The sequence below is a fragment of the Peribacillus sp. NPDC055009 genome (assembly GCF_053608705.1).
On record NZ_JBSGVZ010000028.1, the window covers coordinates 1 to 54117 of the forward strand.

46 protein-coding genes and 4 pseudogenes are annotated in these 54117 nt (G+C 36.4%); 43 read left to right on the plus strand and 7 right to left on the minus strand.

What is annotated here, in order from left to right; genetic code table 11:
- Positions 1 to 129 precede the first annotated feature (129 nt).
- The 6 genes and pseudogenes from ACWF5P_RS25245 to ACWF5P_RS25270 all read left to right on the plus strand — a co-directional run bounded on the left by ACWF5P_RS25245 (position 130) and on the right by ACWF5P_RS25270 (position 4744).
- On the plus strand, positions 130 to 894 hold the full coding sequence (locus ACWF5P_RS25245) for an NUDIX domain-containing protein (RefSeq protein ID WP_402942662.1): 765 nt from the start codon (positions 130 to 132) through the stop codon (positions 892 to 894).
- A gap of 15 nt (positions 895 to 909) precedes the next feature.
- Positions 910 to 1323: pseudogene (locus tag ACWF5P_RS25250) on the plus strand (cysteine hydrolase family protein); the annotation flags it as partial.
- Between the two features lie 870 nt (positions 1324 to 2193).
- Entirely contained in the window at positions 2194 to 2916 is a 723-nt protein-coding gene (locus ACWF5P_RS25255) for a DNA-methyltransferase (protein WP_452445423.1), read from the plus strand.
- A gap of 329 nt (positions 2917 to 3245) precedes the next feature.
- A complete protein-coding gene (locus ACWF5P_RS25260) occupies positions 3246 to 3509 on the plus strand; it encodes a hypothetical protein (RefSeq protein WP_452445424.1) in 264 nt (87 codons plus the stop codon).
- A gap of 622 nt (positions 3510 to 4131) precedes the next feature.
- Positions 4132 to 4434: pseudogene (locus ACWF5P_RS25265) on the plus strand (site-specific integrase); the annotation flags it as partial.
- A 22-nt stretch (positions 4435 to 4456) separates the two neighbouring features.
- Positions 4457 to 4744: a hypothetical protein gene (locus ACWF5P_RS25270; protein ID WP_452445425.1), complete on the plus strand. Its 288-nt coding sequence runs from the start codon at positions 4457 to 4459 to the stop codon at positions 4742 to 4744.
- A gap of 63 nt (positions 4745 to 4807) precedes the next feature.
- Here the strand turns inward: ACWF5P_RS25270 and ACWF5P_RS25275 are convergent, their stop codons facing one another.
- The gene (locus tag ACWF5P_RS25275) at positions 4808 to 5308 is read right to left on the minus strand and encodes a hypothetical protein (RefSeq protein ID WP_452445426.1); all 501 of its coding nucleotides are present in this window, start codon (positions 5306 to 5308) and stop codon (positions 4808 to 4810) included.
- Between the two features lie 119 nt (positions 5309 to 5427).
- Between ACWF5P_RS25275 and ACWF5P_RS25280 the strand changes: the two genes are divergently transcribed.
- The 5 genes and pseudogenes from ACWF5P_RS25280 to ACWF5P_RS25300 all read left to right on the plus strand — a co-directional run.
- Entirely contained in the window at positions 5428 to 5850 is a 423-nt protein-coding gene (locus tag ACWF5P_RS25280; RefSeq protein WP_452445427.1) for a hypothetical protein, read from the plus strand.
- A 91-nt stretch (positions 5851 to 5941) separates the two neighbouring features.
- Positions 5942 to 6340 carry a hypothetical protein gene (locus tag ACWF5P_RS25285; protein WP_452445428.1) on the plus strand — a complete coding sequence of 133 codons (399 nt, stop codon included), beginning with the start codon at positions 5942 to 5944 and terminating at the stop codon, positions 6338 to 6340.
- Positions 6341 to 6425: 85 nt separating this feature from the next.
- A complete protein-coding gene (locus ACWF5P_RS25290) occupies positions 6426 to 7064 on the plus strand; it encodes a hypothetical protein (protein ID WP_452445429.1) in 639 nt (212 codons plus the stop codon).
- A 257-nt stretch (positions 7065 to 7321) separates the two neighbouring features.
- On the plus strand, positions 7322 to 7594 hold the full coding sequence (locus tag ACWF5P_RS25295) for a hypothetical protein (RefSeq protein WP_452445455.1): 273 nt from the start codon (positions 7322 to 7324) through the stop codon (positions 7592 to 7594).
- Positions 7546 to 7933 (plus strand): annotated as a pseudogene (locus ACWF5P_RS25300) (transposase); the annotation flags it as partial. The gene ACWF5P_RS25295 and the pseudogene ACWF5P_RS25300, both read left to right, overlap by 49 nt.
- Before the next feature lie 80 nt (positions 7934 to 8013).
- On the opposite strand, the gene ACWF5P_RS25305 reads toward ACWF5P_RS25300, so the two are convergent.
- Positions 8014 to 8316: a helix-turn-helix domain-containing protein gene (locus ACWF5P_RS25305; RefSeq protein WP_452445430.1), complete on the minus strand. Its 303-nt coding sequence runs from the start codon at positions 8314 to 8316 to the stop codon at positions 8014 to 8016.
- Positions 8317 to 8492: 176 nt separating this feature from the next.
- Between ACWF5P_RS25305 and ACWF5P_RS25310 the strand changes: the two genes are divergently transcribed.
- Positions 8493 to 10160: a DUF262 domain-containing protein gene (locus ACWF5P_RS25310; RefSeq protein ID WP_452445431.1), complete on the plus strand. Its 1668-nt coding sequence runs from the start codon at positions 8493 to 8495 to the stop codon at positions 10158 to 10160.
- A 161-nt stretch (positions 10161 to 10321) separates the two neighbouring features.
- Here ACWF5P_RS25310 and ACWF5P_RS25315 read toward each other — a convergent pair whose 3' ends face one another.
- Positions 10322 to 11329 (minus strand): hypothetical protein, encoded by a 1008-nt coding sequence (locus ACWF5P_RS25315; RefSeq protein ID WP_452445432.1) that lies wholly within the window; start codon positions 11327 to 11329, stop codon positions 10322 to 10324.
- Between the two features lie 941 nt (positions 11330 to 12270).
- The gene (locus ACWF5P_RS25320; RefSeq protein WP_230163210.1) at positions 12271 to 12918 is read right to left on the minus strand and encodes a GntR family transcriptional regulator; all 648 of its coding nucleotides are present in this window, start codon (positions 12916 to 12918) and stop codon (positions 12271 to 12273) included.
- Between the two features lie 638 nt (positions 12919 to 13556).
- Between ACWF5P_RS25320 and ACWF5P_RS25325 the strand changes: the two genes are divergently transcribed.
- The 28 genes and pseudogenes from ACWF5P_RS25325 to ACWF5P_RS25460 all read left to right on the plus strand — a co-directional run bounded on the left by ACWF5P_RS25325 (position 13557) and on the right by ACWF5P_RS25460 (position 49131).
- On the plus strand, positions 13557 to 14726 hold the full coding sequence (locus ACWF5P_RS25325) for an iron-containing alcohol dehydrogenase (RefSeq protein ID WP_452445433.1): 1170 nt from the start codon (positions 13557 to 13559) through the stop codon (positions 14724 to 14726).
- Positions 14727 to 14737: 11 nt separating this feature from the next.
- Complete coding sequence (locus ACWF5P_RS25330) at positions 14738 to 16201, plus strand: aldehyde dehydrogenase family protein (RefSeq protein WP_452445434.1); 1464 nt, start codon at positions 14738 to 14740, stop codon at positions 16199 to 16201.
- 213 nt (positions 16202 to 16414) lie between these two features.
- The gene (locus tag ACWF5P_RS25335; RefSeq protein WP_452445435.1) at positions 16415 to 17755 is read left to right on the plus strand and encodes an MFS transporter; all 1341 of its coding nucleotides are present in this window, start codon (positions 16415 to 16417) and stop codon (positions 17753 to 17755) included.
- A 300-nt stretch (positions 17756 to 18055) separates the two neighbouring features.
- Complete coding sequence (locus ACWF5P_RS25340) at positions 18056 to 19195, plus strand: acyl-CoA dehydrogenase family protein (protein ID WP_452445436.1); 1140 nt, start codon at positions 18056 to 18058, stop codon at positions 19193 to 19195.
- A 69-nt stretch (positions 19196 to 19264) separates the two neighbouring features.
- Complete coding sequence (locus tag ACWF5P_RS25345) at positions 19265 to 20860, plus strand: acyl CoA:acetate/3-ketoacid CoA transferase (RefSeq protein WP_452445437.1); 1596 nt, start codon at positions 19265 to 19267, stop codon at positions 20858 to 20860.
- 4 nt (positions 20861 to 20864) lie between these two features.
- Complete coding sequence (locus tag ACWF5P_RS25350) at positions 20865 to 22607, plus strand: FAD-binding protein (RefSeq protein WP_452445438.1); 1743 nt, start codon at positions 20865 to 20867, stop codon at positions 22605 to 22607.
- Positions 22608 to 22723: 116 nt separating this feature from the next.
- Positions 22724 to 23434: an RraA family protein gene (locus ACWF5P_RS25355; RefSeq protein WP_452445439.1), complete on the plus strand. Its 711-nt coding sequence runs from the start codon at positions 22724 to 22726 to the stop codon at positions 23432 to 23434.
- The gene (locus ACWF5P_RS25360) at positions 23435 to 24415 is read left to right on the plus strand and encodes a 2-hydroxyacid dehydrogenase (RefSeq protein ID WP_452445440.1); all 981 of its coding nucleotides are present in this window, start codon (positions 23435 to 23437) and stop codon (positions 24413 to 24415) included. It abuts the gene before it with no gap.
- Between the two features lie 214 nt (positions 24416 to 24629).
- Positions 24630 to 25490 (plus strand): NAD(P)-dependent oxidoreductase, encoded by an 861-nt coding sequence (locus ACWF5P_RS25365; protein WP_328167541.1) that lies wholly within the window; start codon positions 24630 to 24632, stop codon positions 25488 to 25490.
- 96 nt (positions 25491 to 25586) lie between these two features.
- Positions 25587 to 26735: a glycerate kinase family protein gene (locus ACWF5P_RS25370; protein WP_452445441.1), complete on the plus strand. Its 1149-nt coding sequence runs from the start codon at positions 25587 to 25589 to the stop codon at positions 26733 to 26735.
- A gap of 334 nt (positions 26736 to 27069) precedes the next feature.
- The gene (locus tag ACWF5P_RS25375) at positions 27070 to 28050 is read left to right on the plus strand and encodes an ROK family glucokinase (RefSeq protein ID WP_452445442.1); all 981 of its coding nucleotides are present in this window, start codon (positions 27070 to 27072) and stop codon (positions 28048 to 28050) included.
- 216 nt (positions 28051 to 28266) lie between these two features.
- Positions 28267 to 29265, plus strand: coding sequence for a LacI family DNA-binding transcriptional regulator (locus ACWF5P_RS25380; RefSeq protein WP_452445443.1), 999 nt, complete (start codon positions 28267 to 28269; stop codon positions 29263 to 29265).
- 262 nt (positions 29266 to 29527) lie between these two features.
- The gene (locus ACWF5P_RS25385) at positions 29528 to 30697 is read left to right on the plus strand and encodes a substrate-binding domain-containing protein (protein WP_098866258.1); all 1170 of its coding nucleotides are present in this window, start codon (positions 29528 to 29530) and stop codon (positions 30695 to 30697) included.
- A gap of 83 nt (positions 30698 to 30780) precedes the next feature.
- Positions 30781 to 32280: a sugar ABC transporter ATP-binding protein gene (locus ACWF5P_RS25390; RefSeq protein WP_452445444.1), complete on the plus strand. Its 1500-nt coding sequence runs from the start codon at positions 30781 to 30783 to the stop codon at positions 32278 to 32280.
- Positions 32281 to 32431: 151 nt separating this feature from the next.
- Positions 32432 to 33256, plus strand: a complete 825-nt coding sequence (locus ACWF5P_RS25395; RefSeq protein ID WP_452445445.1) for an ABC transporter permease — start codon at positions 32432 to 32434, stop codon at positions 33254 to 33256.
- A gap of 537 nt (positions 33257 to 33793) precedes the next feature.
- Positions 33794 to 34615, plus strand: coding sequence for a sugar phosphate isomerase/epimerase family protein (locus ACWF5P_RS25400; protein ID WP_098866256.1), 822 nt, complete (start codon positions 33794 to 33796; stop codon positions 34613 to 34615).
- A 27-nt stretch (positions 34616 to 34642) separates the two neighbouring features.
- Positions 34643 to 35803, plus strand: a complete 1161-nt coding sequence (locus tag ACWF5P_RS25405; protein WP_452445446.1) for a substrate-binding domain-containing protein — start codon at positions 34643 to 34645, stop codon at positions 35801 to 35803.
- A gap of 40 nt (positions 35804 to 35843) precedes the next feature.
- Entirely contained in the window at positions 35844 to 37028 is a 1185-nt protein-coding gene (locus ACWF5P_RS25410; RefSeq protein ID WP_098866254.1) for a levoglucosan dehydrogenase, read from the plus strand.
- A 573-nt stretch (positions 37029 to 37601) separates the two neighbouring features.
- Positions 37602 to 38777: a Gfo/Idh/MocA family protein gene (locus ACWF5P_RS25415; protein ID WP_452445447.1), complete on the plus strand. Its 1176-nt coding sequence runs from the start codon at positions 37602 to 37604 to the stop codon at positions 38775 to 38777.
- A complete protein-coding gene (locus tag ACWF5P_RS25420) occupies positions 38774 to 39745 on the plus strand; it encodes a sugar phosphate isomerase/epimerase family protein (protein ID WP_098866252.1) in 972 nt (323 codons plus the stop codon). The genes ACWF5P_RS25415 and ACWF5P_RS25420 overlap by 4 nt, the downstream gene beginning before the upstream one ends.
- Positions 39746 to 39786: 41 nt before the next feature.
- Positions 39787 to 41067, plus strand: coding sequence for an MFS transporter (locus ACWF5P_RS25425; protein WP_452445448.1), 1281 nt, complete (start codon positions 39787 to 39789; stop codon positions 41065 to 41067).
- A gap of 69 nt (positions 41068 to 41136) precedes the next feature.
- On the plus strand, positions 41137 to 42162 hold the full coding sequence (locus ACWF5P_RS25430; protein ID WP_452445449.1) for a zinc-dependent alcohol dehydrogenase family protein: 1026 nt from the start codon (positions 41137 to 41139) through the stop codon (positions 42160 to 42162).
- A gap of 107 nt (positions 42163 to 42269) precedes the next feature.
- Positions 42270 to 43115, plus strand: a complete 846-nt coding sequence (locus ACWF5P_RS25435; RefSeq protein ID WP_230175736.1) for a sugar phosphate isomerase/epimerase family protein — start codon at positions 42270 to 42272, stop codon at positions 43113 to 43115.
- Between the two features lie 352 nt (positions 43116 to 43467).
- Positions 43468 to 43626: pseudogene (locus ACWF5P_RS25440) on the plus strand (LacI family DNA-binding transcriptional regulator); the annotation flags it as partial.
- 402 nt (positions 43627 to 44028) lie between these two features.
- Positions 44029 to 45564: a spore germination protein gene (locus ACWF5P_RS25445; RefSeq protein WP_452445450.1), complete on the plus strand. Its 1536-nt coding sequence runs from the start codon at positions 44029 to 44031 to the stop codon at positions 45562 to 45564.
- A gap of 28 nt (positions 45565 to 45592) precedes the next feature.
- A complete protein-coding gene (locus ACWF5P_RS25450; protein WP_452445451.1) occupies positions 45593 to 46672 on the plus strand; it encodes a Ger(x)C family spore germination protein in 1080 nt (359 codons plus the stop codon).
- Positions 46673 to 46698: 26 nt separating this feature from the next.
- On the plus strand, positions 46699 to 47787 hold the full coding sequence (locus ACWF5P_RS25455) for a GerAB/ArcD/ProY family transporter (RefSeq protein ID WP_452445452.1): 1089 nt from the start codon (positions 46699 to 46701) through the stop codon (positions 47785 to 47787).
- 1149 nt (positions 47788 to 48936) lie between these two features.
- Complete coding sequence (locus ACWF5P_RS25460) at positions 48937 to 49131, plus strand: VOC family protein (protein WP_353616119.1); 195 nt, start codon at positions 48937 to 48939, stop codon at positions 49129 to 49131.
- Between the two features lie 901 nt (positions 49132 to 50032).
- Here ACWF5P_RS25460 and ACWF5P_RS25465 read toward each other — a convergent pair.
- The gene (locus ACWF5P_RS25465; RefSeq protein ID WP_048682429.1) at positions 50033 to 50332 is read right to left on the minus strand and encodes a spore coat protein; all 300 of its coding nucleotides are present in this window, start codon (positions 50330 to 50332) and stop codon (positions 50033 to 50035) included.
- A gap of 390 nt (positions 50333 to 50722) precedes the next feature.
- On the opposite strand from ACWF5P_RS25465, the gene ACWF5P_RS25470 reads away from it, so the two are divergent.
- From ACWF5P_RS25470 to ACWF5P_RS25480, 3 genes are read left to right on the plus strand one after another with little or no spacing between them, the layout of a single operon-like run.
- Positions 50723 to 50938, plus strand: a complete 216-nt coding sequence (locus ACWF5P_RS25470; protein ID WP_056519692.1) for a hypothetical protein — start codon at positions 50723 to 50725, stop codon at positions 50936 to 50938.
- 12 nt (positions 50939 to 50950) lie between these two features.
- Positions 50951 to 51313 carry a spore coat protein gene (locus ACWF5P_RS25475; RefSeq protein WP_048682441.1) on the plus strand — a complete coding sequence of 121 codons (363 nt, stop codon included), beginning with the start codon at positions 50951 to 50953 and terminating at the stop codon, positions 51311 to 51313.
- 15 nt (positions 51314 to 51328) lie between these two features.
- Positions 51329 to 52465, plus strand: a complete 1137-nt coding sequence (locus tag ACWF5P_RS25480; protein ID WP_056519699.1) for a zinc-dependent alcohol dehydrogenase — start codon at positions 51329 to 51331, stop codon at positions 52463 to 52465.
- Between the two features lie 460 nt (positions 52466 to 52925).
- On the opposite strand, the gene ACWF5P_RS25485 is transcribed toward ACWF5P_RS25480, so the two are convergent.
- Positions 52926 to 53150, minus strand: a complete 225-nt coding sequence (locus tag ACWF5P_RS25485; protein WP_452445453.1) for a topoisomerase C-terminal repeat-containing protein — start codon at positions 53148 to 53150, stop codon at positions 52926 to 52928.
- Positions 53151 to 53223: 73 nt separating this feature from the next.
- Positions 53224 to 53889 carry a GntR family transcriptional regulator gene (locus ACWF5P_RS25490; RefSeq protein WP_452445454.1) on the minus strand — a complete coding sequence of 222 codons (666 nt, stop codon included), beginning with the start codon at positions 53887 to 53889 and terminating at the stop codon, positions 53224 to 53226.
- Between the last annotated feature and the right edge of the window lie 228 nt (positions 53890 to 54117).

A 54117-nucleotide genomic window follows, 5' to 3' on the forward strand; every position in this document is an offset into this window, starting at 1 on the left:
ATTTAAATAATTAGAAAATTTTTCTGATTTAGAGTTGCTAAATCACACAAGGAAGAGTACTATAATTAGTAATTAATGATTTACTAATTACTTGAATTCCATACTTAGTGAAAGAAAGTGAGAGTTGCCATGGCTCAGCAGGAAAAAAAGAAATATATTACACCAGATGGATACACAGCAGATATTGCGATCTTTACTATTACAACAAAGAAAACGGCAGAGAAAGCTCCGCCTGAAATGTTTTTGAAGCTATTATTAATCAAACGCGCCACAAAAGATAAGGAAGGAAGCCCTAATGTTGAAGGAGATAAATGGGCTTTACCCGGAGGTTTTGTCAATGCTGGAGAGACTGCCTATGAAGCAGCCAAACGAGAATTGAAAGAAGAAACGGGCGTAGCTGGATTCCATGTCAAGCATTTCGGGGTTTATGACCGGCCAGGACGAGATCCCAGGGGGTGGATCATTTCCAATGCTTTTTATGCCATTGTCCAGGAAGAGTTTCTTCATCAAAGAAAAGCGAATGACGACGCAGCCGAGGTTGAATTGTTCACGATTCAGGAAGCCTTACAATTAGATCTTGCATTCGATCACTATACAATTATTAACGATGCGATGAATTTAATGAAAAAAGAAATGGTGCAAACGACGATAGCCCAAAAATTCCTGCCGGATGAATTTACACTTTCTGAACTGCAACGGGTTTTGCTGACAGCCAGAGATGATGCAAAAATCAGTGCAGACTCACTTTTTTATGCAAAAGCCCCGAAGCTCCCGTTTCTGGAAAAAGTCTTGGATGAAAAGGGAATGCATAAGAAAACGAAACGGAATTCGTATCGGCCTTCACAGCTTTACCGATTTAATGCAGAGGTTGTCATGGACTCTATTTACTATTGAGGGGGAATTGATGATATGGGGAAAAAGGCATTGATCAATATAGATTATACGTATGACTTCGTGGCAGATGGGGGTTCCTTGACCTGCGGGAAGCCAGGTCAGGATATCGAGAAGGAATTAGTCAATATAACCAGGGATTTTATAAAAAGCGGCGAATATACGGTATTCGCGATTGATTTACATGAAGAAGGAGACCGCTTACATCCAGAATCGAATTTGTTTCCACCGCATAATATTAGCGGTACAATGGGTAGAGACCTATACGGGGCGTTAAAAGAGGAATATGAAACTAATAAAAATCAAAAGAATGTTCATTATATAGATAAAACACGTTATTCGGCCTTTGCAGGGACGGACCTTAATATCCGCCTGCGGGAACGTCACATCACCGATGTATATTTAGTCGGGGTTTGTACAGATATCTGTTTATGAATACTAGGAATCGGAAAAATGTTTAATCCCTTATATAGTAGGGGTTTTCAGGGGGGATACTTCAATAAAAATTTATTAGAATTTGAAGTCATATCGTTAGTAATAAATGACTCATAACAGACCCTGTTTTCTACTACAACATGGTCACCCCAAAATCCATATTGTTGTAGTAGAGATGTAGTAGAACATAGATATTAGCAGTATACGTTAACGAAAGGAATTATACATATATTTTTTGTAGTAGAAGAGGAAAAAGGTCCTTGAGCTACTGCGGTATCCGCTTCTATCCAAGCTTTAGATTATGTTCTAATAGGGTATTTCAATCTCTATATCATTAGGGGGATGCTGAAATATAAAAATGTCACTTTAAGAAAAGCATAATTTTTCAAGGGTTTCTAAATAATACATTCCCCTCGCCATGTTCTATCCCACAAATATATGAATATTGAATTTCAGTTATACGCCAATTGATCTTGCTCAACCTTTAAGCATGGAAAATGACGGATGCTATCTCCGAGATTTTTTAGTGAACCCCTAAAATATTATGTCCACAATAATAACCCGGACTCCAAATCTATTAAAACATACTGAATACGTTCTACATTTAATATCCATACTTTACTCCCAAAAGGGATACATTATAGATTAAGCTGCCATTTTATGGTGGCTTTTTTTGTTTTGATTTTTTTAGAGTAAAGTTATAAAGACTTAAAACGCCCTAATTAGGCTATTTTTATGATGTTTTTTTGAAAAATAATAATTTTATTAAAAAGGTTAAGTCTCCCCTAGTTTTTTAATAGACAAATCGAATTTAATTCAAACACCTTAGCTAACTAAGAGAATTAAACAAGATTGGGGAATAGTAAAATGACAGTATGTAAATCAGCAGGAGAAATAAAATTAATAAATGGTGATGCCATGAATGAAATTAAAAAGATTGAGAGTAATTCTATTCATTTAATCTGTACGGATCCGCCATATTTTATATCTAGAAAGACGAATTTTAAAAGTGGTGGAGGTGACCAAAAAAAATATGGTTCTATTTCAATGGAATTTGGTGAATGGGATTTAAAAGAGAATAGTTTAAATTGGATTTCCCTTTTACAAGAATTTAAGAGAGTACTAGTTCCAGGTGGAACAATGGTCATTTTTTACGATATTTTTAAAATGAATGATATATCAAAAGTTGCAGAAAAGCTGAAGTTGAAACAACAAAGAATAGGAATTTGGGAAAAAACTAATCCGGTCCCTATTAATGCGAAAGTAAATTATTTGTCAAACTCAAGAGAATATTTTATTTCCTATACTAAAGGGACAAAAAAAACGTTTAATTCTTATTATGATAGGGCTTCTTATGTAGCTCCTATAGTTAGTGGAAAGGTGAGAGTTCACCCTTGTCAAAAGCCAGTTATTGTTCTCGAAAAAATCATTGCAACTCACACAAATAAAGGTGAAACAGTATTAGATTGTTTTATGGGCTCAGGGTCAACAGGACAAGCTGCTATAAATCTAAATCGAAACTTTATTGGTTTCGATTTAGATAATACCTACTTTAACAAAGCTTCGAATGCTTTGCATAAAGATACCTGAAGCTAAATGATGTTGTTTCGCTTGAAACCTCCGAAGACTTCGGGGTACCCCTCATGGGAGCTAATAAAGTATTAGGAAGATTGGCTGATCGTTAAATTAACGAAGGTATTGCAGTTGGTACTGGTACAGTAATGGATTCAGAAACTGCTAGAATTGCGATTCTTTCTGGTGCATATTTTGTTGTATCGCCGTATTTAAACGACAATACAGTTCGGCTTCGTAATCGGTATCGAAATAATATTATTATCCCCTTGTTTCTAGGCTATAAATAGAATTTAATTCATAGACCTTAGTCAGCTAAGAGAAAATATCGATGGGGGATAAATAAAATGACGTTTAGTAATTCAGCAGATGATTGGAAAGATCAATTTATAAACAAAGTAGAGGAATTGAGCATACCGGCTCAGTATTATTTGTTTCGTAATTTATTAGAACAAACTTTATGGTATTCAAATAATTTGAACGAAAAAACAAGATGGATTCTTATGCAGATATTAGCAGCCGAAGTTAAAATTTTGAAACAGTTTGATAAGGATACATTCTATGAGTATCTATTAAATGATATAGAGCTGGAGAAAAAACAAGGGTTGTAGAATAAACTATATCAGGATTGATTCCATTTTAAAGAAATAAAGCAAAGAAATAGTAAGGATAAATCATACATTAGCTAAAAATGGGAGAATAGGGGATTGAAATTAAATACTTAAAAAGTTAACAAAGAATTTTTATAACTCAAAAAAAGTCATTAACCTCCTTATCTCCTTACTAATCGGATAACTTGTGATTTTTTAACAGCTGATCAGAAAGGAATGAGGAGGATCAAGGTTTTATAAAGAAGAAAGAACAGAGTAAAGAGCAGAAATTTTAGGTAATTTTGTTTTTTCAATTGATAGCTTACTCCCGGACTAAGTATTGAAGACCATACTCAAAATCGTGTTCCTCTGGAGTGCCGGTTCGACCCCGGCCACCGGTATCACGAAACAGCCAAGAGTGCTGTTGTATCAAGGTCTTACACTTAATTGTGTAAGGCCTTTTTTCTTTTTTCTCACACTACAGATTTGACACTAATAATGTGCGGGGGGCATGTGCGGTGAGTAAACGAAGAATATTGCTTACAGAAGATGAAATAAAAATCGTTACCAAAACTATGTATGTTACCACAGATGAGGATGCACTTAAATTTTTTTTGAAGATTGAAAACTAAGGAATTTACGTCCACACACTTTGAATTATTATCAAGAACAATTTAATGCCATTAAAAGAACTAAAGTGGATATGACTGAACGTGATATAAAATTGCTGATTTTAAATATGCAGGAAAGTGGATTGAAGGCGACCAGTATTAACACCAGTTTACGTGCCTTGCGGAGTTTCTTCATATTCCTATACAAGAATAAACATATCAAAAAGAATCCGATGGCGAACGTAAAACTGTTGAAGGAACGCAATAAAATAGTAAATTCATTATCAGAACAGCAATTTTTTGTTTGCAGGAAAATTGTACTATTTGTCGAATAAAGTTAAGTAAGGTGGTGATAAGATGAGCACAGGATTAGAATTTCCTACATTGTTGATTAATCATTTAATCGACAAAGGAGCCAAAGAAGAAATCGAATTGGTGGCTGAAAAATCATTAAACAAAACTCTTTTCACTTACCTAGGTGAAAAATATGATATTCCAGATTTAAGTGATTTTGCTAGAAAAGCAGAAGCAGAAGAATATCTTGAAGAATTTTTCAACACGTTTAGTGGCAGTGATTACAGAAGAAAATTTAATATTGAGCACAACGGTTTGAATCTTTTAGTAGCAGCGTTCATTAATGCTTAATTAAAAAAGCGCCCTTTCGAGGACGCTTTTTACTTAATATGAAGAAACAAGTCTTTTGAAAGTTTATTTTTCACCCATTAGAAGGACAACAATACCCAATAATCTTGCGGTCCTTTGTTTTGCATCTTTTATTCGAGCATCCATATCAGGATGATAATCATCCATCCCGTTATATTTAAGATATGTATGAGATTCTTCAATTAACTTGTCCATTGAGTGTAAAAAGTTTTGTAATTCTGCAATGTACTTCATGGAAAAATGATGATAGTCGAGAGAATCAATATTCCCCATAAAGTATTCAAGTTTTTCTAATCCATCTTTAAGGTCTTCATTTAACCCAAAATCTTGAAAAGAACCTTGTTGTTGTGCTTCATAAAAAAATTGCAATCTTTCTAGTCGATTTTGTATACTACGGATATTTCGTATTAATATGAAATTAGTTTTCAGTTCATATGTTTTCATTTGTTGATTTTGTAATTTTTGATTGCCACGTGTTGCCCACCAACTCCCCAAAAACACACCTACAAGTGTAACTAATGAAGTTATTAAAAGTTCCCATTCCAACTCATATGATTCCTCCTGCAATTTAGTTCATTTACATTTTATCACTCACCCTTATTGTTTTGCTAGGTTGCAGGAAAATCGTCTTATTTGTCGAATGAGTAGATAAATGGAGTGATAAAATGAAAAAGCTTATAAATGAAGAAAATCGAGAAACAATTAAAAGTTACTTATCATCTGCTTATGATGTTGAAGAATTAAAATTTATTAAAATGGCTTTGATTATCGGAGAAAGCTCTGCAGATGCAAATACTAAAAAACTGCCTTGGTTAATTGCACTTGCTTTATTGATAATCAATACCTTTTATGCACTTACTTTAAAGGCAATCGATATTTGGAGTAATTGGGATGCATGGATATCAATTGGTTTATTAATTGGTTTATTAATTGGAATATACTTTTTGCTCTCCGATATTTCAAAAGGAATAATAAAGATTTTACATAGACATGCTGATACAAAAAGCCAAATCGCGTTATTAGATTATTGCATTGAAATAAAAAATAATAATAATGAAGCAAAGGTATTGGAAATTATTAATAGATAAAAAATAATAGCTTTGTTAAAAACATAGACTCAAGCAATCACAGGAAAATCGTCCAATTTTCTAGAATGAATAAATGAATGGAGTGATAATTATGAACCCGATGGACGAAGTAAATCGGCGATTGCAGAAAGACATGCAAAAGCGTCAAAAAGTGATTGACCACATTACAGAAAACAGAAGAAAAGCCGAACAAGTACAAATTGAACAAAGGGATTATTTGAAAGAAATTTCGGCAGACGTGAAAGGCATAAATGAAATAATAGCACTGGTAAGAAAAAACAACGAGATAAACGAGCAAACCTTTCAATTATTGCAAGAAGTGCTCACCATTATTACTGCGGAAACTCCCGAAGACGCAAATAATATTTTAGGTAAAGTAGTAGAAACAGCGAATAAAGCAAATGAAACGTGGGGTACAATTCAAGCAATAATATCTTACGGAAAAATGCTTGGAAAATTAACATTTCCAGAATCAGGTTTATTCGATTAAGACATCCTTAAGGATGTTTTTATTTTTGGATGAAGGATTATATAAAGAATTAATGAAATATAAAATGAAAGGAGTCCGATAGATATTGAGGTTTGATACAAAACATTTAATACGTTGGGGAATCCCTGGTTGGGTGCTGATATTTTGGTTGTTCTATGAAAGCTTATTCATCAAGAACATTAATCCTTTAGAATCCAATTTGTTGGATATTTCTAAAGGTTTGACCGTTTTGATTTCTTTAGCAGCAATCGGTGTGCCAATTGGATATATATTACATCAAATCTATTTTGGCTTTACTTGGGCCGTAAATAAAAATAAAAACTACCATGAAGTTGCCGATAAGATTGGAGAAAAGTTTCCTAAGCATGATGAATGGGGTCAAAACCCACACGAAGATTATTTCCAATTTGAATACGTTTGGCATGCGATGCTCATTAATCAAGATGCTGAAACAAGAAAATACCTAGAAGATAGATATAGATACTTGCTGAGTACTGTGCATGGGCTCGGAGCGTTAGCTGTAAGCTCTGGAATGTCTATGATAGGAACTATTTTTATTAGCAGTTTTAGTGATTTTCATTTTGCCGATATTCAGTTTTACATTTATTTATGGTCAGGATTTGTTTTCCAATTCGCCATATTACTTTCTACACTGTTGAACTATAGTTATTATTCGAACAACCTCAGAGCATTTCAAATAAAAATGCTAAAAACGTATTTATAAAGCAAAAAAGTAAAGGCATCCTTCGTGGGATGTTTTTTTATTTGTTCACTAAACCGCACAGCTTGACGAGCTACGGTAGATAATTCACTTCACATAATAACCTTCTTGAATCACGTTAAAAAGTTCCTACGGTACGTTTTTTGTTTTCAACCACTATATATGAAGAAACACGATTTTTAAAATTATTTTCCGTTTTTACCTAACAATTGGGTCAATATAATGTCTTTATAAATCAAATCACATGGAGGCAATACATTATGATAACAGTTACATTAACACCACAAATCGAGGGAGAAATTGAACTACAAGAAAAACTATATCCAGTTCGTGAAAATTGGCATTTATTAAAACCGTATTTAAATGATAAAGATGTACAAGCAGTTCTTAATGAAGCAATGACAGAATTTTGCGAGGAACACACGAAATACGGCAAAATGTGGACACCAGGCGACGCTCCTTGGGAGTATACAACAAGCGATTCTACAATATCGAATCACGTCCTATTTACCCTTTACTCTCCAAGATGTTAGAGCAAGCCATAATGCGATTGGAATCGGAAGATTCACACATCCTTCATTCGGATCGAGGGCTGGCATTACCAAATGAAACCATATTCACATACCTTGAAGTCACATGCGATTACACAAAGCATGTCTCGGAAGGGAAAATGTCTCGACAACGCTGTCATGGAAAACTTCTTTGGCTTATTAAAATCTGAATTGTTTTATTTACAAAAGTTCGATAGCATGAAGCATTTCAAACAAGAACTAGAAGATTATATTTATTATTAAAATCACCAACGAATTAAGGTGAAATTAAAAGGCATGAGCCCGGTTGATTACCGGGTTCATGCCCTCAAGGTTGCCTAACTAAATATAGTGTTTAACTTTTTGGGTTCACTTCAAAATGCGGTGGTTTTTTTACATTTTTTCTCACATTTCTAAAATAACTATTTTAAAAAAGATTGAATCATTTCAGTAACTTTTTGCCGTTGATCAGAGGATAACTTTTTCGCTGTATTGATTAGATCAATCAAATCGCTAGGCGTATCTTCGTTAATCTCAAATATATCAATAATGCTAATTTCTAATGCTTCAGAAATCTTTAGAAGAGTTTCTATAGTTGGAGATATAATATTCCTTTCTATTTTACTAATATTGGACTGACTAATTCCTGATAAATGTTCAAGTTGGGTACTAGATATTCCTTTATCTGATCTTAAAGTTCGCAATTTTTCACCCAAATTTATCATAATAAATCCCCCGTTAATACTGTTTATAAAAAGAATTGGTTATTTATATTAAGTGGAAATATCATAGCAAATATGTAATTAAAAAAACGCAATTAGTCAAAGTTAACTATTTTATGTTTAAAAATATTCATATATGACTATAATAATCATTAGAAGTTGACCGTGGAGGTGAGAAAATGTCAATAGATACAAAAAGACTCAGTATTGGAAAATTATTAGGGAGTGTTAATGAAGTCTTTCGAATACCTCTATATCAAAGGCCATACAATTGGGGGAAAGATCAATGGAATGATCTATGGGAGGATTTAATCAGATTAGAAAGTGACCAAACCCATTTTTTGGGCTTTATAATTACCATAAGCCAGGAACGGCAAAAAGGTTTTGGGTATTTTGAGGTAGTAGATGGGCAACAACGAATTACAACAATTCTAATACTTTTAACTGCAATTCGTGATTTAGCAGAAAAAATTGATAAGGATCGTGCGGCCTACATAAATAATTACTTTTTAAAAAGTTCTACAATAGATGAAATCGAAGCCAAGCTAATATTAGGAAGGAAGGATAACAAATTATTCAAAAAATTAGTTGAAAAAAGTATTAAAAGGGAAGAAATGAAAAATGAAAAAATCATTCAAGCTTATAATTTCTTTTTAGAAAAGTTGCAAGACAGTAAACTGCAATGGCAGCACATTTATACAAAGTTATTAGGGCAATTGGATCTAGTATTAATGGTTACTGACTCATATTATGACGCGTTCAGGCTTTTTGAGACCCTAAATAACCGCGGGTTATCCCTTTCTTCCGTTGATTTGATTAAAAATTATTTACTAAGTAAATTTTCAGCCAACGAATCAATGTTGGAAGAATGCATTGATATTTGGGATAGTATCATTGAAAATATTGAGGATATTGAGTCGGTTCGACACGATAAGGTTCGTTTCTTTAGGCATTATTTGTTCTCTATTGAATATGGTGTAGTCCCTATACCTAAACTGTATTCGAAATATCAAAAGTTGATTGATTCAACTGATAATTTATTGAGTTTAGTTGAAGATATATGGTTAAAATCTGAAATGTATTTAAAGCTATATAATGGAATATTAGGCATAAAGGAGGTGGATGATCGGCTAAATACGTTAGTACGTATAGAAGCAACTACGAGCTACCCCCTTCTAATTAAGTGCCTTACCGAGAACCTTAATAAAGAACAATTGATACCGATTTTGGATGCTATCGAAGTTTTTACATTGCGAAGAAGTATATGTAATATTTCAACCCGAGACATAGATAGAATTTACAATCATTTGGCTTTAGAGTCGTTCAATAACGAGATGCCAGTTTCTTATATTGTTGATTATCTTAAGAGGAGAACCCCAACTGATACTGAATTCTATTTAAACTTCCAGAACCGGGATTTTACAAGGTCAGCACAAACGAAATATATCCTAGAAATGATAGAAAATGCTTTAACAAACAACACAAGAGAAAAAACGATAAGTGGTCGGAGTGACGTTCACATCGAACATATTATGCCAAGGGAATTACTAAGGAAAAGAAATAAAGTCATTGAAAATACTTGGCATAAAGAACTCGGGACAAGAGCTTCTGAATATTCAATGTTTGTTAATAGAATTGGGAACCTTACGCTACTTGGAAGCGAATTAAACATTACTGCATCTAATTACCCTTTTCTTGAGAAGAAAAAAAAATATGAGCAATCTATCATAATGTTAACCAAAGAAATTTGCCAAGAAGACAAGTGGACCTTTGAAGAAATAAATATTAGGAGTGTGTACCTTGCAGGTATAGCTAAGAAGATATGGAATTTCAATAATTTGAAGTAGGGAGGGGGGAGAATTACCAATCTTTGTTGTTGGTGTTGCTTTAATATCAAGTAGTAAAAAAAAGCGTTGCTGTTGCAATGCTTTTTTTTACTGTTGTTAGGTATTTACGCGCAGATGAACATCGGCTCTTTTAGCAGCTAAACCTAAATTTAGCCGCGTGTTTAAAGCCGTGGTTTTTCAGGTCGAAACTTCTTAGCTAGCGTGTTAAGATCCAGATATGCGGAGAAATCTCGTTTTATTTTTGCTAGATAGGATGCTTTGTTGAGCGCAAAATCATACATTTTATCGACAAAATAAGATTCATCATCGTAAATGACACTATCTGCAATGTAATATTCACTTATATTTTCATCCAACACATCTGGATTCCCGACTAAAGCAGCTTTAAAAATTTCTTCTTCATTATTCTCCAACATTTCTTTTGCAAGCCTAGTTATCGTTTCCGTATAGAATATTTCATCATAAAAGATTGTGTCTTCAGGTAAGTCCCAGCCAAACAATGAACCAAACTCTTCTTCTACTCCTGTATTAGTAACTTTAGTTTCAAGAAAACTTTCAATTTTTACGGCGTACACGTTGTTTGAAACTTTATTTAAACGCTTTATGACCCAGTTTAAATGTTTTATAATTTCAGCTTCTTTATCAAAAGCAATGTATTTTAAATAATCATTATACTCATCACCATTAGGTAGAAAGGATTCAATATGCCAACCAGGATCCATTTCAAACAATGGGATATAATATTCCCCAGAATTGCAAATCGCACCAATATATTCATCTCTTTCTAATGCTACTTTGATAAGATTCTTAAGGTTCTCCTCTCGCTCTATTATTTGCTTACTGTCATATACTTTCTTTAAATCAAATTTTATATTGTATTTTTCTCGGTACTGTGTAAAATCTTGAGATTTTAAGATTAAATTAAATACCTTTTCTGACAAAGACGCATTGTAATAGAACTCTGGGTCAGGTGATTTTACCATATTATTTGAAAACACAGCTTGCTCCGGATCAATCTTGTAAATCACACTATTAAAGATATATTTATTACCTTCCCTTGCTATTGTAGCCCAATTTTTAGTGATGTTATTATCTCGGTTTAAATCAAATTTAACCGTATAAAATTGGCCTTTTTTATTTTGTTTAACAACTAAGTTTTTAATCTCCACTTTTTTCAACACCTCTAATCTATGAAAGAAAGAGAGCATATTTTAATGACAAAGAGAAAAGGTTTATGTTCCAAAACCGCTAACAATGACCTTAAGATATGCTCCTGAAAAACGGGAATATTAAGTTCGTGTTGCATTTTTGCAAGCGTAAGACACACAATAGTCAAAACTATCGATGATGTAATTTATGATTAGGATTCATTAATTACTGCTTTAACTATACTCAGAATTATGGATTATTGAATAAATTTCTCGATTTTTTTACTTAGTAACCGACTCAACGGGATATAAGCTAACTGCTATCATTTAAAGTGAGTATTCTAATAAGACTTCTTTTCTAACATTAAAGATGAATAAAGAAAGAACTGAAAAAACTATCTTATGGAACTAAAGGGGCAGGATAACTCCACAAGAAATATGGTTTTTTTATCAAATAGGAATAATTGTTTAATATACAGGGGGTGTTCAAATGAGTGAAGATAAAGAAACTCCTGCTAGAAAGAATTAAAAAGAAATCTTTCTAGCAGCGTTCACGGTGGAGGTATTTTTGATTTAGTTGGTAGCTTAGCTACTGACTTGAGACTGCAAATGTCTTGGTTTTTTACAGAGAAAAGTTACTTTAGAAGAGTAATCTATCATATTAGCGATACTTTAAAAAGTAAAATACGTGGTCGTGTTATCGTAAATATTTAGTCAGTAAATAACTAGTTTTTTCTCTAATGGCGGGTAATAGTTAATAGTGCACCCCAGAAAAAGTGTAATGATTATATAGAAAAAACTAGGTCAATGTGTGCAACGATGATATCGAAACACACTGTTGACTAGTTTTTATCCGAAGTCATATTCATATATTTACCTATTACTGGAGGTATACATTAATTTCCACTTTTAATTTAACACCAGAAATCATTGTGTCAATGTCGCTTTAACCGACTAACATTTTACTCATTAGTTATTTTTTCCCACACATAATGTGTATGAATATTAAATGCTTTAATACATCCTTCTACATCACGTTTATATAAAGCATCTAATATAGGCTTATGAAGTTTTGCAATTTCATCTAAATTATCAAAATAAATTTTGCTTGTTATATACCAGATTCGATTCGATACCGCACTTAAATCTTCCCATACCTGGTACATATAATCATGATCCGCTAGTTTATAAATATAGCTATGAAAAGCTACATCTATTTCTCTAACTTTCTCAAGGTCACCATTTTTACCTGCTTTAAGCATTTCTTGATATAAATCACTAAGTTCTTTTAAATCTACTTCTTTTATTTTTTGTATAGCTCTTGCTATAGCTAAGGGCTCTATTGCTTCACGGAAGCTATAAATTTCATCAATGTTCTTTTTAGAGAAGTTGGATACAAAAGTTCCTTTATGACGATGGTGAATGACGAAACCTTCTTTTCTAAGACGTGAAAGAGCTTCTCGAACTGGAGCTTGACTAACATTATAAGATTTTGCTATTTCCATTTCTATAATTCGATCTCCAGGTTTTAATTCTCCTTTAATAATTGATTCTTTTAAAAGATCACATACTTGATCAGGCAAAGAATAATTTGTAACTTTTTTTTCCATAGAAATAACACTCCTTTAATCTTTAATTATTTTTAATCATCTATAGTATTTATAGGAAGTTTAGTTATTAAACTATTTCAATCTATTTTAACAATAATTAGATGATTCTAAAATATTTGGGCATTCGCATATAAATGTATTATAGCGATTATATATTATCGATAATTAACAGTAAACTATTTGTAATAATAATTAGAGGAAGTAAAGGAAAAAATTGATTGTATCGAAGTGAAGTTTTTTCACATGGTAATTTTTATTTAAAATAATTTTTAAATTATTTTGACAATTCAAAAGGAAATTGCTATCTTTATTATAGATTATCGATAATCTATAATAATGAAACTATCTTAAAGGAGTGGATACGTGTAAGAGAAATTTGAATAATGGTCTGTCTAATAATAGGATGTGAAGGTAAAGTACTAAAAAAGAATAATCGATTAGGTATTTAACACATCACACATGTAAATTTTAATATTAAAGAAAATACAAATATCAGTGATTTCACTTCTCAGATTTAATAGGATAAGAACTAAAATTAATTATGAAAACGGTTACTTTATAGGCTATATAGCAAGTCATAAACTCAAACCGTCGAAAAATATTGATCATTAAAAAATTTAGATACTAGGGGGATACTTATGAATTTATTAACAGACTCGTTTGAATTTGGGTTGCATACACAGATCCATTTTGGGGTTGACCGTATTCAGGAATTACCTAGCATTATTAAAAAATATAACTATCAAAAAATACTTGTTTGTACGGATAAAGGAATTGTTGATTCAGGTACTCTTGATCGTTTAGAATCCGTTCTTAAGAGTGGGGAAGTTAATTATGAATTATTTACTGAAGTAGAACCTGATCCGACTTTAAGGGTGGTAAAAAAAGTGGAAGAGCTCTTCATAATGAAAAATTGTGACGCCCTTATTGGATTAGGTGGTGGAAGCTCGATTGATACAGCGAAAGGGGTTTCTGTAGCTGTAGCAAATCCAGGTGATTTAAGTCTGTTTGAAGGGAAGAATCAAATTCCAAACCGTGGACCAGATATTATTGCCATCCCTACAACGGCGGGCACTGGATCCGAAGTTACCCACGCAACTGTATTAAAGGATGAAAAAAGGAAATACAAAATGGGGATTGTTAGTGAACATTTACATCCAAAAGTGGCAATATTGGACCCTCGCTTACTTACCACTTTGCCAAAAGGATCTTCCGCGATTACGGGAATGGATGCATTAAGCCATGCCATTGAATCTTATACATCTAATCAGGCACAGCCAATTACAGAAGCTTTAGGCTTACATGCCATTGAGCTGATTGGTAAATGGTTAAGGCCATTTGTTGCAGATCGATCCAATTTAGAAGCTGCATCTAATATGATGCTGGCAAGCACCATTGCAGGGATTGCCTTTATTTGGGGGAGGATTGCGGCTGTTCATGCTTTATCCCATCCACTGGGTGGCCGATACAATATCGCCCACGGTTTAGCCAATTCTATAATGTTACCAGTAGTTATGAAATATAATTTAAGTTCTGACTTTGAAAAGTTTAAAAATATCGCTGCTTTGCTCGGAGAAAATGTTCATGACTTAAGCCTTCGAAGTGCTGCTGAAAAATCAGTGAAAGCTGTAGAAGAGTTAATTTCAGATTTAGAGATTCCTACGACTTTGAAGGATATCAACATTGAATTAACAGAGGCAGAAATTCAAGTGGTGGCACAGGAAGCGTTTGATAGTGGCATGACAAATGCAAATCCTAAAAATGTTTCTATTAAAGATTTAGTTTCCATAATCAATTCTATTAAATAAGGGGTGTAAAAATGGTAGTTGTTAAGAGTTCTCCTATTACGTTAAAAAACTATATTGGCGGCAAATGGGTTCCATCTTCAAATAACCAGACTTATAAAAGGGAAAATCCAGCGAATATTAAGGAAATTATCTGGATAGCTCCAAATTCTACGGAAGAGGATGCAAACAATGCTGTAGATGCTGCTCAAGAAGCATTCAAATCCTGGTCTAAAATGTCTCCTATTAATCGTGGTAAATACCTTTATCGCTTTGCCGAAATTTTAGAATCACAAAAAGATGAGGTAGCAGATTTATTGACAAAAGAACAAGGTAAACCATTTAGTGAATCTTTAGGAGAAGTGAATAAAACTATAAGCGAGGTTCGTTTCACAGCTGGGGAAGCATCAAGGTTAACAGGAGAGACTTTACCTAGTGAGCGTGAGAATGTAAACATTCGTACGATTAGGGTTCCTAAGGGGGTAATCGCTGCTATTTCACCATGGAATTTCCCATTGGTAACACCTTTACGAAAAATTGCGCCGGCATTAGTTGCTGGGAATACGGTTGTCTTTAAGCCAGCAAGTGTAACGGTAGGAATGGGATATAAGATAGCTGAATTATTTGAACAGGCAGGACTGCCAGAGGGTGTATTAAACTTAATAATTGGTTCAGGAAGAAATGTTGGAAACCAACTAGTCAATCATCCAAAGGTTCGAGGAGTTACATTTACTGGTTCAACAGGGGTGGGATCAAACATCTATGAACAAGCATCAAAACGTTTGATCCATGTTCAACTGGAAATGGGTGGGAAAAACGCAGCCATTATTTATGAGTACCCGGATATAGAAAAGGCCATTAATCAAATAGTTCCCGCTGCTTTTGCTGCTACAGGGCAAAGATGTACTTCTATTAGCCGAATAATCGTTAACAAGCAAGATAGAGATCGCGTAGTAGCAGCCTTAAAGGAAAAAACTGAAGCATATGTTATTGGTGATGGTTTTGACAAACAAACTACATTGGGACCTTTAGTATCTAAAGATCAATTAGAAACTACACAAAAGTATGTTCAAATTGGTTTGGGGGAAGGGGCCACATTAATAGCCGGCGGAAAAGCCTCAGATCAGGGAACAAAAGGATATTTCTTTGAACCTACCATTTTCGCTGATGTTAAGCCTAATTCAAGAATAGCGAAAGAAGAAATTTTTGGACCTGTACTTGTCGTATTGACAGCAAATAGCTTCAACGAAGCGCTAGAAATATGCAATGACAGTGATTATGGGCTTGCAGCAGCTTGTTTTACTCAAAATAAATCATATCAGGATCTATTTGTTAACCAAGTAGAAGCAGGTATGATTCATGTGAATAATGGTACTATCAGTGAATCCCATGTACCATTTGGAGGTTTAAAACATTCAGCAATAGGACCTTATTCTATTGGCAGTACAGCAAAAGATTTCTTTACGGATTTAAAAGTGATTTATGATGCTAATAATTAATGATAGACATTTGTTAATTGCAAACAAAGCACTAAGGAGCATAAAAGCAGGGTTAATTCAGAAAGAAGGTTCTCTTTACTTCAGAAGTAGTGTGTTTAAATGATTATCCGGACTAGTGCTGGAAAAAGGTAACAACTAAAATTTTAACCGATATAAATGGTCCTACGTTTTCAAAAAAGGCACGAAATTTACTCTTAGTGGGGGATTGATAAAATGTCACTACAACGTAAGGATTCAGACCTGGAATTATCCAACAGTAAACCATTGTCACATGATTTGGATAAACCTACCAATGTGCGTTGGCAAGTGTTTGTTGCTCTACTTGGTCTCACTACAATCAATTATATTGATCGGGCTGTTTTATCTGTTGCCATGCCAGCACTCCAAAAGGACTTAGCTTTGGACCCTGCCATTGTAGGGCTTGTACTAAGTTCCTTTTTCTGGGGATATGCACTTATGCAAATTCCGGTTGGCTTAATTGCGGACCGTTATAGACCTGATAAATTAATAGTGGGTTCAGCACTTGCATGGGGATTGGCGCAAACTTTAACTGGGTTTGTTAGTACCAGTAAAATGCTTATCTTCTTACGGGTTTTACTTGGAATAGCGGAATCACCTATGTTTCCAAGTGGATCCAAAATGCAATCCGTATGGCTCACTTCCAAAGAAAGAGGACGTGGTGCTACTTTACTTGATAGCGGTGCATCCTTAGGAACGGCCCTTGGTGGACCATTAACAATAGCCTTCATGGCATGGCTCGGAGGATGGCGTGGTGCTTTAATTGGAGTTGGTCTTCTAACGATCGTGATTGGCTTAATCAGTTGGAAAGTTATAAAGGGAACGCCAGAAACTAATCCAAGGGTGAACAAAGCTGAACGAGAATATCTAAAAAAAGCACATTTAGAGGAATACAACTCGGATTCCCAAGGGAAAACTCAAAACACAAAGATCAAACATTACTTTAAAAATCGAAACTTTTGGTGCATGTGCCTAGGCTTTTATTCGTTAAACACGATTTTTTTCGGTCTCATGACTTGGGGACCTAATTACTTGGCAAAAACACAAGGCTTAGATATAACAACCATTGGAGGTGCGATATTGCTTATTTTTGGTGCAGGTGTTGTAGGTGAATTGACTGGGGGATGGATTGCAGACAAATGGAGGGAAAAAGGCGGCAAATTTAATACGGTTATGCATACTCTCTTAGTCATATCAGGGTTAATTAGTGCCTCTTGCATCTTATTATTAACGCTCTCAGCATCTCCTACCACGGCTGTTACTTTACTTTGTATCGCATTATTTTTCCTACGGTGGGCTGGCTTGTATTGGAGTATTCCAGCCACAATTGCCCAGCGTGAACATGTTGGTACGATAGGAGGTTGTATGAATTTTGCAGGGAACATGGCTGGTGTCATCACTCCTATTGTAATCGGTTTTATTGTATCGTTTACAGGTTCATATTTTATGGGACTGGTTCTATTTAGTATCTTTGGTTTAGTCTTAGCTGGAGCATCCCTTTTTATTGACTTTACTAAGAAAGTAGAAGCGATATAACTAGATTATGAGTTCCTTTTATAAAGAGAGAGACCTATATTAGCCCTTTGTTTATGTAATCTTTGCGATTGTAAGAGTATTAACTATATTTTTTTAGATAGCAAGATAAAAATGTAATCAGGTGAGTCTCTTGTTTTACGAAAGGGACCTCCTTAAAACATCAATCTTTTTTTTATTCTTATCTATATTTTTGATAGATGGATAGATGATATTTCATTAATTCATATTATCGATAATCTATTATTGATAAAGTGGATATCTTGGTTTTAACATTGTTACTAACAAGAAAGGGGAATGTATATGCAAATAACAGAAACTCAACAAAATTGGAGAGATCTTGCAAGAGATTTTGCCAAACGTAAATTAGAACCTGCCACTGAATGGCTAGAAGGTAAGAAATTTTGGGATAATGCAAAAAAATTAGCCGATCATGGATTTTTAGGCTTAACTCTTCCGGAAAAATATGGAGGAATGGATTTGGATTTATTTGACGCATTACTGATCATCGAAGAATTATGCAGGGTGTGTCCAACTAGCGGGCGTCATGCTTATCATGCAAGTATGGGTATTGCTTCTTATATTAATCATTTAGGTAATGAGGAACAAAAGAAAAAATATTTACCATTGGTAACATCCGGAAAATTGTTTGTTGCACTGGGAATGAGTGAACCAGAAGCAGGCAGTGCTGCAACTGATTTAACTACAACAGCCATTAAAGAAGGAGATTACTATCGTTTAAATGGTTCAAAAGTTTTTATTAGTGATGCTCATCTTGCTGATGTATTTGTTGTCTATGCTCGATTCGGAAATACAGGACGTACGTCAGATATAGGCGCACTCTTAGTAGAACGTGGCACTCCTGGTTTTACGGTAGGACCGAATGAAGAAAATATGAGCGGTGAAATACAATGTGCTTTATATTTTGAAGATGCCCTGGTACCAAAAGAAAATGTCCTTGTAACAGATAACGCCTTCAAAAAGTTAATGGGAGTCTACAACGGTGTGCGTTTAGGGTTTTTAGCCCAAACCATAGGGATTACACAAGCTGCTTTTGATCGCACAATCGAACATGTAAAACAACGTAAACAATTTGGTAAGGAAATTTGTGAATTTCAAGGGTTGCAATGGATGATATCCGATATGTATGTCCAGCTTGAAGCTGCTCGTACTTTACTTTATCGTGCAGGTGAAGCGGCATCTGACAATAAACCTGATAAAAATGCAGTTAGTGTTGCCAAACTGTTTGTAGCTGAGGCTGCTCAAAAAATCACTGATACATGCATTCAACTTCATGGTGGCTATGGATTTTCTAAACAATATCCACTCGAATGGTATTATCGATGTGTTCGTTCTGCCTCAATTGCGGGTGGTACGTTACAAGTTCATAAGACCATGTTAGCTTCAGATGTACTTGAAAGAAAATTCAACCAACGACAATAGTAATGAAAAAGTACTTAAATATTGAAGTCATTGAGGGATTTCAATAAAGAAAACTAGGAGGTAAATGGGATGAGCACAGCATCTTACAACCAAATTAGTAACTCCAAAGTAGTTTCTGTTGAAGAAGCAGTTAAAAATATACCAAGTAATGCGTCCATTACGATTGGTGGTTTAATCTCAATCTTATGTCCAGAAAAAGTTCTAGCTGCGCTTGAGGAACGTTTTTTAACTGAAGATGAACCTAAAAATCTATCTGTTATTACACCAGTCAGAGTAGGATGGGACCCTAAAAGAAGGACAGGACTTGAGCATTTTGCTCACAAAGGCATGTTAAAACGCCTAATAAGCGGTAGCTTTCATATTAAAGAAAATCAAAAAGTGGCAGGCATGATTCGTAACAATGAAATAGAGGCGTACAATTTTTCTATGGGGACCTTATTTCAATTAATTAGATCAATTGCAGGAGGGCATCCAGGGCTCTTGACAAAAGCTGGTTTACATACCTATGTGGACCCTAGATATGATGGAGGCAAATTAAATGAGCATACAAAAGATGAGCTTGTTCGGTTGCTTGAGATTGATGGAGATGAACATTTATTCTACCCGTCTTTCCCAATAGACGTGGCAATCATCAGAGGTACTACAGCCGATGAAAGTGGAAATATTACCTTAGAAGAAGAACCGGCGACGTTAAGTGGACTGGAAATGGCCATGGCAGCAAAGGCTAATGGGGGATATGTCATTGTTCAAGTTAAGCGTGTGACCGGAAAAAATACCCTTCACCCTCGTTCGGTAGAAATTCCCGGTATTTTAGTAGATGCCATAGTGATAGACGAAGAACAAAAGCAAAGTCTACTTCCAGATTATAACCCTAGCTGGACAGGAGAAATTAAACAGCCTATTAGTCAATTAAAAAAACACTTACCATTAGATGCTAAAAAAGTGATTCTTCGCAGAGCAGCAAAAGAAATTGTTCCAGGAGCTATCGTTAATTTAGGAGTAGGTATTCCTGTAGATTTACCTCAATTGGCTCTGGAAGGAGATTTCTTCAAGGAAATTACCTTTTCTTTAGAGCATGGGGCTATTGGTGGTGTTCCAATGGGGGTAGAAGTATTTGGAGCTCATAATAACCCAGAGGCTTTTGTAACTTCACCTCAAATCTTTGATTTTTATCAAGCCGGGGGATTATCTGCAACCTTTCTAGGATTTGCCCAAATTGATGGTAGTGGAAATGTAAACGTAAGTAAGTTTAATGGTATCTACCGGGGTTCCGGTGGATTCATCGATATTACTCATAAAACTCCAAAAATTATCTTTTGTGGGACATTAACAAGTGGAGGGTTAAAGGTATCTGTGGAAGAAGGTAAGATAAAAATCGAAAATGAGGGACGATATAAAAAATTTATCCAATCCATCGAACATATGACCTTTAACGCTAATCAAGCTCTGAAAAAAGGGCAAGAAATTCTGTATATTACGGAACGTTGTGTTTTCCGTTTAGAGGAGAAAGGCTTGGTCCTTATTGAACATGCACCCGGGATTGATGTGAAAAAAGATATTCTTTCGAATGTGGATTGTGAAATTACTATTTCTTCTAATCTAAAGTTGATGGAGCCATCGCTTTTCATGGAATCTAAAAATGAAGTTTTAATGGAAAGGGTGTAACGGAGTGTCTTACTTAAAAATTGGTCGAATCATTGAAACAGATGTATTAGTTGTGGGAGGTGGTGGAGCTGCAGCAAGAGCTGCTCTTTCTTCGGTCGAATCGGGTGTAAGTGTTCGAATCGCTGTAAAATCAAAATGGCTTGGAAGTGGCTCTACTGCAACAGCATTTTCGGAATTGTTAGCGATTGCGGCAGCCATTGGCCATGCAGATGAACGAGATCATCCTGAAATCCACTATGAAGATACGTTAGATGCTGGAAGAGGTTTTATTGATCCTGAACTTGTTTGGACACTTGCCTCGGAAGTTCCTGATCGTATTCAAGATCTTAGGAACATAGGGTTAAACTTTGATAAAGAAGAAAACGGAAAGCTAGTACAAGGTATGAGTGATTTTGCCACATATCCAAGAACATGCCGAGTAAATGGCGTAACAGCGCGTCACATTTTAGTTGCGCTAGCAAAGCAAATTAAAAAACATAACGTGCCTATTGATGAAAATATTATGGTGTTTAAATTATTAATCGATAAAAACAAAAGCATTTCAGGAGCACTTGGTATAAATAGGGATACAAAAGAGATCATTCTTTACAAAACACCGTCCATTATCCTTGCGTGTGGAGGGGCTCATCATGTTTATAAATATGGTGTAGGGACTCCAGATATGACCGGAAATGGATATGCGATGGCCTATGAACTAGGTATCCCTCTCATCAATATGGAATTTATTCAAATCGGACCAGGAGTGATTAATCCTTCCATCACATTATTATCTGGACCGGTGTGGAAGCCGAAACCTATACTCACAAACACCAAAGGAGAAAATATTCTCAAAAAGCATGTACCTCCACATGTCAAACTTGAGGATGTTTATAACCATAAAGTATTTCCATTCACCATTTCAACAGCTGCGTATTACTTAGATACTTCCATTCAGAAAGAATTGGAGTTAAATCCTACCCCTAACGGGGGAGTTTGGTGTACGATGCCTGATGGTTCTGAAGGCATTGTAGATCAAAAAATGCCCAAGACAAAAGGTGTACTGAAGTCAAAAGGGATTGATGTGTTTAAAGATCAGTTCGAGATAGCACTTGTAGCTCAGTGTATGAATGGAGGAGCCTTAATCGAAAGCCCAGATGGTACCACAAATATATCCGGTTTATTTATCGCAGGGGAAACAGCAGGAGGTGTGCGTGGTCCGGACCGTCCTGGTGGAAACTCTCTGGCTGAGGGACAAGTTTTTGGCTACCGTACTGGAAAAGCAGCAGCCGCTCATGCTGACAAAAAAGAAATTACTGAAAATCCTGAAAAAGAATCCCTAGCTGTATTAGATGATTTAAGCGAATTAATTTCAATCAGCAAAGGCGAAAAAGAACTTAATGATGCCATCCATTTACTTAAGGAAACTATGTATAAAAATTGTTTGGTTATCCGTAACGATAAGCGCTTGAATGTAGCGCTTACACTTATTGATGAACTCGAGCGTTCTATAGTAAATGGAGATTTTAATATTGATGAGAATAATCTCTTTACTGCCATTGACCTTAAACATATGCTCGTCACTTCCCGAGCAATTGTTATCTCTGCAAAAGCACGTACAGAAAGTAGAAGTTGCCATTATCGAGAGGATTACCCTGAAAAAGACGATTTAAATTGGATAAACAGTATTTATGTCACTCAAATAGATGGAGAAATGCAAATAAATACTCGACACTGGCCAAAGACACGAAAAAGTGAAGTACAGCTATGATTGTGAAAGCCTCAATGTAGGGGAGTTTCATATCAATCGGATAGTATTCCTTTTAAAAGATGGCAAGGGAAACTCACAAATAATTGGAAGCTAATTAAAAAGGGGAGATTAGGAAAATGAATATCGGTTTTAGAGTATTTCCAGTTGAAAATCGTGTTGATAAAAGGATAGTCGAGGAGTTCCAAAACGTTGTCACTCCTCATATCAGTGATAATATGAGCCGGCTGCAAGGGGCGATTTCTGACTTAAGACCCTATCATAAAGGGGGAAAACTTGTAGGTACAGCTGTAACAGTCAAAACAAGACCGGGGGATAACTTAATGGTCCATAAAGCAATTGATCTAGCACAACCTGGTGATGTTATTGTAGTTGATGCAGGTGGGGATACAACAAACGCAATTGTTGGGGAGATTATGCAAAGAATAGCAAAAAAAAATGGTATAGCAGGATTTGTGATTTACGGTGCTATTCGGGATTCACTAGCCTTCAAACATGATTCATTTCCTATCTATGCAAAAGGAGTAACTCATCGTGGCCCATATAAAGATGGACCAGGTGAAATCAATGTCCGCATCTCTCTTGGTGGTATGATTATCAACCCAGGTGACCTTATCGTAGGGGATGAAGATGGTCTTATAGTTGTCCCTATAGAAAATGTAGAAGAAATCCTTCAAAAAGTAAAAATTCAAGCTCAAAGAGAGGAAGAGATTTTTCAATCAATTGAGCAAGGGACAGTAGATAGAAGTTGGGTTGATAGTACTTTGAAGGAAAAGGGCTGTGAAATTTTTAGTACTTCTGAATCTTTAATAAGTAATGAGGGACATTAAATGAAGCCAAAAGTTTATATAACAAGGCGAATCCCAGAACACATCGTAAAGAGAATTAACAATACTTGCGAGGTACGAATGTGGGATCACGAAGATATTCCCATACCCTATGAGATTCTTGAAAAAGAAATTGGAGAGATCGATGGTTTATTATGTTTATTAACAGAAACAATAGACGATGCACTGATAAGAAAAGCAAAAAACCTTAAAATCATCGCTAATATGGCAGTTGGCTATAACAATATTGATATTAACAGTGCGACTACACATGGCATAATGGTCACGAATACACCAGATGTTTTAACAGAAACCACAGCAGATTTAACGTTTGGTCTTTTAATGGCAACAGCGCGCCGTCTAATAGAGGCATCTGATTATTTGAAAAGTGGTGAATGGAAAACATGGTCTCCTATGCAACTGACTGGCCTGGACATACATGGAGCTACTTTGGGGATAATTGGCTTAGGTAGGATTGGAGAGGCATTAGTAAGAAGAGCAAAAGGGTTTGATATGAAGGTCCTGTATTCTAGTAGAAGCCGTAAATATGAACAAGAGTATGAATTAGGCATAAACTATACCTCACTTGAAAACCTTTTACTAGAATCAGATTTTGTATGTGTCATGGTTCCTTACACTACAGAAACCAAAAATCTAATTGGATCGGAGCAACTTTCGTTAATGAAAGAGAATGCTGTACTTATTAATACGGCTAGAGGTGGAATTGTTAATGAAATAGCTTTATATAAAGCTATAAAAAATAGAGAGATTTGGGGGGCAGGTATTGATGTGTTTGAAAATGAACCTGTTTCTTTAGATCACCCCCTTTTAACATTACCAAATGTGGTTACTCTTCCGCATATAGGTAGCGCGAGTATTGCAACTAGAACGAAAATGGCTAATCTCGCCGTGACTAATTTAATGACAGCTTTACAAAATGAAAAACCTCAAAACTTGTTAAACGATATTTGTTTTAATAACTAGTTAAAAAAATTGCTACTCAATTGAAATGGGAAATTACATGATTCAAAATAAAAATCAGTTTTTTTATGATGATACGGATAATACAACAACATGAGCTTTAACTATATCAATCTTCCGACTTAAACAGAAGTGGGGGAAGGCACTTACTTATGTGCTTCCACACCTCGCTTCTTGTATTTAGGTAATAACTATTATAACTGGAGGAGTTTGCTGAATGGAATTAAAAAGTGTAGGCTTTATCGGACTTGGAGCAATGGGAATGCCTATGGCAAAGAATGTTCTAAAAAAAGGCTATGAATTGCATGTGTCATCTCATAAAAATCGAAAACCTATAGAAGAATTAAAAAAGTATGGAGCGATTGAGCACATCTCGATAGCAGATATCATTTCACATAGCCAGGTTTTGATTAGTATTCTACCTACGGACAATGAAATGGAAAATGTGCTGCTTTCTGATCAAGTGCTGAAGAGTTTCAACTCTGACAAGATATTAATTGAAATGACTTCAGGTTCTCCTGGAATGATGAAAAAGATTCATGCTGCTTATCAGGAAAAAAGGATTCGTGTTTTGGATGCACCGGTTAGCGGGGGAACATTTGGGGCTGAACAAGGAAATTTGACTGTAATAGCAGGTGGAGATTCAGAAGTACTGGAAAAAGCCAGACCAGTGTTGGAGGCAATGGCACAAAGTATTTATTTGGTAGGCTCTATTGGTGCAGGAAAAGCAATTAAAGCAATTAATCAAATGTTGGCAGGTATTCAGATGATTGCTTCGGCCGAAGCCGTGGCTTTAGCTGAACAACTAGATGTTGATATGGATATGTTGAAACAAGTGATAGGGAACAGTTCAGGGTCTTCTTGGATGTTGATGAACAAGTTGGATAGCTTGTTAAAAAGGGATTTTGCACCAGGATTTAAACTTAGCTTAATGAAAAAAGATATCCAGATCGCTGTGGACGAGGGGAAAAATAAGGAATTGCCGCTTTCTTCTTTCGCGCTTCAACTTTATAAGACTTCGGAGAAGGAGTTTGGAGAACAGGACTTCTCAGCAATTGGTAAAAACATTCTATCTTAAAAGTGTAAGGAAGTTAACGAAGATTTATTGGATATCATAAAGTACTGTAATTCAGTGTGGCTACATTCATAATCATTATGGGAAGGTGTGATTAATATGGAGAAGGATTTAGTCATAGTCTTAGCACCGGATTCATTTAAGGAAAGTATGACAGCTAAAGAGGCTTGTGAAGCAATGGAAAGAGGTATAAAAAAAGTAAATGATAAGATTACTTGCATTCATGTACCGATGGCAGATGGAGGCGAAGGTACAATGCAATCTTTGGTCGATGCTACTGGAGGAGAATTTCATTCGTTAAATGTAATTGGGCCACTTGGAAACGAAGTGGAAGCACACTATGGGATTCTAAGAGATGGGGAAACCGGAGTAATAGAGATGGCTAGCGCAAGTGGAATCCAATTAGTCCCATTAGAAAAAAGAAATCCGCTAATTACAACAACATATGGAACGGGACAGCTTATAAAAGCCTGTTTAGATCACGGAGTAAAAAAATTATTGATAGGCATAGGAGGAAGTGCGACTAATGATGGCGGAGCAGGTGTTGTACAGGCATTAGGTGGGAAGTTGTTAGATAAAGAAGGTAAGGAACTCAGGTTTGGTGGCAGTGAGTTAGGAAAGTTAGCTAGAATAAACTTAACAGAACTTGATCCTCGTTTGAAACATGTAGTTGTCGAAATAGCCTGTGATGTGACCAATCCTCTTTGTGGAGAAAGTGGAGCATCACGTATTTTTGGACCTCAAAAGGGAGCCAATCCAGAAATGGTTGAAATACTAGAAAGTAACTTAAGAAATTATGCCAATGTCATAAAAGAACAATTGAACAAGGAAGTATTAGATATTCCCGGTGCAGGAGCAGCTGGGGGACTGGGAGCTGGACTTATTGTATTTTTAAATGGAGCATTGAAAAAAGGCATTGATATGTTAATAGAATATACTGGTTTAGAAGAAAAAATAAAAGTCGCTGACATGGTCTGGACTGGTGAAGGAAGTATTGATTTTCAAACACAATACGGGAAAACGCCATATGGAGTTGCAACTGTGGCCAAGAAATATAATAAACGGGTAATAGCGCTGGCAGGAAGAGTAAGTGGTGATATTGATATACTATATGAAAAAGGGATTGACTCCTTATTTAGTATACTGCAAGGGGCATCTTCTTTAGAAGAAGCATTAGCTAATGGAAAAGAAAACTTAGAGAAAACGGCAGAGAGCATTATAAGGTTTTATGAAGTTATTAAAATTTAATTGAAATAAACACAAAAATTTAAAGACGGTGATCCCGTTTTCGAAGTCTAAAGAAAAGCTGGTATACGATACTTAGTCCATATCAAAATGGAATTTACAATCATTTAAAAGATTGTGTGTTTGTAACATTTAAAACGCTGTGTAAGTCCCTTTTTTTTGAAGTTTACGACATGCTACAAAAACAAAAGTAAGGTACCTGTTAAAGTAAAGCAAATCATTGTATACTTGTTTAGGAATTTACAAAAAAAGAATAGAACCTTTTCTCGTTTCTTTTTCATTTTTTGTTTCTGAGAAAGGAACCCGCAATTCATTAATAGTTAGGTGGTTGTTATATTTGAAAGATAAGTGTATTGGTATTGATATTGGTGGAACAAGCATAAAATTAGCTTTTATAAAATTAGATGGAATGACGTTAGCGAGGTGGGAAATACCGACAGATATCTCGTATAACGGCGTAAAAATCGTTGGTGACATTATTGAAACCGTTAACAAAAAAATGGTTGAACTTAATTTTGAGAGGGATTCTTTTAATGGGGTTGGTGTCGGTGTTCCAGGATTTGTAGATTCAGTTGCCGGATGTGTAACATATTCCCCTAATATACCTTGGAAAGAAAACTATCCACTGAAAGAGGAATTAGAAGAGGGTTTTAGACTACCAGTGGCCATCGAAAATGATGCTAATTTAGCAGCTTTAGGTGAGATGTGGATGGGTGCTGGAAAAGGAAAGAAAAACATTTTAATGGTGACGCTCGGTACCGGAGTAGGTGGGGGAGTCATTGTAGACGGAGAAGTGGTAAGCGGAATTAATGGGATGGGTGGAGAGATCGGACATATATTTTCAAAGGATAATGGAATTGTTTGTGGTTGTGGAAAAGTGGGTTGCCTGGAAACAATCGCAAGTGCAACTGGTATGGTAAGATTGGGAAATGAAATGATTGAAAATCACTCCGGTTCTACTGATTTATATGTAATTAAAGAAGATAACGGGAAAATTGAAGCCAAAGATGTATTAAATGCTGCGGAAAGCGGGGACTTTTATGCTCTTAATGTAGTTGATGAAGCAATGAAACATTTAGGAATTGCAATTAGTACCATTATTCATACAAATAATCCTGAAATGGTGATTATTGGCGGAGGGGTTTCGAAAGCAGGAGAATTCTTGCTAGAACAATTGAAAAAGTATTTAAAACAATATACGTTACCTCGGGCTTACCATGCTTTAACATTAGAACTTGCGTCGTTAGGAAATGATGCAGGTGTTGTTGGTGGAGCCTATTTATATAAGGGGGTCAACAATAAAGTATTAAATGTATAATCCATTAGGTGGTTATGAATTTGTCAATATATCGCGTCCAAGGAGGATGTTATAATTATTTCATCTGTGCTTGTTAAACAGTAAGAATAATTTTAAAAATCGAAGAGTTTATTGATAATAGTAACGAAAAAAATAAATATTTAAAATATTATTGCAATTGGAAATGTAATCGATTACAATAGTGGAAGATAGTTTATCTTGAAAGGAATTTAAATTATGATAAGAATTGTTGATGTTGCAAAGGAAGCGAATGTTTCCACAGCAACAGTTTCTAGGGTGATAAGTAAATCCGGTACCGTAAAAAGTGATACAAAAGAAAGAGTCCTGAAAGCGATAGAATTATTAAACTATCAGCCTAATGTTCTTGCAAGACAGCTTCGAAGAATGGAAACAAAAACAATCCTTGTTGTTGTTCCAGATATTACGAATACTTTTTTTTCCAAGGTGTTGCGGGGGATAGAATCCGTAGCCATGGAAAGTGGATATCAAGTATTGTTGGGAGATGCTCTCAATAATGTGGATCGTGAAAGTGGATACTTAAATATTCTTCAACAAAAAAAGGCGGACGGAATGATATTGTTAACTGCAAGAATTGATGGACAGGTAGTAGAGGACATTGCAAAACAATTTCCTGTTGTCCTTGCTTGTGAGTATACAGAAGGATTTGAAATTCCAACTGTATCGATTGACAATATTAGCAGTGCCAGAAAAGCAACGGAACATCTGATTAATTTAGCCCACAAACGAATTGGCTTTTTATCCGGGCCATTTAATAGCGTGTTAGGTCGCGATCGTTTAAAGGGATATAATCAGGCAATGGCTCAACATAGCTTACCTATACTCTCAACAATGGTACAGGAGGGGGACTTTTCTTATGAAAGTGGTTTTAATTTAACGCTTAAATTATTAGCGAATGAAGTACCCCCGACCGCAATTTTTGCTGCTAATGATGAAATGGCAATTGGGGCGATAAAAGCGATAAAATCTAAAGGATTAAGTGTTCCAGGGGACATATCAGTCGTTGGGTTTGATGATATTAAATTTGCTTCCATTTTTGAGCCGTCATTAACTACGGTTGCTCAACCATCCTTTGACATTGGGAGAATAGCCATGGAATTACTAATTAAAATAATAAGTAAAGTTAATCTAGAGAAAAGCCAATATATTTTAGATGATAAACTGGTTGTTCGGGAATCATGCAAAAGGTTAAAATAGAAATTTTTTCTACAATTTGTAATCGATTACAAACTATAAAATGGATAATACATGATACATACCCTCATTACATGTCTTAAGAGGGTTATGTATATCACCTTTGACTGATTTTAAGAAAAAAAAGTCCTTTGAAATGTAATCGATTACACAAATTGAAGGGGGTGATTGATTTCTTTAATACAAGAGGAAGTTTGGTTTATTACTTACTAGCTTAAATAAAGCGTTAAAAAAAAATAATGAATGAACCAAATGGAGGATTAATATGAAAAAGAAATCTTACATATTCTCTGCAATTATTATAAGTGGTGCACTTGCTCTGGCAGCTTGTGGTAACCAAGACGCTTCTACAAAGGAAGGAGGTAAAGACACTACTAAAACAGCAACTATCGCAAGTACTGGTGATTTAATGATAAATCCTAAGGTTTCGGATAAAAAAGTTATGGATAAGGGGCCATATGGTGAGGCAGCAGTTTCGGCTAAAACATTAAAGCTTTCTGAAAAAGAAATTGAAAAGATTAAAGCAGGCAAATATAAAGCTGCTATTGTTATGCACTATTCTGGAACAGACTATATGACAGCCCAGGTTAATGCAATGAAAGCATCCTTCAAGAGGATGGGAATCGAAGTAGTTGCAGTGACGGACGCTCAATTCAAAGCAGAAAAACAAGTTTCAGATATTGAAACAGTATTAGCAAAAAAACCAGATGTAATGATTTCTGTTCCAGTAGACCCAGTTTCAACAGCACCAGCGTTTAAAAAGGCTGCCCAACAAGGGGTTAAGCTAATATTTATGGATGGAGTTGCACAGGGTTTAAAACCAGGGAAGGAATATATAAGTGCCGTGTCTGGTGATAATCGCGGAAACGGTGCTGCCGCAGCTGATATTATGGCTGAAAAGCTTGGTAAAAAAGGAAATGTGGGTATTGTTTTCCATGACGCTGATTTCTTTGTAACAAAAAACCGTACGGATGCTTTTGAAGAAACAATGAGAGAAAAGTATCCAAATATTGAAATCGTAGCAAGGGGGGGAATTACCGGGCCAAATGATGGAGAAAAAGTAGCTTCTGCAATGTTAACTAGAAACAAAGATATTAATGGTATCTTCGTGGTGTGGGATGTGCCTGCTGAAGGTGTCGTCGCAGCTGCTCGTACTGCAGGGAAAGAAGATTTAGTAGTCACTACAACAGACTTAGGCACAAATGTTGGATTGGAAATTGCCTCTGAAGGTGTTGTAAAAGGCCTAGGCGGTCAATTACCTTTTGACCAGGGCGTAGCAGAATCTATTTTAGCAGGATACGCATTACTTGGGAAAGAGGCACCTGCTTATGTCGCTACACCAGCTCTATCTGTAACCAAAGAAAACGTGTTGGATAGCTGGAAGCTAATTTACGGAGTGGATGCCCCGGAGATCATTCAAAATGCAGCTGAATAATATCTACTACTAATTAAATCATTAAATTATATGAAGTTATTCTGAAATGAATAGCTTTTACAAATAAAGAAGGTGAATTAGCTTTGGGACAGCCAATACTTGAAATGAAAAAAATATCTAAAGCATTCAACGGTATCACGGTTCTTGACGATGTTGATTTCTCTATCAATAAGGGAGAGATACACGCCTTAATGGGTGGAAATGGTGCTGGTAAATCTACTTTAATGAAGATTTTAACGGGTGTTTATACAGTAGACTCAGGAGAAGTTTTAATTGAAAATGAAAAAGTAACAATCAATAGCTATGAGGATGCTAGAAAAAACTTTATATCTATGATCTTTCAGGAGTTCAGTTTAATTCCGACATTAACAGTTGCACAAAATATCTTTCTCACAAGAGAAGACAAAACTTCTGTTGGGCTGATTAATGATAAAGAACTTGTTCTAAAAGCAGAAAAAATCATAAATGAATTAGGTGTCGATATCAACCCTAATGACATTGTCCAGGAACTTGGAGTAGGGTACTGGCAAATGACAGAAATTGCCAAAGCGCTTTCTCAGGAAGCCAAAATATTAGTCATGGATGAACCGACTTCCTCGCTTACTCAAAATGAGATAGACATACTATTTAAGCTTATGAATCAACTAAAAGCAAAAGGATATTCTATCATTTATATTTCACATAGAATGGATGAAATCTTCAAGATTTGTGACCGTATTACGATTTTACGAGACGGAAAGCATGTAGTTACAGATAACATTGAAAATATTGATATGGAATCTGTTATTCAGCATATTGTAGGGGCGAAATTTAATAAGGCCTTTGAATGGAAAGAAAGAAGTTATTCTAAAGTTGCCCAGCCGGTATTACAGGTAAAAAATTTATCGTCAGGACCAAAAGTCAATAATGTAAATTTAAGCATCTATCCTGGTGAGATACTTGGCGTGGCCGGACTGATGGGAAGCGGAAGAACAGAAATGGTCCGAGGCATATTTGGGGTAGACCCCAAAGATAGTGGAGAAGTCATTGTAAATGGACAAAAAGTAACCATAAAAAGTCCAACTGACGCAATAAATGCGGGTATAGCCCTTATTCCGGAAGACCGAAGGGTACAGGGATTAATCTTGGAGCACAGCGTGAAAGAGAACATGGTCTTACCAATCATTTCGAAGGTTAAAAGAGGCTTTTTGCTTGATGATAAAAAGTCCAATGAAATTACAAACAAGTTTGTTAAAAAACTTAATATCAAGACAGACAATATCTTCAAAAAGTCAGGTTTGCTCTCAGGTGGAAACCAGCAAAAAATTGTTTTGGCCAAGTGGCTGGCGAATGATCCAACTGTGCTTATTCTGGACGAACCTACAGTAGGGGTAGACATTGGTGCAAAATCAGAAATTATTGATGTGATTCGTGAACTTGCTGACAGCGGCAAGGCCATACTTGTTATCTCTTCGGAGCTTCAAGAATTGCTTGCCATGAGTGATCGCGTGGTCATCATGCACGAAGGAACGATATTCAAGGAGCTCAATCGAAAAGAAATCGATACAGAGGAGGATCTTCAATATGCAATACAAGGTCACTAATAAGGTTGAAAACAAACCTAGAAACAATTTAACTAAATCACTTAAAGGATTTGAATGGAGAAACTATATCGTTTATATAGCTTTTATAGGAGTATTAATCTATTTCTCGGTTAGCCTTTCAGACCAGGGATTCTTGAGCTCAGATAACTTTATGAATATAGTTAGACAAACAGCTCCTATCACAATCATGGCACTAGCGATGACATTTGTTATCAGTACAGGTGAAATTGACCTTTCTGTTGGCTCTATTGCAGCTTTATCTTCATTAACAGGTGCATTGTCCATCCAGGCTGGTTATGGAGCGATAGGTGGTGTGGCAGTTGGCTTGGCGACTGGGTTACTAGTTGGATTAATTAACGGATTGCTAGTAACAAGAGTACAAATCCCTTCCTTTTTGGTAACGCTTGGAACGTTGGGAGCTATTTCAGGGGTAGCGATGTGGATAACAGACACTGCACCGGTGCCGATCGTAGACGCTTCTTTTAACTTTATCTTTGGATCAGGTGACATTGGTGCAGTTCCTATCTTATTAGTGTGGACATTAATTCTGACTATTATTGCTCATATTTTATTGAAAAAAACACCTTTTGGAAGACAAACCCTTGCCACAGGCGGGAATGAGAGCGCCGCTCGTTTCTCAGGTGTAAAAACCATGAAAATTAAACTTATAGTCTTTCTTGGGACGGGACTAATGGCGGGTTTGGCAGGTTTATTATATGCGGGACGTATGCATGCAGGGAGGTATACATTTGGTCAGGGCGATGAGCTATCCGTTATCGCAGCAGTCATTCTTGGCGGAACAAGCTTATTTGGCGGCGTAGGAACCATCGTTGGCACTGTAGTTGGATCGTTGATGATTGGAACTATTAACAACGGATTAATAATCATGGGCTTAGATGTGAGCCAACAGATGATTGTTAAAGGAATGATCATTATCATGGCTGTAGCGTTCGGTAAGAAAGCTTTGAAAAGATAGTAAACGATTCAATACTCATTTGGTTTCAACCACTAGAGCAGGGATGAGCAGTGAACAAAAAATCAGGTGGGAAACATTGAAATGGGTTTTTATCGGGCCACTTACATTGAAGTAATTAGAAGACTTGCTTTGTTTGAGGTGGTTTCTTTGACTTAGAACGGTTTAGATTTTTCAAACGCTAAGTTTTTATTTTGGTTGATAGATAATATATATAACAATTCAAAATGTAATCGATTACATTAGATTTAATGTTTATACCTGGAAATAACAACTTCTTTAAGCATTTAAAGGATCGTTCCTGGGATTGGGTATCTCTTTATAGGAATCTGCAACGATAAAACTTGATAATTGTAGGAATACTAGCACAACCCTGTAAATCGATAGCACGTCTAGGACACTAGATACCACTTACGATCAGTGAGAGTATAGAAAACTAAATGATACAGGGTTAGTTTCACATTATTCCTTTTTAGGAGGTGATTATTATTCTAGGGTTTTAAAGAAGGCTTTTCATCAGTTCGAATTGGAGGGTAAATAATGAAATTGGGATATCATACGAATACCTGGGGTGGAGTAATTGGCCATCCTGCAGGAGTCACTTCAGTGAAGGATTTATTCTATCTAGCAAATGGGTCAACAGAGGAAGCGTTAAAAGATATAGCAGAAGCAGGCTATCAAGGTTTTGAGATCTTCGATGGAAACCTAATGGAATACAAAGATCGAGTGGAAGAATTTAAGTCTTTGATACGGGAGAATTCCTTAGATTTTATTGGTGTGTACACAGGTGGGAATTTTATCTTTCCTGACATATTAGAAGAGGAATTATCAAAAATAGAGGCGGTAGCTGCTTTGGCATCAAAAGCGGGCGCAAAACACCTTATAGTCGGGGGAGGGGCAATCCGTTCGAATGGTATCCTGGATAGCGATTACATAGCGTTAGGGAATGCTCTTAATATTGTCTCAGACATTGCTGAAAAGTATGACCTTATAGCAAGTTACCATCCACATTTAGGGACAAATGTACAGTCCCCTAAGCAACTGGATAAACTAATGCTATTAACAAAGATAAATCTCTGCCCGGATACTGCTCATATTGAAGCTGGTGGTGGAGAACCGATAGATGTTATAAAAAAGTATTCGGATCGTATTAAATACGTTCATTTAAAAGACTACCATAATGGGGATTTCTTACCTTTGGGAGAGGGTCACCAAAATTTTGACCAGATGCTGACCGTTTTGGATGAAGTGAACTATGATGGATGGGTTACTGTCGAATTAGATAGCTACCCTGATCCAAAAAAAGGGGCAGAGATTAGCCGTCATTTTCTTTCTAAGTTTGTGAAGATAAATAACGTATAGGTTAAAGGATATGAAAGTGGGGTTATTATGAAGAAGTTTTTGTCGGTATTCCCTATGATTTTGTTGATTACCTCTTTTGGACTAGTTGGCTGCAGCCAGGAAAGTTCGAACAGCACTGAAGTTGAAAATGTCCCAGAAGCAAATTCATCGGGTCCGCTTACCATTAACACTGAATTACCGAGTGATCAGGAAATTCTTAGTAAAGGTCCTCATGGGGAAACTGCAGTTTCAGCAACAACATTAGAACTTTCAGAACAGGATATGGAAAAAATTAAAAAAGGGAAATATACTGCAGCAATTGTAATGCATTACGCGGGTAACGATTGGGCAAAGGCACAAATCGACGGTCTGAAATCATCCTTCAAAAGAATGGGCGTAGAAGTTGTAGCCGTTACGGATGCACAATTTAAACCAGAGAAGCAGGTTTCAGATATAGAAACTGTTCTAGCAAAGGATCCTGATCTTATCGTAAGTATTCCAGTAGACCCTGTCTCGACTGCTGCAGCATATAAGAAAGCAGTTGAAGCTGGAGTTAAGCTTGTGTTTATGGATAATACACCTAGCGGTCTGGAAGCAGGCAAGGATTATGTGAGTATTGTTTCTGCAGATAACTATGGAAATGGCGTGGCCGCAGCAGATATTATGGCTGAAAAACTTGGTGAAAAGGGGAAGATCGGTATGGTTTTTCATGATGCTGACTTCTTTGTAACAAAACAACGTACAGAAGCATTTGAAGCAACCCTTAAAGAAAAGTATCCCGATATGAAAATTGTTGCACGTGGAGGGATAACTGACCCGAACCAGGGAGAGAAGGTTGCATCAGGTATGCTGACAAAAAACCCCACTTTAGATGGAATCTTTGTTGTTTGGGATGTACCTGCTGAAGGAGCATTAGCGGCAGTTAGAACTGCAGGTAGAGAGGATATGGTCATAACAACAATTGATTTAGGCACAAATGTTGCATTGGATATTGCATCAGGTGGGCCAATAAAAGGTCTAGGGGCACAGCTGCCTTATGACCAGGGTATCGCTGAAGCTATCCTTGCTGGTTATGCTTTACTTGGAAAAGAAGCACCTGCATATATAGCAGTACCAGCTTTAACAGTAAATAAAGACAATATTCTGGATGCATGGGAACTGGTTTACCATACAGAGGCACCTAATACAATCCAGAATGCAGGAAAGTAAATACTATTGATCGCTAATTTAATAATAGGAGGAGAATAAAATGAAGAAATTGAATATAGGCATGATTGGTGGAGGATTTATGGGGAAAGCGCATGCACTTGCATATGCAGGGATGCCGATGTTTTTTTGGCCGTCACCAGCAATCCCACATCGTCATACTTTAGTTGATATTACAGATGAATTAGCTAAGGATGGTGCTTTGCGTCTAGGGTTTGAGAATTATTCTTCCGATTGGAGAGCGGTAGTAGAAAATCCAGACATTGATATTATTGATATTGTTACTCCTAATGATTCACATGCAGAAATAGCGATTGCTGCTGCTAAGGCCGGAAAGCATATTATTTCAGAAAAACCTTTAGCAAGAGATGCTAAAGAGGCAAAAACCATGTTAGAGGCTGTACGTGAGGCAGGGGTCAAGCATATGGTTGCTTTCAATTATAGAAGAACACCAGCTGTTGCATTGGCTAAAAAATATATTGAAGAAGGAAGAATTGGAAGGGTTTTGAATTTCCGGGGTACTTATCTACAAGACTGGTCTGCAGACCCTAATTCACCTTTATCATGGCGATTCCAGAAAAAAGTCGCAGGTTCTGGCGCTCTAGGAGATATAGGAACTCATGTAATCGACTTTGCACGTTACCTGGTCGGTGAAATCACTGATGTTAATGCACTTGCAAGAACATGGATTCCTGAGAGGCCAGTTCAAACAGGTGGTGTCGACAAATTAGGTACTATCAAAGGGTCTGAAGGTGTACCAAAGAGTGCTGTAGATGTAGATGATGAGTTTACTACATTGGTAAAGTTTGAGAACGGAGCAATTGGAAGTATTGAGGCTACACGTAATGCTTGGGGTCGTAACAACTTCTTAACATTCGAAATTCATGGTGACAAAGGTTCAATTTGTTTCAACTACGAGCGCCGTGATGAACTCCAAGTCTGTTTCTCTGACGACCCAGGCGATGCCAAAGGCTTCAGAACAGTTTATACTGGTCCGGCCCATCCATACGGAGAAAGTCTCTGGCCAATTCCAGCGTTAGGCATCGGCTATGGTGAAACAAAAATAATCGAAACTTATGATTTTATTAAATCAATTGCAGAAAACACAGCTGTTTCACCAGACTTTAATGATGGGTTTCAGATTGCGGTTATTTCTGATGCAATCCTTGAATCTGCTGAAAAAGGTGCATGGGTGAATCTGCAACAAAACCTTGTAAATGTAAAATAAATAAAGGGAAACTCCATCAGTAGAAGGTTATTTCATTTACACTTAAACAGGCCAGTCCTGAAATAAATTGGTAAACCTGCAGGTTTCATTATATGAGCTATGTTATTTGATAATTACTTCTGTGTTTTTTATCTCTAATATATAAAAAAAGGGTGACTATTAAAACAAGTCACCCCCTTTTTATTGCATCCCTCATTAACAAACCTTAAGACTCACACAGTTTTGACCTGACGGAGTAAACTAATTAGAAGTACTAATCTATTTTTGAGAAAAAGTAAAATTAATGGGGGAAAAATTTCTATATACAATAAGTATAAAGATTATAAATTTTGTGAAAAAAGTTGCAATTAATAATGTAATCGATTACAATTATTCTTGTAAAGCAGTTTACTACTTAAACAACCTAATAAGTAGATAGATAGCATTAATCCCTATAATATGTAATCGATTACATATAATTATCTCTAATTCACACGAAATCAAGGAAATAAAGGAAAAAAAGGAATAAAACCCAACTCATTTTTGTAATCGATTACAGAAAGTCTTATGTTACTGGTTAAGGAGGATCACACCATGGATAAAATTAAAGTGGGAGTCATCGGAAATGGTTTTATTGGACCTACTCATATTGAAGCTATTAGAAGGCTTGGTTTTGTGGAAGTGATCGGGCTAGCAGCGAATGGTCAGGAGGCCGCTGAAAAAAAGGCTGCTGAACTCGGGATTTCAAAAGCCTTTGGCGATTATGGCGATATGCTAAAAGATAGTGAAATCGAAGTGGTACATAATTGCACACCGAACCATCTTCACTTTACGATCAATAAAGAGATTATGTTAGCAGGAAAGCATGTTGTTTCAGAAAAGCCTCTAGCAATGTCAAGCCAAGAGTCAGCTGAATTGTTAGCACTCGCAAAGGAAAATAAAGTCGTGCATGGCGTCAACTTCAATTATAGGCAATACCCGATCGTGAAACAATTGGCAGCAATGATAAAGAATGGCGAGTTGGGCAAAGTGAATCTTGTGCACGGAAGCTACTTACAAGATTGGTTATTATATGAGACAGATTTTAATTGGCGGTTGGCTTCGGATGTAGGCGGAAAATCACGAGCCATCGCGGATATCGGTTCCCACTGGTGCGATACCGTCCAATATGTGACCGGAAAACGGATTACGGAAGTATTCGCTGATTTAGCAACAGTCATTCCAGTAAGAAAGAAACAAAAACACAACGGATCCACTTTTGGAACGGAAAAAGAAGAAAATAAGAATTATGAAGATGTTTCTATCAATACAGAGGATTACGCATCCGTTCTTGTACGCTTTGAGGATGGAGCCAAAGGGGTGTTTACGGTATCTCAGGTAAGCGCTGGCCGGAAAAATAGGTTGAGCTTTGAGATCAATGGAAGTCAACATTCAGCCTTCTGGAACCAGGAGGAACCGGAGAAATTATGGATTGGCCACCGTGAAAGACCTAATGAAATCCTTCAGGCAGATCCTGCTTTGTTCTTACCGGAAGCCAAACAGGCGATCCACCATCCAGGCGGACATAATGAAGGTTGGCCGGATGCAATGAAGAATATGATGCTGAATTATTATTCCTTCATTCGTGAAGGCAAGGATCTACTAAATGAACAAGTTAATTTTGCGACATTTGAAGATGGTCATATATCCATGTGCATTACTGATGCAATTTTAGAGAGCCATGAACAACAAAAATGGGTGAAAGTCCAGGGAAGGCAGGAGTATCTATGAAACTAGGTGTATTTACCGTTCTTTATCAAAACCTTTCTTTTGAAGCGATGTTGGATAAGCTTTCCGAAATGGGAGTAGATGCGGTTGAACTGGGTACTGGAAATTATCCGGGGAACTGCCATTGCAACCCGGATGAGTTATTAAGCAGTCCTGAAAAAGTTAAAGAAATTAAACGTGCGATTGATAGTAGAGGAATGACTATCAGTGGTCTAAGCTGCCATGGGAATCCACTTCACCCGAATCAAAAGGCTGCGAAAGAAGCACATGACACTTGGAGAAAAACCGTTTTATTAGCGGAACGGTTAGAAGTTCCTGTCATCAATGGGTTTTCAGGCTGTCCAGGTGATCATCATGAAGCAAGGTTTCCAAACTGGGTAACATGCTCCTGGCCACCTGAATACACCGAAGTTCTAGATTGGCAATGGAACGAAGTCGTAATTCCCTATTGGAAAGAGGAAGCTCGATTTGCCAAGTCACACGGCATCAATCAAATCGCACTTGAAATGCACCCAGGGTTTGTTGTGTACAACCCGGAAACATTACTGAAGTTAAGGGAGCATGTAGGACCGATTATAGGAGCGAATTTTGATCCAAGCCATTTGATCTGGCAAGGAATAAATCCGGTTGAAGCCATTAAAAGGCTTGGAAAAGAAAATGCCATCTATCATTTTCACGCGAAAGATACGTATTTGGACCAAGCTAATATTAGTGTGAATGGCGTCCTGGATACAAAGCATTACAGTGATATCTTAAATCGCTCCTGGACATTTAGATCTGTAGGTTATGGACAAGACGAAAAAGTTTGGAAAGATATTGTAAGCGCTCTACTCGCAGTAGGATATGATTACGTTGTTTCGATCGAGCATGAAGATATGCTTGCGTCGCTAGATGAGGGCTTAGGCAAGGCCATTTCGTTATTAAAAGGGGCCATGTTTAAAGAGCAATTAACTGAAATGTGGTGGGCATAAGGCTCACCATTCCTTAACTTTATAATTCGAGGTGATTAATAGTGAAAGCAATTAAAGGAACGAAACGCGGTCTCTTCGGCCTGCCTATCACCATGATTTGGGGATATTTAGCAACAATGATTTTTATGGTTGGGGACGGACTTGAGCATGGATGGCTGTCTCCATATCTTATTGAACAAGGTTTTACCGTTCAACAGTCTGCTACCTTATTTATGGCATATGGGGGAGTATTGGCTATTGCCTCCTACTTTTCCGGGGTTCTGACAGAAGCCTGGGGAGCAAGAAAAGTGATGATTTTAGGAATGATCATCTGGTTGATCGGTCACATTGCTTTTATAGAGGCTCTTCAAAGTAATAACTATTCAGTCATGTTGCCTACCTATGCTTTACGCGGATTCGGATATCCATTATTTTGTTACTCTTTCTTAGTGTGGGTCACGTATCGCAGCCCTGGTAAGGTCCTTGCGACAGCAATCGGAGTTTTCTGGGCAGCTTGGATTGCGGGGCTTTATGTAATCGGAAGTTATTTCCCAGCATTTATGCTTCCTAAAATTGGGCATGTAGGTCTTCTATGGAGTGCAGTTGCTTGGGTTTTAGTCGGTGGTTTAATTGGAATTTATGTTGTCGGACGCGATACAGGAGCTAAGAAAGGCAATCCAAAGGAAAAGTTCAAAAGCTTAATTAGTGGACTAACCATTTGCTACGAGAATCCAAAAGTAGCAATCGGTGGTATTGTTCGTACGATCAATACGACAGGTATAGGTGCACTGCCAATCTTTTTCCCGTTATATTTATCTTCCGAATACGGATTTAGCACAGAGCAATGGCTGCAAGTATGGGGAACGATGTGGTTAGCTAATATTGTTTTTGATATTGTTATCCCGTATGTCAGCGATAAATGGTTAGGCTGGAGAAATACGGTTATGTGGATTGGAAGCTTTGGTTCGGGTGTAATGACTTTGGTTTTGCTTTATACGCCACAGGTTTTCGGTGGTAATTTTTGGATGATGACTCTTGCAGGAGTATTTCTTGGAGCTGCACTCACAGGTTACGTACCAATCACTGCAATTGTAACTTCACTTGCACCAGATAAGAAAGGGTCTGCAATGGCTGTTGTAAATTTCGGAGCAGGATTATCTTACTTCATTGCACCGGCAATCGTTGGGGCATTCATCGGCAGCATCGGTGTGGAAGGTGTGATGTGGGTATTCGCCATCTTGTATTTTATTAGTGCATTCTTAATGAGATTCATGAAATTACCCCATGAAGAAAAGCAAAAACAGAAAGAAAATGCTTTTATTGACAAAGATCAAGCAAGTTAAAAGATAATAAAAACATTATATATTAAAAACTATGAAAAATAAGACCTTTATTAATAGGAGGAGAAAACCATGAAAGCAGTTATTTTTCCTGGAGACAAAAAAGTAGAAATAAGAGAAATGGAAATCCCGACACCTGGTATGGGAGAAGTTTTAATCCAAATGAAAGCATCTGCGATTTGCCGCAGTGATATGAGTTTATATTATGGAACTTCGGTTTTTGAGGGTACAAAACTTGGTTCTATTGTTCCAGGTCATGAACCTGCGGGAATCATAACAGAATTAGGAGAAGGGGTAACCACTTTTAAGACAGGAGACCGTGTTGCGGTTTATTTAGCACTAGGATGCGGGGAGTGTGCCCATTGTAAGAGTGGTTACAAAATGTTCTGTAAGGAATTCAAGTGCATAGGATTTGATTCCCACGGTGGAGACGCAGATTACATGGTTGTTCCGGCTGAAAACTGCATGAGGCTTCCCGATGATATGAGCTTTTTAACAGCTGCCGTTTCAACTGATGCTGTCGGAACGTTATTCCATGCCCAAAAAAGACTAGCGATTTCTGGAAGAGACAAACTTGTCATTTTCGGAATGGGTCCTATGGGGGCCGCCGGTGTAATGATCGGAAATGCCCTGGGTGCGACTGTAATTGCAGTCGATATGCTCGATGAGCGCTTAGAAATGGCGAAAGAATTAGGCGCAGCCTACGTAATTAATGGGAAAAATGCAAACGTACAAGAAGAAATTTCCCGCATTACAAATGGGCTTGGTGCCGATGCAGCGATCGATTGTTCAGGAAGTCCTTTTGCTCAGAATGATGCGCTGGATTGCGTTAGAGCCCATGGACGGGTTGCCTTTGTTGGTGAAAGCAAGGAAACTACGATTAAACCAAGTGCACAATTAATCCGTAAACAAATCTCTGTCGTAGGGTCGTGGTATTTCCCAATCCAGGAATTTGACGAAATTACGGAATTCATTGTCAGAAAAAAACTCCCTGTTGAAAGATTGGTGACCCATAAATTCAGACTGGAAGAAGCAGAAACAGCGTTCCGACTATTTGATGAAAGAAAAACGGAAAAAGCAGTATTTGTTTGGGAATAATATTTAGCTATACAAGTGAAATACTTATTAGCTCTCATTGCCGGTCCGAAGTATAGGGATAAAATAACAATCGTTAGATAATATCATTCGAAAAGAGGTTATGTATCATGAAGGGCATTTCGTTTAATACTTGGGCATACAGCAGTTTTCCATCTTGGGTCCCTTCCTATCCGCTAGAGGAAGTAATAAATAGGATTTCATCATTTGGTTATGATGCGATTGAGATTGGATGTGCAGCTCCTCATGCCTGGCCGGACTATTTATCACCGGAAAGAAGGAAGGAAATTTTAAAACTTTTAAAAGAAAAAAACTTAAAGGTATCATCGATGCTTCCTGCACCAGGAGGCGGACCGGGTAATAACCCAAGTTCACTTCTTGCTGAGGAACGAAAATTTACGATCAACCACTATAAAGAGGTTGTCCGGTTGGCACACGAGTGGGAATGCCCGACAGTTATGTGGATTGCAGGATGGGCCTCATTTGGCATGTCTCAACAGGATGCCTGGAATTACAGCTTAGAGGGGTTAGGGGAAGTTGGTAATTATGCCAAAGAGCTAGGTGTAACTATGGTTGTTGAGCCAACCCCTGCAGATAGCAACCTGATTGAAACAGCGGATGATGCTTTGTTATTAAGCGAACAAACTGGTTTATCCAATGTCAAGGTAATGTTTGATACATTCCATGCTTTGTACAGAAACGAAGTACCAAGTGATTATGTATATCGAATGAAGAATAAACTCCACCATGTGCATATTTCGGACAATGACCGTCTCCCTCCTGGCCAAGGAAGAGGCGATTTTACGGCCGTACTTAAAGCATTAAAAGAAATCAATTATGATGGGTATTTATCAATGGAAGTAGGATTTCATACAAGACAAGCAGAACCAGATTGGTACGCAAGGACTTCGATTGAATACTTGAAAGCTAAATTAAGTGAGATTGATTATTTATAAAAGGTATTGTTATGAAATATCATATTTGAAGTTATATACCTATGATTTCTGAGAAGAAAAGGATACTAGAAAAAGTTGCTAAGGTTTGGAAACTGATTAGAAAAATTATAAAGAATAGAGGCATAGTCGATTGACTATGCCTCTATTCTTTATATATATAAACCTAGTAGCTACCTAATACTGTTGTTTTAGGATTCTTTTTGGTTATTAGTAATTCAAGGTGATCTTACATTCATCCTGTAATATTTAACCAGGATAAAAACACTTGAACAGTCATTCAATATCAACATTTTTCTTTAACAGAGACAATTATTAAAAATAAAGGCTATAGAGACGAGAAGAGAAATAACCTATGGCAATTACAATAAAAGATGTGGAAAAACTGGCGAATGTTGCTACTTTTATAATTTCTCAAGTGATTGCAGATGATACTCGAATAAGTGAAAAAACGAAGGTTCGTGTTCGTAAGGCAATGCAAAAGTTAGGATACCATCCTAACTTCATTAAAAAGGTTTGAAAGAAAATGATGATACACTTATAAGCAAACTGTTTGAACAAAATGAGGATTAGGTTAATGTATGGACCGGTTTAAATGAGTATTTTGAATTAGGTATAAAATTGAGGGGAGCATTAGAGTTTAAAATCCATTAGATGATTTAAGAGAGCCTTTTGGCTCTTTTTATTTTGAAAAAGTTTTAACTTTGTAAATTTGTGTTTTGCTGTCCTACCCTCCCCCTACAGGGATTATTTCTATTAGGATTATGGTCCTTTGCTTACTCTAAGCTATATTTATATTATGTAAACTGGGGAGGATAAAGTTTTCACTTATTATAAAACGGATTTACATAAATATGGGGATGACTTTACATAATAGAGAAGGATATGAATTCTTTTGTAATAGGGAGGTGATTAGATGTTCTTCAAAAAACGAAAGATTAGAAATAATAAAGACAAACAGGCCGTGACTGAGAATTCACAAGATATTGGCCAGCTTTTTGCTAAGGTTAAAAAATCCAGTGATTTTAAACAATTTCCACTTACGGATGAATCGGGACATTTAATCATTTCTTACTACAATACACTGGTCGATCAACAACAACTCCAACTGAAAATTTTAATGATTTTCCGAGAGACCCCTTTTGAACTAGACAGGCTAGAGAAAATTGATGACATAAAGAAAATCATCGCAATAGAAGATATTGTAATAACGGATAATCAGAACGAAGCTGAATCAAAGTTACTTAAAGGGTATGCGATACTTCAAATGAAGGAAAATGATCAAAGGGTTGCTTTAATTCTCTTATCTAATGATAAAGCTGGATTGCGTGAACAAAATAACGTTGAAAATGAGTTTAGTGTGGTGGGGCCACAAATTGGGTTTCTTGAGAATATTGATGTAAATATACATTTATTAAGACAACAAATAAATACAACTGATCTAATTACGAAGGAAGTAAACATTGGTTCTACTTCAAATACTCGAGTTATTATTGCTCATATTGATGGGATTACGAGTGAGCAGCATGTTAATACCATGACCCAACGGCTTCAAGATATTGATTTTGATGTCATTTTTGATACTTCTCAGCTGCATCAATTTATAGAAGATAATTCCCTTACACCGTTTCCTTTGCTTCTTCCAACTGAACGTGTGGATAGGGCGGTTCAAGCTCTTATTAACGGACAAGTAGCTGTTTTAAGTAGTGGGTCGCCATATGTAATTACAGGTCCTTCTACGATCATTGATTATTTTATGTCACCTGAAGATTACTTTCTCCCATGGATTCTTGGATCTTTTTTTCGTTTAATACGGGTATGCAGTGTCCTTTTCTCCATTTTTGGAACATCTATTTATATAGCTGTTATCACTTACCATTACGAGATGATTCCAAACGATTTATTCGGTTCACTTAGTATTTCTCGTTATAATGTCCCGTTTCCGCCGGTATTAGAGGTGATTTTTCTGGAATTCACGATTGAACTATTACGTGAAGCGGGAGTCCGGTTACCTACAAAGGTAGGACAAACATTGGGAATAGTGGGCGGTATTGTTATCGGCCAAGCGTCAGTTGAGGCGTCCCTTACAAGTAATGTCTTACTCATTATAGTCGCCTTATCTGCCTTAGCTTCCTTTACTACCCCAATTTATAAAATGTCGAACACTATACGTTTTTTACGTTTTCCTTTAATTCTCTTCGCATCTATTTGGGGGGGACTAGGCATCGTTATCGGGATTGCCTTTTTAATCATTCACCTTACACGGTTAGAATCTTTAGGAACACCCTATACAGTTCCATTTTATCCATTTAGGCATGAGGATTTAACGGACAGCCTGATCCGTTCCTCTTATAGTAAAACATCCAAAAGGCCAAATTATTTACGTCCTAAATCAATTTGGAGATACCACCCACATAATCACAAAAAAAAGAAAAGTGATTTTGATGAATAATCAGCAAAGGATAATAAAGGTGAATTAAATGAGATTATGTTTTCTGTTAACTTTTAGCTTAACTTTCTTTTTATCAGGGTGTGGTATACATGAGAGGATCATTGATGAAGTTCAGATAATTGAAGCTCTAGGATATGATCGGGAAGAAGGCAAAGTTAAAGGAATTGCTATTTATCCTACTTTCGCAGAGCAGGGAAAAGTCAAATTGAAGATTTATAAAACGGTGTCTGATTCATATGAAGACATACTCCCGAGAATGAATGCAAAATCAGCCTATCCTATTGAGACAGGAAAATTAGATTTTGTATTGTTCGGCAAGGAATATGCCACACAAGGGATCGAAGATGTTATCACTAATTTTGCCCGAAATCCAAATACAGCGAGTAGAATGCAGTTGGGCATTGCTGAAAACACAGCCGAAGATATACTTCAATCCAGTAAACATGTGAATCTTTCATTCCATTTAAGTGAAAAAATCAATCAAAACATTGAAAGTGGTAATTTGCCAAAAATGAATCTGCACATGTTTTTGAACAATTTTCATCAAGAAGGGAGGGATCAAATTTTACCTTACCTTATCCTAGAGGAAAATCAAATTAAAATTGACGGGTTAGCTTTATTAAAAAACGGGAAGTACATAAATCATATTAATTTAAGACAGTCCTTTATTCTAAAAACATTAATTGATGGGTCTCAAAATGGACAATATAAAACCAAAATCACACAATATAAAAAGGAAGGTTTTATTCTCTTGAAAAACCTGGATGCAAAAACTACATATACGGTTGAGAAAACCGAAGGCATTCCGAGTATATTCATCGATTTAACCATCCATGCAGAGATTGAAAAAGCATCATCCTGGTTTGATTTGAAAAAAGATAAAGATATTGTAAAATTGGAACGAACTTTAAATGAACACTTTAAGGAAGAGGTCCAACGTTTAATTTCACTGGCACAAGGATACAATGTAGATCCCATTGGGTTGGGAGAAAAGGTTAGAGCCAACTCAAGAAGTTGGGACTATCAACGGTTTATGGATATATACCCAGAAGTAAAAACCACTGTACACACAAATATTGACATCCTAAATACAGGTATTGAAGAGTAAGTCTGCCAGATAAGAGGAGGAGCCACGTGAAATCATTACTAGACGAACGACATTTAGTATCTTCCTTTTACGTTTTCTTTCTGATCTACACGAATATTATTGGCATAGGAATCATGAGTTTTCAACGAGATATAACGAAGGACGCAGGTTATGATGCATGGGTTTCCATCATTTTATCAAGTATAAGCATTCATATACTAGTTTGGATGATCTATCGTATTCTTAGAATTGCTAAAAATGATGTCATACATGTTCACAAATTTTGCTTTGGAAAATGGATTGGCGGACTGTTCAACATTTTCGTGATTTTCTACTTTCTTATATTAGCGTTAATTGTTTTCCGTGTTTATATTGATGTTGTTCAAGTTTGGCTGTTTCCCTTAATGAAGACATGGCAAATAAGCCTCATTCTTCTAGTCCTCATTTATTACGTTGTATCCGGTGGATTCCGCGTGATTACTGGAATGTGTTTCTGGGGAACTATTATACCTTTTATTATCCTGTTTCCCCTTAATTTTTTTTCGTTGGAATTTGCCAATTTTCACAATTTATTACCCGTCTTTAACCACTCTCTGAAGGAAATCGTATCATCCTCTAAAGCTATGTTGTTTCAGTATGTTGGCTTTGAGACCTTATTCATGTTCTACCCATTCATAAAAAATCCAGACAGATCACAAAAATGGGCCCATTTTGGACTTTTGTTCTCAAGCTTACTTTATCTAATAGTAGCACTCATCACATTTGTTTTCTTTAGTGAAGGACAATTAAACCATACAATATGGCCCACATTAGATCAAATGAAAATTGCGAAATTTCCTCTAATAGAAAGAGTCGAATTTATCGTTGTTTCGATTTGGTTACTTCTCATATTACCCAATATCAGTGTGAAAATATGGGCAGGTTGTCGTGCTATTAAGAAAGTAATAAATGTGAAACAACGTATAAGTCTGTTCATTGTACTGGTCCTATTCTTTATTATAGCTAATGTGCTCAAAGAGAGGAGTCAAATAGAGCGATTGAATGAAATGTATTCAAACATTGCTTTTTACTTTGTGTATCTATATATCCCTTTTCTCTTTTTGTACATTCATATTAAGCATAAAATAACTAAGTAGGATAGAAAGCTTCTAGAAAGTTATAATACAATCTGGGCAGATCGTTTTGTAAGGATTCAACAGAAAAGGTCTGCAGTTACATTTGGGAAGGTGAACCATTCCAAATCACAGAAATTACAATGGATGATCCTAAACTAAGTGAGGTTTTTAGTTCGCCTTATTGCGTCAGGGATTTGTCACACTGATGTTCTAATACAAATCAAGCTTACCATTATATATTTCTCCATTGGTTCTTGTAAATTTAGGTATCATAACGCATTTTGTTGGTTTGAAGTTAAATATGGGGTTTGTAGGAATGGGAGTGAGTAGGGTAGGTGCAATTATACTTGGAATAAGCCTAAGAATCTTAGTTTTAATATTAATTACAGATTAAAATAAGAAAAGAAAATTGAAGAGAACCATTTGATTGATTAATGATGTACTTCTTAAACTAACGAGTGTGATACTTCAATAAGGGGTATCGTTTTTCTTATTGAGCTCCCATGAAAATTAAAAAAGCTCAAAATCTAGAAAAAACCACAACAAAATAGACCCAGTAAAAACGCTTTTTTAAAAAAAGGCTGAGCCTTATGAGTGATCTGATTGAGTTTGGTAAATCGTTAAACAAAACCTCGAATCATTGGAAATTAAGTAAAGGCTAGCGCGACGATCAAAAAAAGATTAATCTCCCAAAAGTATTACCCATAAAGGGCGCGACAGTCGATGGTACACCGTTGTCGTCGGAGTCAGACTAACGGATGGGCTCAAAGGCACCATAGTTCAACGACCTTCTTCGCCAGCCATTTAAACATTATCGCGACATAGAGACCAATTTTCATTCTCTGTGGTGAAGCGCTGATATTTGCGCTTCATAGATGGTAACGGGTGCGTTAGCTGAAAACAGGAGCTGTTTTTAAGGCAGCACATTCTTTGTATACCGGGATTTTTGGTTGAAGAAAAAAATGATTTGATTAGTGTTGAATTAAATACTAAATACCATAATTATAGCTTATACCAAGGCGTAACTGCCGGGCAGGAACAAATATTTAGACAGTTGGTCAGAATAATATTGAATAAGAAAAAAGAGTCGGCAAAGCAACTCTCCTCTAAAATTCTCCGTGTTTAACTTAATAAGAATTTATTCAATGCTTGTTGTAAAGTTCCTAATGTTTGATCCGAAATTTTATATTTAAGCCATCCAATAACGTCTTATTTAACTTCTACGCAAAAGATATAGACGAAGTTCACCAATTCATCAAGAGTAATAACATATCCATTGTCAAAGAAATAGAGCGAATTAGAGATTTTGCTTATTTTAACTTTCAAGATCCAGATGGTAATGTACTTATGATTTGTAATGGTTAATTTTCTTTGGGAGTAGTCGGCTATACTACTCCTTTTAACTTTTTTTGCAGTTTGCGTCAACTCTACAACAAGTCTTAAGAAACTAATGGGTGCGTTAGCTGATGTTCAATTTAATTTGTAAGGTTCAATGGATGTATGGAAATGGTCCGGCTTATTTTGAGTTAGTAAAACAACAGAGGCTAGAAGGAATTGTCAAAAAAGGAAATTAAAAATATCATATTGGTAAACGATTGCAGGGCTCAAGATTATCTATTATCAATATACCGATGCAGTAATAACTGGATTGTGAAAAGATGAATTTGGTTTGCTTCTAGGGATTGAAGAAATAACCGAATAAAGCCAGCTGGCATAATAGAGTTTGTCACTCCTGCAGCGAGGAAAAAATATTCTATAGTCAGTATCAGATTTAATTGTAGATGAAAACAAGAAAATGAAAATTATTTATTTAGATTCGAAGATTAAGTGCAAGGTAAAGTTTAGAAATTATACAAAGGCAGGCTTGCTCCGCATTGCTGTCTTATATAATCAAATAAAATAGTGAAGGTGATTTTACTTTGTCTATAGAAAATCCAGAAGGTAATTATTTATGACCACGAAGATTATCCTGACGTTAGTGGTCGCTATGACAATTGCGGTAAAGCTTAGTTTGAAAGTTCGGTTAAATATATTCGTAAATGCAGAGAGTGTGGCATGAAGAAATCGATTTAACCCTAGTAAGAAAGAAGTAAAAATCGTTTAGATTGGATCATCTACATTACCATTATTACCTTGTTTTGCTAAGCACTTCCTATAATATACCCCTAAAAAAAGCAATGTTTCTCAAGTTCGAGAAATTCATTGCTTTTTTCGACTTGCCCGAACCTCTGTGTAATCTGTCTGTTTTCACATCCATGAGGTGACTTTATTGTTGAGGAAGGTTTAGGGCTGTATTTGCTGTATTTAAATCAACTTGTAATTGTTCACTTAAATCATGTGGATGATAGTAACCTTTTGAAATCATATAGTTACTTATCTCTCCGTGTCTTTCTACAGCGACACGAAGCTGTTCTCTTAAGGCTGCTTTCAATTCAGGTGTTTTTGTTTCTGTAATGGCAAAAGCAAGATTTCTAATTCCAGATTTTGCGGATATTAAGAAGTCCGTTGCAATCACCTGATCAGTCATGCCACCCATCCCCGCCATATTTTGCAAAAAATTTGTCATTACTGTTCCCCTCGATTCGTCAGAATTTCCTGGAGTGTTTGAATATCTTGTGTCCCAGTGCTCATGTCTTTTAATAGAATATTTTGTAGTGCTGTATCCTGCACTAAACTGCTCATTGTAGAGGACTTTGTTAGACAAAGACTCTTGAAAGTTAAAATTTCGTGCGCCTCTAAAGTCTCATGCAGTCCTAAATTTTTCGTCATGATTTTTCACTCCATTTCTTTGAGAATTCACTTACATATCTTTCGTAATACAAAAGTTTTTATACATCATCATTTGCATAGGTAACGTGTATTTTGCGAAATAAACTACCTATCGGTCAATATTCCGTATAACAAACAGATGAACTGGGAAAGGTATTTTTGTTATATAGATTAGGGAGGTGCACGTATGGAAAATGAAAGCTTGGCATTTCATGAAACCATGGAAACGCATGAAATTTTAAATTTTAAAACAATAGGTTTAATGAGATCAAAATTAATGCAAGGAATTTGCTTTGACAATGACTTAAAAGCATTAATGGAAAAAGACGTACAACAATCTATAGCTGCTATAAACGAGCTAAAGGGATTTTATACAGAAGCTCGAACAAACTATGAAAAATGAGGTGGAATTTAAATGGAAATGGATTTTTTAGATCCTCAAGGCGCTGAACATATGCCGGAAATGGCTGATTCCTCTTTCGCGCTAGATTTCCTACTCTCTATCAAAAGTGGGATTCATACTTATGGTATTGCATTATCTGAAACAGCGAATCCCGCATTGAGAAAAGCATTGTACCAGCAAATGGAGCAATCTATTGACTTACATGGTGAGTTATCCGATTTAATGATCAGGAAGGGCTGGCTTTATCCGAACGATGTAGGTAAACAGGTGGAATTAGATTTGAAATCAGCCGATATGGCGGTTAGTATCGCTGGAATGAATCTTTTCCCGAATGATACTGACAGACTCGGCATGTTCGCCACGCCGAATAAATAAAGGAGGAAAAGCATCATGAAAGCCGTAACTTACCAGGGCAATAAAAATGTACAGGTTAAAGAAGTTAAAGACCCTAACATCAAAAATTCGGATGATATTATTGTAAAAGTCACTACTTCAGCGATTTGCGGCTCCGATTTGCACTTAATTCATCAATTAATTCCCAATATGCCTACAGATTATGTGATTGGTCATGAGCCGATGGGGGTTGTTGAGGAAGTTGGACCAGGGGTAACTAAGTTAAAGAAGGGAGACCGGGTCATTATCCCATTTAACGTTAGCTGCGGGAGCTGCTGGTATTGCGACCACGACCTTACAAGTCAGTGCGATAATTCAAATCCTCATGGGGAAATGGGTGGTTTTTTTGGATACTCAGAAACAACTGGTGGGTATGCGGGCGGGCAAGCTGAATATATGCGTGTTCCTTATGGAAACTTTACCCCTTTCAAAATCCCAGAAGACTGCGAGGTAGAAGATGAAAAATTGGTGTTGCTCGCTGATGCAGCATCCACAGCATTCTGGAGTGTAGATCACGCAGGTGTCAAATCTGGCGATACGGTTATCGTTTTAGGCTGTGGTCCTGTTGGTCTACTCACTCAAAAATTCGCTTGGTTTAAAGGGGCGAAAAGAGTGATTGCAGTCGACCATCTAGATTATCGTTTAGAGCATGCAAAAAGGACGAATAAAGTCGAAACCGTAAATTTTGCACAATATGAAAACACTGGTGAATACCTTAAAGAAATCACTAAAGGTGGTGCAGATATCGTTATTGACTGTTCCGGGATGAGTGGCAAAATGACTCCGATGGAATATCTTGCATCGGGTCTTAAATTACATGGGGGAGCCATGGGAGGGATTGTAATTGCGTCCCAAGCAGTGCGTAAGGCGGGAACCATACAGATAACAGGCGTTTATGGCGGCCGTTATAATGGATTCCCCCTAGGAGATATTTTCCAAAGAAACGTGGATATTAAAACCGGACAGGCTCCTGTTATTCCTTATATGCCCTACCTTTATAAACTAATATCAGAAGGAAAAGTAGATCCTGGCGATGTTGTAACCCATGTACTTCCAATTGACCAAGCAAAGCATGGGTATGAAGTGTTTGATACAAGGACAGATGGATGTATTAAAGTGGTCCTTAAGCCATAAAGATGGTTGTTTTCATTTGGGGTAAAATAGATTTTACAACTATGGAAATGGACTATGAGTAAGGAGGGAAGGTATCAAACCCTTTTTGGAGTAATTTTTACTTCTGGATGAAATACGAATAGAAGAAGATTTTAGAAAAGTGAACTCCCTGACTTGAGAGCTACATTTACCTTATTCAAATTAAGCACCAGAAAAGACGATTTTGCCCACGTTAAGGGAAAATCGTTTTTTTTTTTTGTGCTCTAAGCTATCTTTTTTTCATTAAGTAAAACCCACGACCTACAAAAACTATAAAGAGCAAATTAGTTATAGGGTTTTTGTTATTTTTTACTTTTTTCGTTTGGATTTATCACATATACTTTTTCTTTTCTTTGGAGAACAATATCAGAAAAGATTATAGCAGTAAGTGAATTCATTCAGCGAATCATTCGGCATATACTCTTTCATAGTAAAATCCCTATCAATTGGATAGGGATTTTCGTTTGTTATTTTGATTTAGCAAAAGTTTTTTTGCAAATTCAAATCCAATCGATCCATCATCTTTCAAAACAAGAGAAGCATCAAAAGGCTTCTTTTCTTTTGCCTTTGGTTTCATCCCTTTGATCACACTTGTTTTCTTCTTGGTGCATAAATCACTTTCATTAATGCATTTGAGATGGGAATGTCTGTTTACATCCTCTTGCATATTCCGGAAATTTGATCAAAGCGATTACGATGACTGATATCCGAAGAAGGTTATCCTCAATAGCTTCCAAGTATTAACTTTTTGTCCTTTCCAATAAACGATCTATGGAATCCTGTATGTGGCTGGAGATCGCAATCTCGGCTCTGTATACATCCCTTGTCCGGATGGCCTCAATGATTTCCATATGTTCCGATGGTGCGTCTTTTTGGTCGATCTCACCTTTGACATGATAAAACCGGCCTATATGAAGATGACAGTGCATGCCTTTATATGCTTCAAATAAAAACGGGTTTCCTCCAGCGTTCATGATGGCATGATGAAATTGTTGATCTAAATGAGTAAAATCTAGTATTTTTTTGTTGGAAGCACCTGTGTTTGTGGAAAACATTTCATCTGTAAGCGCGGCCATTTCTTCCGTCACCCTTACATTATTTAAGCGGATAATATTCCGGATCGCATGCGTCTCCAGTAATATCCGGGCCTCCAACATTTTCGCCATATTTTCAGTATCTAATATGTCACTGACCCGATACCCCTTATTTGGTTCTAAGATGACTAAGTTCTCAGAGTTCAGACGAGATAATGCTTCTCTGAGAGGTATGGCGCTAATGTTGATTTCCCGGGTTAAATGGCTGATATTGATTTTTTGTCCCGGCGATAAATCCCATTCAAAAATCTTTTCCTTTAATAAATTATAGACATATTCCGTTGTCTCCCCGCGTTCTTTTTCCTTTATCATCGAGATGCCCCTAACTTAAAAAAATTTCTATGAGAACGAGTGTTATTTCATATAGATGTAACAACTTAAATTATTACTGAAGTAGCTTTCTTCTTGTTGCCCCTATCAATAAGATAAGGCGAAACCATATTGATATCAAGAATAGAGAGTTTATAAGGGGACCTATAGTTTGCTGGATAGCTACAAAAATATCCTCATTACTGATAATTATATATTATATTCGTAAGT

Coding starts and splice junctions, on each gene's coding strand:
- ACWF5P_RS25245 (WP_402942662.1), top strand. CDS start 130: ATGGCTCAGCAGGAAAAAAAGAAATATATTACACCAGATGGATACACA.
- ACWF5P_RS25255 (WP_452445423.1), top strand. CDS start 2,194: ATGACAGTATGTAAATCAGCAGGAGAAATAAAATTAATAAATGGTGAT.
- ACWF5P_RS25260 (WP_452445424.1), top strand. CDS start 3,246: ATGACGTTTAGTAATTCAGCAGATGATTGGAAAGATCAATTTATAAAC.
- ACWF5P_RS25270 (WP_452445425.1), top strand. CDS start 4,457: ATGAGCACAGGATTAGAATTTCCTACATTGTTGATTAATCATTTAATC.
- ACWF5P_RS25280 (WP_452445427.1), top strand. CDS start 5,428: ATGAAAAAGCTTATAAATGAAGAAAATCGAGAAACAATTAAAAGTTAC.
- ACWF5P_RS25285 (WP_452445428.1), top strand. CDS start 5,942: ATGAACCCGATGGACGAAGTAAATCGGCGATTGCAGAAAGACATGCAA.
- ACWF5P_RS25295 (WP_452445455.1), top strand. CDS start 7,322: ATGATAACAGTTACATTAACACCACAAATCGAGGGAGAAATTGAACTA.
- ACWF5P_RS25305 (WP_452445430.1), bottom strand. CDS start 8,316: ATGATAAATTTGGGTGAAAAATTGCGAACTTTAAGATCAGATAAAGGA.
- ACWF5P_RS25310 (WP_452445431.1), top strand. CDS start 8,493: ATGTCAATAGATACAAAAAGACTCAGTATTGGAAAATTATTAGGGAGT.
- ACWF5P_RS25320 (WP_230163210.1), bottom strand. CDS start 12,918: ATGGAAAAAAAAGTTACAAATTATTCTTTGCCTGATCAAGTATGTGAT.
- ACWF5P_RS25325 (WP_452445433.1), top strand. CDS start 13,557: ATGAATTTATTAACAGACTCGTTTGAATTTGGGTTGCATACACAGATC.
- ACWF5P_RS25330 (WP_452445434.1), top strand. CDS start 14,738: ATGGTAGTTGTTAAGAGTTCTCCTATTACGTTAAAAAACTATATTGGC.
- ACWF5P_RS25335 (WP_452445435.1), top strand. CDS start 16,415: ATGTCACTACAACGTAAGGATTCAGACCTGGAATTATCCAACAGTAAA.
- ACWF5P_RS25340 (WP_452445436.1), top strand. CDS start 18,056: ATGCAAATAACAGAAACTCAACAAAATTGGAGAGATCTTGCAAGAGAT.
- ACWF5P_RS25345 (WP_452445437.1), top strand. CDS start 19,265: ATGAGCACAGCATCTTACAACCAAATTAGTAACTCCAAAGTAGTTTCT.
- ACWF5P_RS25355 (WP_452445439.1), top strand. CDS start 22,724: ATGAATATCGGTTTTAGAGTATTTCCAGTTGAAAATCGTGTTGATAAA.
- ACWF5P_RS25360 (WP_452445440.1), top strand. CDS start 23,435: ATGAAGCCAAAAGTTTATATAACAAGGCGAATCCCAGAACACATCGTA.
- ACWF5P_RS25365 (WP_328167541.1), top strand. CDS start 24,630: ATGGAATTAAAAAGTGTAGGCTTTATCGGACTTGGAGCAATGGGAATG.
- ACWF5P_RS25370 (WP_452445441.1), top strand. CDS start 25,587: ATGGAGAAGGATTTAGTCATAGTCTTAGCACCGGATTCATTTAAGGAA.
- ACWF5P_RS25380 (WP_452445443.1), top strand. CDS start 28,267: ATGATAAGAATTGTTGATGTTGCAAAGGAAGCGAATGTTTCCACAGCA.
- ACWF5P_RS25385 (WP_098866258.1), top strand. CDS start 29,528: ATGAAAAAGAAATCTTACATATTCTCTGCAATTATTATAAGTGGTGCA.
- ACWF5P_RS25395 (WP_452445445.1), top strand. CDS start 32,432: ATGAATATAGTTAGACAAACAGCTCCTATCACAATCATGGCACTAGCG.
- ACWF5P_RS25400 (WP_098866256.1), top strand. CDS start 33,794: ATGAAATTGGGATATCATACGAATACCTGGGGTGGAGTAATTGGCCAT.
- ACWF5P_RS25405 (WP_452445446.1), top strand. CDS start 34,643: ATGAAGAAGTTTTTGTCGGTATTCCCTATGATTTTGTTGATTACCTCT.
- ACWF5P_RS25410 (WP_098866254.1), top strand. CDS start 35,844: ATGAAGAAATTGAATATAGGCATGATTGGTGGAGGATTTATGGGGAAA.
- ACWF5P_RS25415 (WP_452445447.1), top strand. CDS start 37,602: ATGGATAAAATTAAAGTGGGAGTCATCGGAAATGGTTTTATTGGACCT.
- ACWF5P_RS25420 (WP_098866252.1), top strand. CDS start 38,774: ATGAAACTAGGTGTATTTACCGTTCTTTATCAAAACCTTTCTTTTGAA.
- ACWF5P_RS25430 (WP_452445449.1), top strand. CDS start 41,137: ATGAAAGCAGTTATTTTTCCTGGAGACAAAAAAGTAGAAATAAGAGAA.
- ACWF5P_RS25435 (WP_230175736.1), top strand. CDS start 42,270: ATGAAGGGCATTTCGTTTAATACTTGGGCATACAGCAGTTTTCCATCT.
- ACWF5P_RS25445 (WP_452445450.1), top strand. CDS start 44,029: ATGTTCTTCAAAAAACGAAAGATTAGAAATAATAAAGACAAACAGGCC.
- ACWF5P_RS25450 (WP_452445451.1), top strand. CDS start 45,593: ATGAGATTATGTTTTCTGTTAACTTTTAGCTTAACTTTCTTTTTATCA.
- ACWF5P_RS25465 (WP_048682429.1), bottom strand. CDS start 50,332: ATGACAAATTTTTTGCAAAATATGGCGGGGATGGGTGGCATGACTGAT.
- ACWF5P_RS25470 (WP_056519692.1), top strand. CDS start 50,723: ATGGAAAATGAAAGCTTGGCATTTCATGAAACCATGGAAACGCATGAA.
- ACWF5P_RS25475 (WP_048682441.1), top strand. CDS start 50,951: ATGGAAATGGATTTTTTAGATCCTCAAGGCGCTGAACATATGCCGGAA.
- ACWF5P_RS25480 (WP_056519699.1), top strand. CDS start 51,329: ATGAAAGCCGTAACTTACCAGGGCAATAAAAATGTACAGGTTAAAGAA.
- ACWF5P_RS25485 (WP_452445453.1), bottom strand. CDS start 53,150: ATGCAAGAGGATGTAAACAGACATTCCCATCTCAAATGCATTAATGAA.
- ACWF5P_RS25490 (WP_452445454.1), bottom strand. CDS start 53,889: ATGATAAAGGAAAAAGAACGCGGGGAGACAACGGAATATGTCTATAAT.